This is a genomic window from Micromonospora arborensis, from assembly GCF_003205615.1.
Lineage (GTDB): Bacteria > Actinomycetota > Actinomycetes > Mycobacteriales > Micromonosporaceae > Micromonospora > Micromonospora arborensis.
In genome coordinates, this window is sequence record NZ_PYBV01000045.1 from 1 (window position 1) to 56,336 (window position 56,336).

General features: G+C 69.8%; 57 protein-coding genes and 2 pseudogenes (1 of these 59 running past the window's edge). 30 read left to right on the forward strand and 29 right to left on the reverse strand.

Going from position 1 to position 56,336, the window contains the following annotated elements:
* Positions 1–764 precede the first annotated feature (764 nt).
* The gene (locus C7C45_RS28400; protein ID WP_110567165.1) at positions 765–2,648 is read right to left on the reverse strand and encodes a Xaa-Pro dipeptidyl-peptidase; all 1,884 of its coding nucleotides are present in this window, start codon (positions 2,646–2,648) and stop codon (positions 765–767) included.
* 346 nt (positions 2,649–2,994) lie between these two features.
* Between C7C45_RS28400 and C7C45_RS28405 the strand changes: the two genes are divergently transcribed.
* Complete coding sequence (locus C7C45_RS28405; RefSeq protein WP_244200613.1) at positions 2,995–6,348, forward strand: S8 family serine peptidase; 3,354 nt, start codon at positions 2,995–2,997, stop codon at positions 6,346–6,348.
* 98 nt (positions 6,349–6,446) lie between these two features.
* Here C7C45_RS28405 and C7C45_RS28410 read toward each other — a convergent pair whose 3' ends face one another.
* The 3 genes from C7C45_RS28410 to C7C45_RS28420 all read right to left on the reverse strand — a co-directional run bounded on the left by C7C45_RS28410 (position 6,447) and on the right by C7C45_RS28420 (position 8,631).
* Positions 6,447–6,959, reverse strand: a complete 513-nt coding sequence (locus C7C45_RS28410) for a DUF2231 domain-containing protein (RefSeq protein WP_110567170.1) — start codon at positions 6,957–6,959, stop codon at positions 6,447–6,449.
* 293 nt (positions 6,960–7,252) lie between these two features.
* Positions 7,253–7,882, reverse strand: a complete 630-nt coding sequence (locus tag C7C45_RS28415) for a LysE family translocator (protein WP_110567171.1) — start codon at positions 7,880–7,882, stop codon at positions 7,253–7,255.
* A gap of 2 nt (positions 7,883–7,884) precedes the next feature.
* The gene (locus tag C7C45_RS28420; RefSeq protein ID WP_110567174.1) at positions 7,885–8,631 is read right to left on the reverse strand and encodes a metallophosphoesterase; all 747 of its coding nucleotides are present in this window, start codon (positions 8,629–8,631) and stop codon (positions 7,885–7,887) included.
* Between the two features lie 92 nt (positions 8,632–8,723).
* Between C7C45_RS28420 and C7C45_RS28425 the strand changes: the two genes are divergently transcribed.
* Entirely contained in the window at positions 8,724–9,329 is a 606-nt protein-coding gene (locus C7C45_RS28425; protein ID WP_110567176.1) for a CGNR zinc finger domain-containing protein, read from the forward strand.
* A gap of 9 nt (positions 9,330–9,338) precedes the next feature.
* On the opposite strand, the gene C7C45_RS28430 is transcribed toward C7C45_RS28425, so the two are convergent.
* The gene (locus C7C45_RS28430) at positions 9,339–10,388 is read right to left on the reverse strand and encodes an SEC-C metal-binding domain-containing protein (protein ID WP_244200614.1); all 1,050 of its coding nucleotides are present in this window, start codon (positions 10,386–10,388) and stop codon (positions 9,339–9,341) included.
* A gap of 824 nt (positions 10,389–11,212) precedes the next feature.
* Between C7C45_RS28430 and C7C45_RS28435 the strand changes: the two genes are divergently transcribed.
* The 5 genes from C7C45_RS28435 to C7C45_RS28455 all read left to right on the forward strand — a co-directional run bounded on the left by C7C45_RS28435 (position 11,213) and on the right by C7C45_RS28455 (position 17,326).
* The gene (locus C7C45_RS28435; protein ID WP_110567259.1) at positions 11,213–12,223 is read left to right on the forward strand and encodes an ABC transporter permease; all 1,011 of its coding nucleotides are present in this window, start codon (positions 11,213–11,215) and stop codon (positions 12,221–12,223) included.
* 80 nt (positions 12,224–12,303) lie between these two features.
* Positions 12,304–14,043, forward strand: a complete 1,740-nt coding sequence (locus C7C45_RS28440) for an ABC transporter substrate-binding protein (RefSeq protein WP_208641410.1) — start codon at positions 12,304–12,306, stop codon at positions 14,041–14,043.
* A 123-nt stretch (positions 14,044–14,166) separates the two neighbouring features.
* Complete coding sequence (locus C7C45_RS28445; RefSeq protein WP_110567180.1) at positions 14,167–15,144, forward strand: ABC transporter permease; 978 nt, start codon at positions 14,167–14,169, stop codon at positions 15,142–15,144.
* Positions 15,141–16,244, forward strand: coding sequence for an ABC transporter ATP-binding protein (locus tag C7C45_RS28450; RefSeq protein WP_110567182.1), 1,104 nt, complete (start codon positions 15,141–15,143; stop codon positions 16,242–16,244). The genes C7C45_RS28445 and C7C45_RS28450 overlap by 4 nt, the downstream gene beginning before the upstream one ends.
* An 11-nt stretch (positions 16,245–16,255) precedes the next feature.
* Positions 16,256–17,326: an ABC transporter ATP-binding protein gene (locus C7C45_RS28455; RefSeq protein WP_425271180.1), complete on the forward strand. Its 1,071-nt coding sequence runs from the start codon at positions 16,256–16,258 to the stop codon at positions 17,324–17,326.
* An 82-nt stretch (positions 17,327–17,408) separates the two neighbouring features.
* On the opposite strand, the gene C7C45_RS28460 is transcribed toward C7C45_RS28455, so the two are convergent.
* From C7C45_RS28460 to C7C45_RS28495, 8 genes are all read right to left on the reverse strand, one after another.
* Positions 17,409–18,650 carry a hypothetical protein gene (locus C7C45_RS28460; RefSeq protein ID WP_110567184.1) on the reverse strand — a complete coding sequence of 414 codons (1,242 nt, stop codon included), beginning with the start codon at positions 18,648–18,650 and terminating at the stop codon, positions 17,409–17,411.
* 46 nt (positions 18,651–18,696) lie between these two features.
* Complete coding sequence (locus C7C45_RS28465) at positions 18,697–19,533, reverse strand: aldo/keto reductase (RefSeq protein WP_110567186.1); 837 nt, start codon at positions 19,531–19,533, stop codon at positions 18,697–18,699.
* A 9-nt stretch (positions 19,534–19,542) separates the two neighbouring features.
* Positions 19,543–21,333 (reverse strand): glycoside hydrolase family 15 protein, encoded by a 1,791-nt coding sequence (locus C7C45_RS28470; RefSeq protein WP_110567188.1) that lies wholly within the window; start codon positions 21,331–21,333, stop codon positions 19,543–19,545.
* A 40-nt stretch (positions 21,334–21,373) separates the two neighbouring features.
* On the reverse strand, positions 21,374–21,850 hold the full coding sequence (locus C7C45_RS28475) for a hypothetical protein (RefSeq protein WP_110567190.1): 477 nt from the start codon (positions 21,848–21,850) through the stop codon (positions 21,374–21,376).
* A 258-nt stretch (positions 21,851–22,108) separates the two neighbouring features.
* Positions 22,109–24,016, reverse strand: coding sequence for a DUF2075 domain-containing protein (locus C7C45_RS28480; RefSeq protein ID WP_110567192.1), 1,908 nt, complete (start codon positions 24,014–24,016; stop codon positions 22,109–22,111).
* Between the two features lie 140 nt (positions 24,017–24,156).
* Positions 24,157–24,492, reverse strand: coding sequence for a nucleotide pyrophosphohydrolase (locus tag C7C45_RS28485; protein ID WP_110567194.1), 336 nt, complete (start codon positions 24,490–24,492; stop codon positions 24,157–24,159).
* Complete coding sequence (locus C7C45_RS28490) at positions 24,485–24,688, reverse strand: DUF397 domain-containing protein (protein WP_110567196.1); 204 nt, start codon at positions 24,686–24,688, stop codon at positions 24,485–24,487. Before C7C45_RS28490 ends, C7C45_RS28485 begins: the two co-directional genes overlap by 8 nt.
* Positions 24,681–25,568: a helix-turn-helix domain-containing protein gene (locus C7C45_RS28495; RefSeq protein WP_110567265.1), complete on the reverse strand. Its 888-nt coding sequence runs from the start codon at positions 25,566–25,568 to the stop codon at positions 24,681–24,683. Before C7C45_RS28495 ends, C7C45_RS28490 begins: the two co-directional genes overlap by 8 nt.
* A 231-nt stretch (positions 25,569–25,799) precedes the next feature.
* Here C7C45_RS28495 and C7C45_RS28500 point away from each other — a divergent pair, with 231 nt between their 5' ends.
* Both C7C45_RS28500 and C7C45_RS28505 read left to right on the forward strand, forming a co-directional pair.
* Complete coding sequence (locus C7C45_RS28500; protein ID WP_110567198.1) at positions 25,800–26,102, forward strand: DivIVA domain-containing protein; 303 nt, start codon at positions 25,800–25,802, stop codon at positions 26,100–26,102.
* Positions 26,099–26,350 (forward strand): hypothetical protein, encoded by a 252-nt coding sequence (locus tag C7C45_RS28505; protein WP_110567200.1) that lies wholly within the window; start codon positions 26,099–26,101, stop codon positions 26,348–26,350. The genes C7C45_RS28500 and C7C45_RS28505 overlap by 4 nt, the downstream gene beginning before the upstream one ends.
* 224 nt (positions 26,351–26,574) lie before the next feature.
* On the opposite strand, the gene C7C45_RS28510 is transcribed toward C7C45_RS28505, so the two are convergent.
* Together C7C45_RS28510 and C7C45_RS35240 are read right to left on the reverse strand one after the other, a co-directional pair.
* On the reverse strand, positions 26,575–27,003 hold the full coding sequence (locus tag C7C45_RS28510) for a TM2 domain-containing protein (RefSeq protein ID WP_146247428.1): 429 nt from the start codon (positions 27,001–27,003) through the stop codon (positions 26,575–26,577).
* A gap of 32 nt (positions 27,004–27,035) precedes the next feature.
* Positions 27,036–27,326 (reverse strand): Scr1 family TA system antitoxin-like transcriptional regulator, encoded by a 291-nt coding sequence (locus tag C7C45_RS35240; RefSeq protein ID WP_244200618.1) that lies wholly within the window; start codon positions 27,324–27,326, stop codon positions 27,036–27,038.
* On the opposite strand from C7C45_RS35240, the pseudogene C7C45_RS35245 reads away from it, so the two are divergent.
* From C7C45_RS35245 to C7C45_RS28530, 3 genes and pseudogenes are all read left to right on the forward strand, one after another.
* Positions 27,249–27,431: pseudogene (locus C7C45_RS35245) on the forward strand (hypothetical protein); the annotation flags it as partial. The gene C7C45_RS35240 and the pseudogene C7C45_RS35245 sit on opposite strands and share 78 nt — an antisense overlap.
* 92 nt (positions 27,432–27,523) lie before the next feature.
* Positions 27,524–28,249, forward strand: a complete 726-nt coding sequence (locus C7C45_RS28525) for a CBS domain-containing protein (RefSeq protein ID WP_167454862.1) — start codon at positions 27,524–27,526, stop codon at positions 28,247–28,249.
* Between the two features lie 94 nt (positions 28,250–28,343).
* Entirely contained in the window at positions 28,344–28,694 is a 351-nt protein-coding gene (locus tag C7C45_RS28530; RefSeq protein WP_110567206.1) for a hypothetical protein, read from the forward strand.
* Positions 28,695–28,710: 16 nt separating this feature from the next.
* On the opposite strand, the gene C7C45_RS28535 is transcribed toward C7C45_RS28530, so the two are convergent.
* From C7C45_RS28535 to C7C45_RS28550, 4 genes are read right to left on the reverse strand one after another with little or no spacing between them, the layout of a single operon-like run.
* A complete protein-coding gene (locus tag C7C45_RS28535; RefSeq protein ID WP_208641412.1) occupies positions 28,711–28,905 on the reverse strand; it encodes a DUF4926 domain-containing protein in 195 nt (64 codons plus the stop codon).
* A gap of 4 nt (positions 28,906–28,909) precedes the next feature.
* Complete coding sequence (locus tag C7C45_RS35250) at positions 28,910–30,070, reverse strand: WXG100 family type VII secretion target (protein WP_244200615.1); 1,161 nt, start codon at positions 30,068–30,070, stop codon at positions 28,910–28,912.
* Positions 30,067–30,387, reverse strand: a complete 321-nt coding sequence (locus C7C45_RS28545) for a type VII secretion target (protein WP_110567208.1) — start codon at positions 30,385–30,387, stop codon at positions 30,067–30,069. The genes C7C45_RS35250 and C7C45_RS28545 overlap by 4 nt, the downstream gene beginning before the upstream one ends.
* Positions 30,374–30,772 (reverse strand): YbaB/EbfC family DNA-binding protein, encoded by a 399-nt coding sequence (locus C7C45_RS28550; RefSeq protein ID WP_110567210.1) that lies wholly within the window; start codon positions 30,770–30,772, stop codon positions 30,374–30,376. Before C7C45_RS28550 ends, C7C45_RS28545 begins: the two co-directional genes overlap by 14 nt.
* Before the next feature lie 129 nt (positions 30,773–30,901).
* On the opposite strand from C7C45_RS28550, the gene C7C45_RS28555 reads away from it, so the two are divergent.
* Together C7C45_RS28555 and C7C45_RS28560 are read left to right on the forward strand one after the other, a co-directional pair.
* Positions 30,902–31,888 (forward strand): helix-turn-helix transcriptional regulator, encoded by a 987-nt coding sequence (locus C7C45_RS28555; RefSeq protein WP_167454863.1) that lies wholly within the window; start codon positions 30,902–30,904, stop codon positions 31,886–31,888.
* A 112-nt stretch (positions 31,889–32,000) separates the two neighbouring features.
* Positions 32,001–33,785 (forward strand): alpha/beta hydrolase, encoded by a 1,785-nt coding sequence (locus C7C45_RS28560; protein ID WP_110567214.1) that lies wholly within the window; start codon positions 32,001–32,003, stop codon positions 33,783–33,785.
* A gap of 145 nt (positions 33,786–33,930) precedes the next feature.
* On the opposite strand, the gene C7C45_RS28565 is transcribed toward C7C45_RS28560, so the two are convergent.
* Entirely contained in the window at positions 33,931–34,683 is a 753-nt protein-coding gene (locus tag C7C45_RS28565) for an NAD(P)-dependent oxidoreductase (RefSeq protein ID WP_244200616.1), read from the reverse strand.
* 154 nt (positions 34,684–34,837) lie between these two features.
* Here C7C45_RS28565 and C7C45_RS34560 point away from each other — a divergent pair, with 154 nt between their 5' ends.
* The 8 genes from C7C45_RS34560 to C7C45_RS28600 all read left to right on the forward strand — a co-directional run bounded on the left by C7C45_RS34560 (position 34,838) and on the right by C7C45_RS28600 (position 42,641).
* Complete coding sequence (locus C7C45_RS34560) at positions 34,838–35,092, forward strand: hypothetical protein (protein WP_208641413.1); 255 nt, start codon at positions 34,838–34,840, stop codon at positions 35,090–35,092.
* Positions 35,086–35,211, forward strand: coding sequence for a hypothetical protein (locus tag C7C45_RS35600; protein WP_208641415.1), 126 nt, complete (start codon positions 35,086–35,088; stop codon positions 35,209–35,211). Before C7C45_RS34560 ends, C7C45_RS35600 begins: the two co-directional genes overlap by 7 nt.
* Positions 35,212–35,328: 117 nt before the next feature.
* A complete protein-coding gene (locus tag C7C45_RS28575; protein ID WP_110567270.1) occupies positions 35,329–37,005 on the forward strand; it encodes an ABC transporter substrate-binding protein in 1,677 nt (558 codons plus the stop codon).
* 6 nt (positions 37,006–37,011) lie between these two features.
* Positions 37,012–37,968: an ABC transporter permease gene (locus C7C45_RS28580; RefSeq protein WP_110567218.1), complete on the forward strand. Its 957-nt coding sequence runs from the start codon at positions 37,012–37,014 to the stop codon at positions 37,966–37,968.
* A complete protein-coding gene (locus C7C45_RS28585) occupies positions 37,965–38,852 on the forward strand; it encodes an ABC transporter permease (protein ID WP_110567220.1) in 888 nt (295 codons plus the stop codon). Before C7C45_RS28580 ends, C7C45_RS28585 begins: the two co-directional genes overlap by 4 nt.
* On the forward strand, positions 38,849–39,856 hold the full coding sequence (locus tag C7C45_RS28590) for an ABC transporter ATP-binding protein (RefSeq protein ID WP_110567222.1): 1,008 nt from the start codon (positions 38,849–38,851) through the stop codon (positions 39,854–39,856). Before C7C45_RS28585 ends, C7C45_RS28590 begins: the two co-directional genes overlap by 4 nt.
* Positions 39,853–40,854 (forward strand): ABC transporter ATP-binding protein, encoded by a 1,002-nt coding sequence (locus tag C7C45_RS28595; protein ID WP_110567224.1) that lies wholly within the window; start codon positions 39,853–39,855, stop codon positions 40,852–40,854. The genes C7C45_RS28590 and C7C45_RS28595 overlap by 4 nt, the downstream gene beginning before the upstream one ends.
* Positions 40,851–42,641, forward strand: a complete 1,791-nt coding sequence (locus C7C45_RS28600; protein ID WP_110567227.1) for a gamma-glutamyltransferase family protein — start codon at positions 40,851–40,853, stop codon at positions 42,639–42,641. Before C7C45_RS28595 ends, C7C45_RS28600 begins: the two co-directional genes overlap by 4 nt.
* Here the strand turns inward: C7C45_RS28600 and C7C45_RS33755 are convergent.
* The gene (locus C7C45_RS33755; RefSeq protein ID WP_167454864.1) at positions 42,638–43,318 is read right to left on the reverse strand and encodes a GntR family transcriptional regulator; all 681 of its coding nucleotides are present in this window, start codon (positions 43,316–43,318) and stop codon (positions 42,638–42,640) included. The genes C7C45_RS28600 and C7C45_RS33755 overlap by 4 nt on opposite strands.
* Positions 43,319–43,387: 69 nt before the next feature.
* On the opposite strand from C7C45_RS33755, the gene C7C45_RS28615 reads away from it, so the two are divergent.
* On the forward strand, positions 43,388–44,104 hold the full coding sequence (locus tag C7C45_RS28615) for a YoaK family protein (RefSeq protein ID WP_110567228.1): 717 nt from the start codon (positions 43,388–43,390) through the stop codon (positions 44,102–44,104).
* 228 nt (positions 44,105–44,332) lie between these two features.
* Positions 44,333–44,665 (forward strand): hypothetical protein, encoded by a 333-nt coding sequence (locus C7C45_RS28620; protein WP_146247430.1) that lies wholly within the window; start codon positions 44,333–44,335, stop codon positions 44,663–44,665.
* 63 nt (positions 44,666–44,728) lie between these two features.
* On the opposite strand, the gene C7C45_RS28625 is transcribed toward C7C45_RS28620, so the two are convergent.
* Genes C7C45_RS28625 through C7C45_RS28640 form a run of 4 tightly spaced genes read right to left on the reverse strand, consistent with a single transcriptional unit; the run spans position 44,729 to position 47,978 of the window.
* Entirely contained in the window at positions 44,729–45,355 is a 627-nt protein-coding gene (locus C7C45_RS28625) for a response regulator transcription factor (RefSeq protein WP_110567232.1), read from the reverse strand.
* On the reverse strand, positions 45,352–46,602 hold the full coding sequence (locus tag C7C45_RS28630; protein ID WP_110567234.1) for a sensor histidine kinase: 1,251 nt from the start codon (positions 46,600–46,602) through the stop codon (positions 45,352–45,354). The genes C7C45_RS28625 and C7C45_RS28630 overlap by 4 nt, the downstream gene beginning before the upstream one ends.
* Before the next feature lie 9 nt (positions 46,603–46,611).
* Positions 46,612–47,052 (reverse strand): ABA4-like family protein, encoded by a 441-nt coding sequence (locus C7C45_RS28635; protein WP_110567236.1) that lies wholly within the window; start codon positions 47,050–47,052, stop codon positions 46,612–46,614.
* The gene (locus C7C45_RS28640; RefSeq protein ID WP_110567238.1) at positions 47,049–47,978 is read right to left on the reverse strand and encodes a hypothetical protein; all 930 of its coding nucleotides are present in this window, start codon (positions 47,976–47,978) and stop codon (positions 47,049–47,051) included. Before C7C45_RS28640 ends, C7C45_RS28635 begins: the two co-directional genes overlap by 4 nt.
* A gap of 166 nt (positions 47,979–48,144) precedes the next feature.
* On the opposite strand from C7C45_RS28640, the gene C7C45_RS28645 reads away from it, so the two are divergent.
* A complete protein-coding gene (locus C7C45_RS28645) occupies positions 48,145–48,894 on the forward strand; it encodes a VOC family protein (protein ID WP_110567274.1) in 750 nt (249 codons plus the stop codon).
* A 223-nt stretch (positions 48,895–49,117) separates the two neighbouring features.
* Here C7C45_RS28645 and C7C45_RS28650 read toward each other — a convergent pair whose 3' ends face one another.
* On the reverse strand, positions 49,118–49,525 hold the full coding sequence (locus C7C45_RS28650) for a hypothetical protein (RefSeq protein ID WP_110567240.1): 408 nt from the start codon (positions 49,523–49,525) through the stop codon (positions 49,118–49,120).
* 253 nt (positions 49,526–49,778) lie between these two features.
* Here C7C45_RS28650 and C7C45_RS28655 point away from each other — a divergent pair, with 253 nt between their 5' ends.
* The 3 genes from C7C45_RS28655 (at position 49,779) to C7C45_RS28670 (ending at position 52,754) form a co-directional block, all read left to right on the forward strand.
* Positions 49,779–50,954 (forward strand): lactonase family protein, encoded by a 1,176-nt coding sequence (locus C7C45_RS28655; RefSeq protein WP_167454865.1) that lies wholly within the window; start codon positions 49,779–49,781, stop codon positions 50,952–50,954.
* Positions 50,955–51,064: 110 nt separating this feature from the next.
* Complete coding sequence (locus C7C45_RS28660; protein WP_146247431.1) at positions 51,065–51,814, forward strand: hypothetical protein; 750 nt, start codon at positions 51,065–51,067, stop codon at positions 51,812–51,814.
* 172 nt (positions 51,815–51,986) lie between these two features.
* On the forward strand, positions 51,987–52,754 hold the full coding sequence (locus C7C45_RS28670) for a helix-turn-helix domain-containing protein (RefSeq protein ID WP_167454866.1): 768 nt from the start codon (positions 51,987–51,989) through the stop codon (positions 52,752–52,754).
* Positions 52,755–52,816: 62 nt separating this feature from the next.
* Here C7C45_RS28670 and C7C45_RS28675 read toward each other — a convergent pair whose 3' ends face one another.
* Both C7C45_RS28675 and C7C45_RS28680 read right to left on the reverse strand, forming a co-directional pair.
* Complete coding sequence (locus tag C7C45_RS28675; RefSeq protein WP_110567248.1) at positions 52,817–54,343, reverse strand: TROVE domain-containing protein; 1,527 nt, start codon at positions 54,341–54,343, stop codon at positions 52,817–52,819.
* A gap of 646 nt (positions 54,344–54,989) precedes the next feature.
* A complete protein-coding gene (locus C7C45_RS28680) occupies positions 54,990–55,319 on the reverse strand; it encodes an NUDIX domain-containing protein (RefSeq protein WP_280101408.1) in 330 nt (109 codons plus the stop codon).
* 28 nt (positions 55,320–55,347) lie between these two features.
* On the opposite strand from C7C45_RS28680, the gene C7C45_RS28685 reads away from it, so the two are divergent.
* Positions 55,348–55,767, forward strand: a complete 420-nt coding sequence (locus C7C45_RS28685; RefSeq protein ID WP_110567253.1) for an ASCH domain-containing protein — start codon at positions 55,348–55,350, stop codon at positions 55,765–55,767.
* 149 nt (positions 55,768–55,916) lie between these two features.
* Positions 55,917–56,045 (forward strand): annotated as a pseudogene (locus tag C7C45_RS35920) (WYL domain-containing protein); the annotation flags it as partial.
* 173 nt (positions 56,046–56,218) lie between these two features.
* On the opposite strand, the gene C7C45_RS28695 reads toward C7C45_RS35920, so the two are convergent.
* A protein-coding gene (locus tag C7C45_RS28695) for a glycosyltransferase (protein ID WP_110567255.1) crosses the window boundary here: on the reverse strand, positions 56,219–56,336 show its 3' portion. Its footprint extends 1,148 nt past the window's final position; 118 of the gene's 1,266 nt are visible here — the last part of the coding sequence; the start codon falls outside the window, past its right edge; it ends in the stop codon at positions 56,219–56,221.

The following is a 56,336-nucleotide window of genomic DNA, read 5'->3' on the forward strand; positions in this document are numbered from 1 at the left end:
GCCTGCTACTTCGGCGGCCGGGGGTGTAACCGCCGCGGTCTGGTGGGTGTTCCCGGGGGTGGCCTGCTACTTCGGCGGCCGGGGGTGTAACCGTGCCGGCCTGGCGGGTGTTCCCGGGACCAGCCCTCGCACCTCAGCCCGCAGGGATGTAGGCCCGGCGGGTGTTCCGGGGACCGTCGGCGACGGGATGTAACCGTGCCGGCCGGTGTTCCGGAGGCTGGCGGCTACGAGATGTGAACCGTGGCGGCCGGGCGAGGTGTTCCCGGGGCTGCCACACGCCGGAGCCCGGGGGCTGCGGCGGCATGCCATGTATAACGAACCCGGCCGGCCCCCGATTCCACCGCCAGGGTGACCCCAACCACCGGACGAAACCGTTCAGACGGAACAAACCGGCGGCCTGGCGCTCCCGCATGGTGGGCATCCGGCGGTGATCCACTCCATGTCGGCGATGTGGCGGTATCCGCCGGGCGGGATGCCGCCACATCGGCGATATGGAGTCGATCATGTTCGAGTCCGGTTCGCGCCGCAGGGGTCTCGCTCGCTTTTGCCAGGGAGAATTGGACAAAACCCCCACGTCGTCGATTTTCGGAGTGGGCTCGATCGGTGGCGACCCCCAACGCCGCCGTGGCGGTGGGAGTGAGCCGGCGGTGGGAGTGGAGACGGCGGGGCGGTTGGGCCGGGACGCACGGGTGGGGCAGCTCGACGCGCGAGCCGCCCCACCTCGCAGCGATGGGCGATGGGCGAGATCTGCCTGCTGGACGGGATCAGAACCCGAGGACGTCCCGCCCGCCGACCACTGGTAGGCGCAGTTCGCTGTCGTTCGGTGCGACCCGCAGTTCGGTGCCGCCCAACGGCAGCAGGGTGTACTCCTGGTCGCTGGAGAAGACGACCACGCCGATCCGGTGCCCAGCCGGGAAGATGTAGTCCTTCGGTTCCAGGGTCCACCGGTAGTCGTACAGTTTGCCCTGCTTGACCGGCTCGGTGCGGGCGGTGCTCTTGCGGTTCTGCGGGTCCATCCAGCCTCGGGTCACCACGGTCGGCGCGGCCGTCGACCCGGCCGGGCCGTAGTCGACCAGGTACGCGGTGAGGTTCGCGTCCGGCTTGTTGTCGATCGCCATCCGCAGCCGCATTTCCGGGCGTCCGGAGATGCGGACGTTCTGCGTCAGCGCGGGGGAGCGGTAGGCGAGTCGGTTGGCGCTGGCCGCGTCCGGGTTGGCGACCAGGGTGTCCGGGTGGATGGTCCGGCCCTCGTCGACGAAGCTCTGCTCCACCTTGGCCTTCGGCGGCTTGCCCGTGGTGAGCGAGCCCGGGGCGGTGGCGTCGGTGGCGGCGAACCGCAACCCGACCTCACGGGCGGCCGGGTCGGGCCAGTTGGCGTACGTGGTGTAGGCCCGGTCCTCGCGCTGCAGCACCGCGGTCGGCTCGTCCATGATGCCGTTGCGCACGTTCCACAACCAGAAGTCGAACCAGCGGTTCTCGGTCTGCTTGTAGGTCCACGTGTGGCCGTCCGGCAGGGTCACCGACGCGCTGCTGCCCGGGCCGCCGTGCCCGCCCTGGTGCAGCCAGATCTTGCGCGGTACGTCGTGCTTGGCGAGCTGGTCCCACCAGCCGGCGAAGTGCTCGGTCTTCACGTTCCAGTCGTTGAGGCCGTGCACGACGAAGACGCTGGCCTTGACGTTGCGGGCGTCGAGGTAATCGCGATCCTGCCAGTATTTCGAGTAGTCGCCGGTGACCCGGTCCTGCTTCTCGGTGATCTTCGCGAGCTCGTCGGCGCAGGGCCCTTCGGCGCGTGCCTGCCCCGCGGTGAACTGGGCCAGGATGTCGAGGTCCTCACCCTGGTACGTCCCGGGTGCGACGACCAGACCGTTGGCCCGGTAGTAGTCGTACCAGCTGCTGATCGCGGAGACCGGCACGATGGTCTTGAGTCCCTCGACCCCCGTGGTGGCCACCTGGTTGGGCAGCGTTCCGTTGTACGAGACACCGGTCATGCCGACCGCGCCGGTGGTCCAGCCGGCGGTGATCGGGGCGCCGTTCGCGTCGTACCCCTTGGCCCTGCCGTTGAGCCAGTCGATGACCGCCTTGGTGCCGAGGGTCTCGGCCTGGTCGCCGCTGGTCGGGCAGCCGTCCGAGTCGCCGGTGCCGACGCTCTGACCGAGCACGACCGCGTACCCGCGTGGCACGTAGTAGTCGTCCAGCGAGCCGGGCAGGTTGGCTTTCGCCTGGGCCCGTTGGGCGTCCGCGTCGAGCGCCCGACGGCTGGACCGGTCGGTGCGGCCGTTCTGCGGCAGGTCGTCGACCAGCACGCTCGGGTACGGCACGTCACCCCAGGTGTCCTTGCGGTAGGGGCTGTGCTCGAAGATGACCGGCACCTTGAAGCCCTGCGTGGCGGTCTCCCGGGGTCGGGAGATGTCGATCGCCACCTGGTCCAGTCGGCCGTCGTGATCGGTGTCCACCGGGGTTTGGACGAACACCCGTTCCTCGATCGCGTCGGCGAGCGAGAACACCGGCTGGGTCATGCCGTCGGCGACCACGATGCCGGTGGGTGTGGGCGCCGCGGGCGGGGCGGCAGCCGCTGTGGCGGCTGCGCTGAGGACCAGGGCGCCGGACACGCCGACGCTGAGTAGTGCCAGATGGCGGGGTCGACGCATGCGCGTCTCCCTTCGGTTGGGCTGGTTGCCGGGGGTCGGCAGGGGCCAATCTCGAAGATCCATTCGTCGTCATGCTAGGTCCGGGCCGACGTTCCGTCGATCCCTTCGGCCGGGGGTTACGTCTGCCGCCCACGATGGTGCGCCCCGCAGGGGCAGTCGGATCGACAGCGAACCGAGCCCCGACGGCGACACACTGCGGAAACGTGCGTCGCACGAGCCGGAAACCTGCGTCGCACGAGCCGGAAATCCCCGCCCCGGAGTTTTTCGAAGATCACGTACCCGCGCATATGATCTTGTTGGAAGTTGTCCGAAGAGGCACTTTCGTCCACTTAAGACTAGGAGCAAGATGCTCAGGAAAACACGGTGGCTGATGGCCGCCGCCGTCACGGCCACGGTGCTGACCGCTGTACCGGGCGGCACTGCCACGGCCGCGCCGAGCGGCATCGGTCGGGCCGGCACACCCGGCGCCTCCGTCGACGGAAAGACGCACACCGTCACCCTGTTGACCGGGGACGTGGTGACCGTACGGAGCACCGGATCGGGATGCCCGCAGGCCACGGTGCAGCCGGTCGACGCGAACGCGGTGATCCGCCAGACCTGCGGGCCGGACGGCCACCTGCACGTCATTCCCGCCCGCGTCGCCTCCCAGATCGGCTCGGTCCTCGACCCCGACCTCTTCGACGTCACCACGCTGATCGCGGACGGTTACGACGACGAGAACGCCACCGAGTTGCCGCTCATCGTGCAGCCCGCCACCGCGTCCGCCCGGGTGGCCGCACTCGGTGACGTGCTGTCGCTGCCCAGCATCGGTGCGGTGGCTGGCCGCGTACCCAAGAAGAGCCCGGCCACCGCGAAGCTGGCGACCAACTCGCTGCTCGCCGGCGCGAAGAAGGTCTGGCTCGACCGCAAGGTCCGCGCCACCGCGCTGACCAACGGCGGACAGAAGGGTGACCTCGACCCTAACCTGGGCCAGATCGCCGCACCCGACGCCTGGAAGGCCGGCTACACCGGCAAGGGAGTCACGGTCGCGGTGCTCGACAGCGGTGCCGACTTCACCCACCCGGACCTGGTCGGCCGGGTCGCCGACCGGGCCGACTTCAGCGCCGAGGGCGGTGACGCCGTCGACCACAACGGCCACGGTACGCACGTCGCCTCGACCATCGCCGGCACCGGCGCGGCCGCCCACGGCCAGCGTCGCGGCGTGGCGCCGGACGCGCAGTTGGTGATCGGCAAGGTCCTCGATGACCACGGCTCCGGCGAAGACTCTCAGATCATCGCCGGCATGGAGTGGGCCGCCACCCGGGCCGATGTCATCAACATGAGCCTCGGTGGCAGCGACGGCGACGACGGCAACGACCCGCTCTCGCTCGCCGTCGACGGTCTGAGCAAGTCCACCGGCGTGCTCTTCGTCATCGCCGCCGGCAACAGCGGCGGTGCGATCTCCTCGCCCGGCTCCGCCGCCACCGCGCTGACCGTCGGCGCCGTCGACCGTGACGACAAGCTCGCCGCCTTCTCCAGCCGCGGACCGCTGGTCACCAGCCACGTGGCCAAGCCGGAACTTGTCGCCCCCGGTGTCGACATCGTCGCCGCCCGTGCCGCCGGCACCAACCTGCAGGACCCGATCGACCAGTACTACGAGGGCAGCACCGGCACCTCGATGGCCAGCCCGCACGTCGCGGGTGCCGCTGCGCTGCTCGCCCAGCGGCACCCCGACTGGACCGGTGCGCAGCTCAAGGCCGCCCTCGTCGGTGCCGCCGACCCGCTGACCGGCGTCGACTCGTACGCCGTCGGGGCCGGCCGGCTCAACGCGGCCCGGGCCCTCGGCGGCCCGACCAGCAACCAGCCGGTGGTCAACCTCGGCACCTTCGTGTACCCGCAGTCCGGGACCAGCGAGGCGAAGCTGAGCTGGACCGGTGCGTCGAAGACGGCGACGGCCGTCCTCGACCTCGATGTGGCGGTGGTCAATCACACCGGCCAGCCGGTGCCGCGCGGCGCGGCATCGCTGTCGAACGACCGAGTGACGATCAAGGGCGGCGCCACCGCCGGCGCGACTCTCCGGATCAACCGCGCGGCGCTGGCGTCCCGGCCCGGCTTCTACCTGGCCACCGTCACCGCCCGCACCTCCGGCCACAAGTTGGTGTCGACGACACCGGTGAGCTTCTACGTCGAGCCGCCCAGCTATGACCTGACGATCCACACGAAGCCGATGCCCGGTCTCAAGGACGGCGCGGAGAGCTGGCTCGACGTCGTGATCACCAACCTCACCGACCCGGTGATCTACTACGGCGGGCCCAGCGGCACTCCCGGAGACACCTTCACCACGCGGGTGCCGGCCGGTCGGTACGCGGTCCTCGGCTCGTCGGTCGCCTACTACGTCGACAGCGACGTGCTGGAGTCGACGCTCGCCGGCGAGACCGACCTGAGCATCACCGGCAACCGGAGCATCACGCTCGACCCGGCGCGAGCCAAGCCGGTGACGGCGACGATCGACGGAGTCGCCACCACGGCCAGCAAGATCGACCTCACCAGTCTCCAGACCGCGCCGAACGGTCTGTCCTGGTCGAGCCAGATCAGCGCGTTCGGGGCCGGAACGACCGTACGCACCACTGCACTGCCGAAGCCCAGCGTCGGATCCCGGCGCAGCTGGGCGGCCGTCAACCTCGACTCGCCGGCCGGCACGGCCAAGCCGTACCGCTACAACGTGATCCACGAGTACCCGAACGGCGTACCTGTCGATCCCGCGTTCCGGGTGACCAAGGCGGAGCAGGCGAAGCTTGCCCGGATCGAGGAGCGGTTCCACCAGGCGGACTCGGAGGGGATGGTCACCCAACTGATCCGGACCGGCCTCACCCCCGACGGGCTGGGCCTCACCCAGACCACCGAAGGGAATCTGCCCCCGTACCGCACCGACTACCTTTCGCCCGGCTTCCTCTGGTCGGACGAGGGAGTTTACGGTGGCCTGTCGGCCCAGGAGGCGCCCCGCAGCTTCCAGCCGGGCAGTCGGCAGACGAAGGTCTGGGCGCGGCAGCCGCTGCACTCGGGGTTTTACGACGACCCGGCCGGTGCCGGTTGGAGTTGTGCCACCGCACCGTCGCGGACCCGGGGCAACCTGCACATCGACCTGGTGTCGCTGACCGACCAGCACCAGCGCGCCGACTGCCTGCAGGGCAACTCGATCGGCGTGAACCGCAAGCTGGCGCTGTACCGCGACGGCAAGCTGATCCAGGAGAGCGCCCTTCCGCTCGCCGACGTCACCGTGCCGCAGCAGATGGCGGACTACCGGCTGACCCTCGACGTCGACACGAGCCTGATCCTGCCGATCTCGACCAAGGTCAACACCTCGTGGACGTTCCGGTCCGCCGGGCCGGACGGGACCGGGAGTGTGCCGTTGCCGCTGCTCGCGGTGGACTACGCGCTGCCGATGGACACCAACAACCACGCCATCGGCGGGACGGCCGAGCTGACCGTCCGGCAGGCGCACGGTGTCAAGGCGCAAAAGGTCACGTCGTTCCAGGCCTGGACCTCGACGGACGACGGCGCCACCTGGACGTCGGCCCGGGTCACCGGGAACGGTGACGACTACCGGGTCGCGCTGCCGAAGGCCGCCTCCGGGCAGGCCGTCTCGCTGCGGGTGAAGGCCGCCGCCAACGGCGGCAGCAGCATCGACCAGACCATCATCCGGGCGTACCACGCCGGCTGATGGTCATCCCGCCGGTGCGGCCCGATCCCCCGACCGGGCCGCACCGGCACCCCGCCAGGTGCTCACCGCCCTGCCATGGATCCGTGGTGGCCTGAGGGTCACTGGCCCGTCCAGACCGCCTTCGCGCCGGAGTCGCCGGTACGGATCACGTAGTACACGGCGATGACGGCGGCCACCAGCGACAACACCTGCAACGTCAGGGTCAACGCCCGACCGCGTCGCCCGTCGTCGACGCCCGCCTCGGTGGCTTTCGTCGGGGCGGTCGTAGGCGGGACGAACCAGACCAGTGCCAGCGCCACGATCGCCAGCGCGATGGTGGCCCAGAGCGTGTCGTCACCGAAACCCTGGTGCGTCTCCAACGTGGGAACGAATTCGGGCGTGACCCGGTTGGCGGCACGCATGCGGTCGAAGAAGGCATCGCCGGAGAGCTTCGCCAGCAGCGCGAAGACCGGTGCGCCCAGGGCCAACAGCCCCAGCACCCAGCGGGTGTGCGGCCGGATCGGCGCGACGAGCGCGTAGCCGATCGTCAGGAGGGCCAGCAGCGGCACGAACACGACTGCGGCGTGCACCACCAGAGGGTGGGCAGGGATGCCCATGAACTCCTCGAACATCGGCGTCTCCTCCGTTGGCGTCGGTTGGACGTCGATCGTCCAGGAATGGACGGTATCGGTACCGCAAGCACGTGTCATCCCCCGCACCGCACCGCGGCCAGGCCGACGCCGTCCGCTAGCGCCTGCATGCCGTTGTCGTTCGGGTGGAGATCCTCCCGGTTGACAGAATCAGTGCGGGCTCTTACCGAAATTGCTGCCCAGGGCGGTCGGCGCGGCGCAGCGCAACTCGCCCGCGCCGGCGGCAGCGATGCCCCATGCGGCTGAGCGTGATCCGCGGCGGCCACTTCTCGGACTCAGGTCATCGCCGCCCGCACGCCCAGGCCGAGCAGGATCGCACCGGTCAGCCGATCGAACAGGCGCCGCACATTCGCCCTGCGGAGCAGCCGGGCGGCGGCGCCGGAGACCGCCGTCCAACCGGCGAGCCAGCAGGTGTGCAGGGCGGCGTGTGCCGTGGCGAGGAGCAGCATCGGCACCAGCACCGGTCGGCCCGGTTCGAGGAACTGTGGTGCGAGGGTGAGGTAGACGGCGGCGGCCTTGGGATTCAGGACGTTGCCGAGCAGCCCCTGCAGGTAGGGGTGGTGGACGCGCCACGGCAGCCTCCGGGCCCGCACCGTCGGCGGCGGCCCGGTGGGGCGGCGGGCCGCGGACCAGAGCAGCCAGATCCCGAGCCCCACCAGGTAACCGGCGCCGACCAGCTTGACGACCCAGAACGCCTGCGACGAGCGGAGCACCAACGCGGCCAGGCCGACGGCGGCCAGGGTGGCATGTACGTAGAGCCCGGTGACCGTACCGAGGATCACCCACCAGCCCTGCCGCCGCCCGCCGGTGGCGACCCGCGAGACGACAAGCGTCAGGCTCGCCCCCGGAGTGGCGGTGATCGGCGCGACGGCGACCAGGAAACCGAGCACTGCTACTCCCTGCATGCTCAGACCACCACCCGGTAGTGGGTGGTGAGCAGCCCGGTGTCGTCGTAGACGTGGAACGCGACGCCGGGCGGCTGGGTCTGAGTGGTCAGCCGCCCCTCGCCCTCCCAGGGCATCCGGAGGGTGGACACCACGCCCGGCGCGATCCGCAGTGGGCGGCCGGCGAAGGTGCTCGCGGCGGCGGTGTGGAAATGCCCGGTCAGCACGGCGACGACCTGCGGGTGGGCGGCGACCAGCTCGGCCAGGGGATCGGCGGGCAGCAGCCGCGTCGGGTCGATGACCGGGTGGTGCAGCACCACCGGCGGATGGTGGAAGGCGATGAACGTCGGCGTTTCGGCCGGCACCGAGCCCAGTTCGTCGGCGAGCCACGTCATCGTCTCGTCGTCCAGGTGACCGTCGTCCTCGCCCGGCACCGACGAGTCGGCGAGGAGGAAGACCGCGCCGGCCACGTCGTGACGGGCGTTGATCGGGCCGGCGCCGCCGCGGTCGTCACCGAGCAGACCCTTGCGGTACGCGTCGCGCACATCGTGGTTGCCGGGGCAGACCAGGACCGGCAGCGAGGAGTCGAAGAGCCGTGCGGCCAACTCGTACTCGGCCACCTCGCCGTGGTCGGCGATGTCCCCGGTGATCAGGATCGCGTCGACCGGTCGTGGCAGGGAGCGCAGGTAGTCCATGACCCGGGCGGTCCGCTCGGCCGATCGGGGATGGCTGTCGAGGTGGGTGTCACTGAGATGGGCGATGACCAGCACGAAGGTTCTCCTAATGGCTATTACCGTTGAAGCCATTAGGGAAGCTACTCTGGGCCAGGTCGGCCGCACAAGCCGGAACGGAAGGAGAGCCCATGTCACCGCAGCTCGCGCTCGCCCTGGTCAGCACGATCCGGCACGACGGCAACGGTGGGGTCGCCGACGACCTCGGCGATGTCGACGGCCTGACCGCCTGGCTCCGCCAGCAGGCCGAGCCACTGCGGCAGTACGTCGGCGGGCTCGACGCCGTCGCCAGCACCGCCGACGAGCAGACCCGTCTCGACGTGGTGGCGGTGCGGCGTGCCGCACGTACCCTCTTCGCGGTGGCGGTGCGACCGGGACCGCCGAGCCGGGCCGACTCCTCCTCGCTGCTCTCCCCGCCGGAGGCGGTCAGCCGGCTCAACCAGGCTGCCGCGGCGCTGCCGGTCCGGCCGGTGCTGAGCTGGGCGCAGGAGGGGACGCCGACACTCACCTGGCAGGGCGAGGCGGTCGACCCGCGAGTGCGGCTCACCGCAGGGCTGGCCCGCGCGGCCATCGAGTTCCTCGCCAGCCCCGCCCGCGACGAACTGCGCGCCTGCCCCGCGCCGCGCTGCGTCCGCTACTTCGTCAAGGACCACCCGCGGCAGGAGTGGTGCAAACCCTCCTGCGGCAACCGGGCCCGCGTCGCGCGGCACTACCAGCGTCGTGCCGAAGCCCGGTAACCGACGCTCTCAGCCGCGCGAACGCGGCAGGCAGTCCTTCTTGTACTTCAGACCCGAACCGCACCAGCAGGCGTCGTTGCGCTCTGGTGGCCAGGGGATCCGCGCACTGGGCCGAGCCGACACCTCGGCCGCGTAGCCCGCCCGGACCGCCACGTCGGCCGGGTCGCCGTCGCGTCGACCGGCGAACGCGTTCAACCCGGCCACGGTCGCGGTGAACACGCCCAACCCGGCCTGACCGGCACCCGTCAGACGGACCAGCTCCTTCTCCAGCAGGCCCCGGTGCGCGTCCCAGTCCGACCCGTACACCTCGGCGAGCGAGGGGTGCTCGGAGAGCAGCCGATCGAACTCGGCCCGAGGCCAGAAGAGCAGATCCGACTCGGCGCCCCTGCGCTCCCCGGCCCGACGGACGAGCTGGGTCTCCAACCGGTCCGACAGATCGTCCTGCCGGTCGTGCGGCAGGTTGAGATCCCGGCGTACCCGATGCCGTTGTTGGAGCAGGAAGAAGAGGACACCCGGCGCGTCCGGCGGACCCAGCTCCACCACCGGGTCGATCGCGGTGCTGGCCGGCCCGGACGCCCCGGCCGCGGCCGCCCGCTCACCGAGCAGGGTGTCGACCGCCTCGCTCAACCACGTCTCGGCGGTCGACGAACGTCCACTGGCGTCCAACGCGGCACTGACGTAGGCGGGGGCGTCGGGCTGCACGAGTAGCAGCGGGCGCAGCGCGGTCAACTCCGCCATCGCCTCGTCGTCACGACCACCGGCCCGGAACAGGGCCCGCGCCCGCAGCGCCCGGGCGAACCCGGCCCGGGGGTCGTCCCCGGACGGGTACGCCGCCAGAGCCTGCTCCGCGTACCGCAACGCGGCATCGGGTCTCGCCCGGATCTCGGCGATCTCGGCGGCCAGGGTCAGCGCGTCCCCGGCGTCGTCCGGATCCTCCAACCGGCCCTGCTCGGCCGCCTCGGCGAGCTCGGCGGCGACACCGAGCGGATTGGCCGTCCCGAGTGCCGAGCGGCGAAGTTCGGCGAGGTCAGCCTTGGTGAGTACGTCTTTCGTCGACACGAACTCACGGTACGTCGGGGTGCTTCTGCCCGGCCCGAGTATGGCCATCTGGTATCAGCCGTGTCGCCCGGGCCGCTGCGCGGTCAGTGGCGGTTGTGCCGGTGAGCGGTATGACTCTGAGGTATAGATATACCTCAGAGTCATACCGCTCATTGCGGTGTCCGTGCGCGCGGACGTCACGCTGCGTAGCGTCCGTTGCCCCAGACCGCCTTCGCACCAGAGCCACGCGACCGCCACGACCACTGCAAGCATCGATGCCGAGCTGCGCCTGGCGCGGCGGCCTGGCCCGTGACCGGAAGCCGCCGCACCGCGCGTATTTCCCGGGCGCTTGTGTGCATTAAATGCTTTCCATCGTCAATATAATAACTGTTCCTAGGGCCTATCGAGTGGGCGGCAGCATGCCGCCGCTGGCGTTTCTCGGATTGGCATTTTACGGCATTGTTGCGTCATGAAGATCCGTTACGGGCGGTGATGGAAATATGTTGCCCAGGTCAACCTTGTTCTCGACGGACGAGCGCATTGATGCATTGAACTGCGGTTACCTCAACGGCTGGCCATCGACGCCGGTGGCGATAGGTCACCCTGACTACCCTGTGTAACCAGGTAACTGCTGCACTGCAATCGCTGGCGGAAAGCGGAGCGTGGGGGCCTGAAAGGTTGATCGGGAGCGGCGTCCACGTTATAAACCTGTAACAAGACGGAAGCACTGGGAAATCATTTGCCCGGCTAACGTTCTGCAACTAGAGCCGCCATCCGACGGAAAACCCGTTCGGGTGGCGGTGCCATGTGTCAGCACGATGAGGAGGTCGTCCCGCGTGGAGCCGATGGTCACGGAGCCCCAGGTGCTCCGCGCCGGAGAGCCGGACGACGGACGGGTGCAGAGCGCGACGTCGCCCGCCCCGGTCCGGACGGTCAGCAAGTCGCCGACCCGGATCGCCCTGGCCCGGCTACGCCGCGACCGGATCGCGATGATCTGTGCCGCGATCTGTGCCGTGTACGTCCTGATCGCGATCTTCGCGCCGCTGCTCGCCGGGCTGGAGGGGCAGAACGCCAGCGACCTGCACCAGAACCTGATCGACGAGTTCGGCTTCCCGACGATCGGGTCGACCGGCGAACACTGGTTCGGGGTGGAGCCCCGCCTGGGCCGCGACCTCTTCGCCCGCTGGGTGTACGGCGCCCGCCCGTCGCTCATCGTCGCCGTCGCGGTCACCACGATCACCACGATCATCGGCGTGGTCGTGGGCCTGGTCGCCGGCTTCTCCGGCGGCTGGGTCGACCGGGTGCTCTCCTGGCTGATCGACCTGGTACTCAGCCTGCCGTACCTGCTCTTCGCGATCGCGAGCTCCGCCGTCCTGGTCGCGATCTTCGGCGGCGCCGGCGGCGCCGGCTCCGAGGACGTCGCCCAGATCCGCTTCGTCTCGCTGATCTGCGTGCTGTCGTTCTTCGGCTGGGCCAGCCTCGCCCGCCTGGTCCGGGGGCAGGTGCTCTCCCTGCGTGAGCGTGAGTTCGTCGCGGCGGCCAAGGTGCTCGGCATCCCGACCCGGCAGGTGCTCTTCAAGGAGCTGCTGCCGAACCTGGTGGCACCGATCGTCGTCTCCGTGTCGCTGGCCCTGCCCGGCTACGTGGTGGCCGAGGCCGGTCTGACGGTGCTGGGAGCCGGGCTGATCGAGCCCACCCCGTCCTGGGGCCTGACGATCTCCGCCGCCACCACCTACTACCGGGCGGATCCGCTCTACCTGTGGCTGCCCGTACTCGGCATCACGATCCTGGTGCTCGCCCTGAGCCTGCTCGGCGACGCCGTGCGCGACGCCTTCGATCCCCGGACCCGTCGATGAGGACGCCCTGGGCTGGAGGGGAAACACGGACCCCGCACGTCGGAGGTCCGCTGACTGAAAGAAAAGACAGGAGTATGTCTGTGAGGCAACTCAAGGTTGGTCTCGCCGCCGCGCTGGCCGCCACCATGGCGGTGGCCGGCTGCGGCAGCCCTTCGTCGAACAACGGCAGCAGCGACGGGGGCGGCGCCAAGGGCATCGAGACCCAGGAGAGCGCGTTCGACCCGACCGCCAAGGGCCCAGCGGCCGAGGTGCCCGGCGCCAAGAAGGGCGGCGTCATCACGGTCTTCTCCCAGGTGACCCCGAACACGTTCGACCCGACCGACACCTACTACGCCGACGCGCTGGCGATCGAGAAGCTGATCTTCCGCAGCCCGACCCAGTTCGCGATCCGCAACGGCAAGCCGGTGCTCGTGCCGGACCTGACCGACCTCGGCACCGTCTCGTCGGACAAGCTGACCTGGACGTTCAAGATGCAGTCGGGCATCAAGTACGCCGACGGCAGCGAGGTCAAGGTCGAGGACCTGGCGTACGCGATCAAGCGTTCGTTCGCCCACGACGTGTTCGCCAACGGCCCGACGTACCAGCTGACGACCTTCAAGGACGGCGACAAGTACAAGGGCCCCTACGCCGGCGGCGACTCCTTCGCCGGTGTGGAGACCCCGGACCCGACCACGCTGGTCGTCCACCTGGCCCGGCCGTTCGCGGACCTGCCCCTCTACCTGACCTTCCCGGTGTTCACGCCGATCCCGAAGGCCAAGGACACCAAGGAAAACTACAAGAACAACCCCCTCGCGACCGGGCCGTACCAGTTCGACACCTACACCCCGGGCACCGAGCTGAAGCTGAAGAAGAACCCGAACTGGGACCCGAACACCGACGCGGTGCGGCACCAGTACCCGGACGGCTTCGACTTCAAGTGGGGCGGCGAGGACCCGAAGACCCAGCAGCAGGTGCTCAACAGCGCCGGCGAGGACGCCAACGCGCTCAACTCCTACTCCATCGACGCCTCGGTGATCCCGCAGGTGTCCGGGGACAAGAAGGCCCAGCTGATCCAGGGCGAGCAGCCCTGCACCTACTCGGTGCAGCTGGACACCCGCAAGATCCCGCTGGAGGTGCGCAAGGCGATCGCCAAGGCGTACCCGTACGACCAGCTCAACAAGGCCGGCGGCCTGAACAGCTTCAACTCGCAGCCGGCCAGCACCGTCCTGCCGCCGAGCGTGCCGGGCTACACCAAGTACGACCCGCTGCCGGGCCTGAGCGGTGTCGGCCAGGGCGACCCGGCCGGGGCCAAGGCCGACCTGGAGGCGGCCGGCAAGGTCGGCTTCGAGCTCAGCTGGTACTACGACAACACCAAGCCGGTCCCGCAGCAGACCAACCAGATCCGGGTCGACGCGTTGAAGGCGGCCGGCTTCACCGTGAAGCCGATCGGTGTCACCACCGCCGAGCTGCGCTCCAAGATCGCTGACTACGACGCCCCGGTCAACATGGGCCAGGCGCCGCAGGGTTGGTGCTCGGACTGGCCGAGTGGCGGCAGCTGGTTCCCGGTGCTCTTCCAGTCGCACAGCGTCGAAGACGGAACCGCCTGGGGCATGCTCACCGACAAGGCGCTGGACGCCAAGATCGACGAGATCGGCAACCTCCCGGCCGACCAGGCCGTCGCCAAGTGGGGTGAGCTGGACAAGGAGATCATGGGCAAGTACGTGGCCCTGCCGCGCTACTACGGCAAGCTCGCCTTCGTCATCGGCACGAACATCGGTGGCGCCGAGGGCGACGCCTCCGCAGGTGAGCCGTTCTACCTGAACATGTTCCTGAAGAACTGACCTTCCGCACTCCCCATCGTGGACGCCGGCCGGCCTCCGGCATCGCGCCGGCCGGCGTCCACCCCTCTCCCCGTTTCGGCTTGGGCTCCCAGCCCCGGCCCGCTGCCACCAGGAGCCTCGGCGGTGCTCATCTACATCCTGCGACGGATCGCCAGCGCGGTCTCCGTCGTCATCGTGACGCTTGTCGCCAGCTTCGGGCTGTTCTTCGTCGCGCCCACCGACCCGGCCGGGACGATCTGCGGCCAGCGCTGCACCCCGGAGCGCTACGCCGACATCAGCGCCAGCCTCAACCTCGACGAGCCCGTCGTGCAGCAGGTCGGCGACTATCTCAAGGGGCTCGCGGTCGGGCGGACGTACCACTCCGGTGGTGCCGCCATCGACTGCGACGCGCCCTGCCTCGGCTACTCGTACACCCTCGGCCAGCCGGTGACCAAGCTGATCGGGCAGGCACTGCCGATCACCGTCTCGATCGTCCTCGGCGGCGCGGTGGTGTACCTGATCATCGGCATCCTCGCCGGCGTCGTCGCGGCCCGAAGACGAGGCACCTACCTGGACCGGCTCATGGTCGGCACCTCGCTCGGGATCAACGCCGTGCCGTACTTCGTGGTGGCGCTGCTCGTCTCGCTGTACGCGACGTTCCTGCCGCACTCCGCCTACCACCCGTTGCTGGAGAATCCGCTCACCTGGGCGGGCGGGCTGCTGGCCGCCTGGCTGACGCTCGGCCTGGCCAACGCCGCCTCGTACACCCGCTACTCGCGAGCGTCCATGATCGAGACGCTGGGCGAGGACTACATCCGCACCGCCCGCGCGAAGGGCATCAGCGAGCGCCGGGTGGTCTACCGCCACGGCCTGCGCGCCGCGATCACCCCGATCGCCACCATCTTCGGCGTCGACCTGGCGATCCAGTTGACCGGAGCGATCTTCACCGAGGCGATGTTCGGGTTGCCCGGCCTCGGCGTGCTGACCCTGCGCGCGTTCAACCAGTACGACCTGCCGGTGCTGATGGCCGGCGTGCTGGTCGGCTCGGTGGTGCTCGTCGTGATGAACCTGCTCGTCGACATCCTCTACACGATTCTCGACCCGCGAGTGAGGCTGGGATGACCGAACCGCACCTGCTGTCGACCCCGGACCGGCGGCCCGACACGGTCTCCCGCACCCGCCGGGTCGCCGGTGACCGCACCGAAGGGCAGTCCTACCTGGAGGTCAAGGACCTCACCGTCACCTTCCCGACCGCCGACGGCCTCGTGCGGGCGGTGCAGGGACTCAGCTACTCGCTGCCGCTGGGCCGCACCCTCGCCGTGGTCGGCGAATCCGGCTCCGGCAAGAGCGTGTCCAGCATGGCCATCATGGGCCTGCACGACCCGCGCAGCACCCGGATGACCGGCTCGATCACGGTCGGCGGCGAGGAGATCGTCGGCATGCCGCCGGCCGAACTCCGCAAGCGGCGGGGCGCCAACGCCGCGATGATCTTCCAGGACCCGCAGTCGTCGCTGCACCCGTACTTCACCGTCGGTGACCAGATCATCGAGGCGTACCGGGCGCACCACCGCGTGTCCAAGCGGGTGGCCCGGGACCGGGCGGTCGACATGCTCGGCCGGGTCGGCATCCCCAACCCGCGCCGCCGCCTGGACGACTACCCGCACCAGTTCTCCGGCGGCATGCGGCAACGCGCGATGATCGCGATGGCGCTGGTCAACGACCCCAAGCTGCTGATCGCCGACGAGCCCACCACCGCCCTGGACGTCACCGTGCAGGCGCAGATCCTCGACCTGATCATGGAACTGCAGCAGGACTTCGGCTCGGCGGTCCTCTTCATCACCCACGACCTCGGTGTCGTCGCCGAGATCGCCGACGACGTGCTGGTCATGTACGGCGGACGCGGCGTCGAGTACGGCCGGGCCGAGTCGATCCTCGGCCAGCCACTGCACCCGTACACCTGGGGTCTGCTGGAGAGCATCCCGGCGGTCTCCGGCGAACCGGCCCGGCTGCACCCCATCCCCGGCACGCCGCCCAGCCTGCTCGCGCTGCCCAGCGGCTGCTCGTTCCACCCGCGGTGCGAGTTCGCCGGCCGGGTGCCCGGTTGCACCGTCGACCTTCCCGAGTTGGTCTCCCGCACGGCGGACACCACCCGGGCCTCCCGCTGCCACCTGACCGACCCGGCCGGGATCTTCGAGACCGACATCCTGCCCCGGCTGCCCTGAAGGAGCACGAGTTGACCACCACGACCGACACCGCGACCCGTCCGGTGCCCGCCGAGCAGCCGGGCGGACCGGGGGCGCCGCTGCTGGAGCTGCGGGATCTCCAGATGCACTTCACCGCCCGGGGCGACGGATGGTTCGGCCGCGAGGCTCACCAGATCCGGGCCGTCGACGGGGTGTCGCTGCAACTGCGCGCGGGCGAGACGCTCGGCCTGGTCGGCGAATCCGGATGTGGCAAGACCACCACCGGCCGCATGATCACCCGGCTGCTGGAGCCGACCGGCGGGCAGGTCCTCTACCAGGGCACCGACATCACACACCTGAAGGAAAAGGACCTGCGCCCGTACCGGCGGGAGTTGCAGCTGATCTTCCAGGACCCGTACTCGTCGCTCAACCCGCGGCACACGGTGGGCACGATCATCGGGGCGCCCCTGCGGGTGCACAACCTCGTGCCCAAGGGCAAGGAGCTGGACCGGGTACGCGAGTTGCTGGAGGTGGTGGGCCTCAACCCCGAGCACTACAACCGGTACCCGCACGAGTTCTCCGGCGGCCAACGGCAGCGCATCGGCATCGCCCGCGCGCTGGCCGTACAGCCCAAGGTGATCGTCGCCGACGAACCGGTCAGCGCCCTCGACGTGTCGATCCAGGCGCAGGTGATGAACCTCCTCGAAGACCTGCGCAAGGAATTCAACATCGCGTTCGTCTTCATCGCGCACGACCTGGGCGTGGTCCGGCACTTCTGCGACCGGGTGGCGGTCATGTACCTCGGTCGGGTCGCCGAGATCGCCGACCGCGACACGCTCTACGGCGCCCCGCAGCACCCGTACACCCAGGCGTTGCTCTCCGCCGTACCCGACCTGGGAGTCGTCCGCGGAGGTGCGCCGAAGTCGCGGATCCGGCTGGCCGGCGACGTTCCCGGTCCGATGGACCCGCCGACCGGCTGCCGGTTCCGCAGCCGCTGCTGGAAGGCCGAGGACGTCTGCGCCACCACCACCCCGCCGCTGCTACAGGTGGGCGACGGGCACGCGGCGGCCTGCCACTTCGCCGGCACACTGGAGGAGCCGACCGCCGCAACGGCGGCCTGATTGCCGGCCGGGCGGCGGCGTCGTGGACGCCGCCGCCCGGCCTGGTGTCACCGCTGACCCGGGTGACGGGCGGCGCGGCCGGCTAGGGCAGGCGTCCGAGGTACGCCAGCATCGTCTCGCGGCTCCCCGGCAGGCCGTACTCGTCGACGAGCATGGCCACGTTGCCGAATTCCTGCCCGTCGATCAGCCACGGCTCGGTCGACCGGCCCAGCACCTCGGCGAGCCGTCGCGGCCGGGGCGGCAACGCCGCGACCGGCGTCCCCGCCGCTGCCGGACCGTCGGGGAACGCGAGGCGCAGCGCCACACCCAGTACGGTCAACGACCGCTCGCCGCTGACGGTGGGAAGCCGGTCGAGCAGCGCGTCGAAGGCCCGGTCCGCATGCTGCGGGCCGAGCTGCCGCAGCGCGAGGCCCGCGTAGCCGCCGAGATCACCCTCGAGGAACGGCACCCAGTCACCCTCGACCGGCCCGGTGGCGGCGTCGTCGTGCGGCGCTGACGCCCAGCTCAACAGCTCCTCGACGGTCGCCGGATCGGCTGCCGCGCCGAGGACCCGGACCCGACCGATCGCGGCGGCCCAGCGCAGCACCGGGCGCGGATCGGCCAACCAACGAACGTCCGGCGCGGCACCCAGCAGCCCCGACGCCACCAGCATGGTGGCCACCTCGCCGGGGGTCGACTCGACGCCCGGTTCCGCAGCGGCGTCGATCGCGCCGGCCAGCGCGGACACACTACCGTCGGCGTCCTCCGGAAACCAGGCGAGGACGTACGCCGCGACCGTCCGCACGCCCGAATCGGAGTGCTTCAGCAGAGCGCGGAACACGGGGACGCCGGCGCGCACCGCATCGTAGGTGGCCAGGTCGACGTACGCCCACAGCCGACTCTGCTCCGCCGCGGACAGGGACTCGACGTAGGTGTACTCGACGTACTCCTTCTTCGACTCGTCGGTGCCGGTCCACGGTGGCGGCTTGGCGGCGAGCAGCTCGCGCCCGCCCTCGGCGACCCGGCGATACTCGGCCACCGGGAAGCCCTCCGGGAGCACACCCTCGTCGTACCCGACGGCCAGGGCGCTCAGCAGCCCGGCCACCGCCGCCGGGTCCGGGGTGGCCGGATCGGCGAGCAGTTCCAGCAGGAACGGCACCGCGTACGCGCTCGCCTCGAAGCGATTGCCCTGGTGGAAGACGTTGGTGTAGAGGTCGCCCAGGGCCTCGTCCCGGGTGGCCGGGTCGGGGGAGAGCAGGGCGCGCAGTTGCCCGGGCACGTCGTCGGCTGCCCCGTAGGCGTGGCCCAGCCGCGCCCAATCGATGTCGTCAAGTCCGTCGAGCACGCGCCCATACTCTCCCGACCCGGTGACAGTCTGCGGGCCGGGACGATCAGAACTCCTCGTACACCGCCGGGTCCTGGTCCGCGAGCCGCCCGTCCGGGCGGCCCAGCGCGGTGATCGCCTCGACCTCCGCGTCGGTGAGCTTGATGCCGAAGACGTCCAGGTTCTCGACCTGCCGCTGCGGGGAGGCGGCCTTGGGCAACGGGATCACCTGGCGGGCCACGTGCCAGGCGAGGATGGTCTGCGCCGGGCTGACGCCGTGGGTGGTCGCGATCTCCCCGATGACGGGGTGCTGCTGCAGGTCGTTGCCGTGGCCGAGCGGGCTCCAGGCCTGCACGAGAATCCCGTGCTCCCGGTGGTAGTCGAGCGCGTCCTGCTGCGGGAAGTACGGATGCACCTCGATCTGGTTGACCACCGGGGCGACCCCGGTCTCGGCCACCAGCCGCTCGATGTGCTCGGGCAGGAAGTTGGACAGACCGATGTGCCGGACCAGGCCACGCTCGCGGGCCTCGATCAGCGCCCGCCACGCCTGCACGTACAGGTCGACCCTCGGGTTCGGCCAGTGGATCAGGTACAGGTCGATCCGGTCGAGGCCGGTGCGGAACACACTCTCCTCGATGGTGGTCAGCGCCTCGTCGTAGCTGTGGTGCCGCCCCGGCAGCTTCGACGTGACGATCAACTCGCCGCGCAGGTCGCCCGCCGCACGAGCGGCCCGGCCAACCGCGCCCTCGTTCTCGTAGTTGAAGGCCGAGTCGAGCAACCGGTAACCCGCACGGATTGCCTGCCCGATCGCGTCGACACCCGCCGAGCCGTTCAGTTGGTACGTGCCGAGCCCGATCGCCGGCAGGGTGGTGCCGTCGGCTGCCGTCAGGTGGGGAATCGTCATGATCGGACCCTACCCGCACGTGGGGGCGTCGCGGATGGCGAGTGCGGCTTGGATGAGCGCGGCGTGGGTCAGAGTCTGGGGGTAGTTGCCGAGGTGGGCACCCGTCGCGGGGTTCATCTCCTCGGCGTAGAGGCCGAGTGGGCTGGCGTGGTCGACCATGGCCTGGAACAGTTCGACGGCCTCGCGGCGACGCCCGGTGCGGGCAAGGGCCTGAACGAGCCAGAACGAGCAGGGCAGGAACACGTTCTCGGTGCCGGGGAGGCCGTCACGTCCGGGCGGGTAGCGGTAGAGCAGTGGACCGCCGGCGGACAGCCTGTCCCGGATGGCGTCGATGGTGCCGCGTACCCGGGGCGACTCGGCCGGGTCCATGTCGAGCAGCGGCAGGACGAGCAGAGCCGCGTCGAGATCCTGGGAGCCGTAGCTGCGGACGTAGCTGGCCGTCGTCGGGTCGAAGCCGCGCGTCCGGACGTCGGCGGCGATGGCATCTCGGGACTTCTGCCAGCGTCGACGTTGACGGTTCGACAGGGGGTGCGTGTCGGCAATGGCCAGGGCGCGGTCCAGGGCGAGCCAGCCCATGAGCTTGGAATGGACGTGTTGGGCGGGCTCCCGTACCTCCCAGATGCCGGCATCGGGCTCCTGCCAACAACCGGCGACCACATCGGCGAAACCGCGCACTGCCCGCCACGTCTCGGCGTAGAGGCGGTGTCCGGCCTGAGCGAACGCCCAGGCGGCGTCGATCACCCAGCCGTAGCCGTCGAGCTGGTGTTGACCGGCGGCACCGTTACCCATCCGTACCGGAAGGCTCCCGAGGTAGCCGGGCCAACCGGACAGTTCTCGTTCCGCTGGCACGTGCCGGCCATGCAGGGTGAGTAGCGCCGGCAGGCGTGGCCGTTGCAACCGGCTGGCGTGCAACAGCCACGCGAGGAACCCGCGAGCCTCGTCGGTCTTTCCGACACTGAGGAAGGCGCTGACGCCGATGCTGGCGTCACGGGGCCAGACATAGCGGTAGTCCCAGTTACGTCCCCCGCCGGGATCCTCGGGCAACGAGGTGGTGGGTGCGGCCACCGGCGCCCCCGAGGGTGAGTAGGTCAGCAGCCGCAAGGTGAGCAGGCTTCGGGTGACGTGTTCCCGGCAAGGTAGCCGCTCGTCGATTTCTGCGGTCCAGGCCCGCCAGCGGGCCTCGTCTTCGACGAGCAGTTCCCAGGCGGCCGTCGGCTCGACGTGGATCACCGGTTCGCGGTGAGCCACGGCCAGTACGAGGGTGACTGGACGGCCTGGCCTGACCGTGATCGAGGTGGGCTGACCGGGTTCGATTCTGAACGTGGGCGTGCTGTCCAACGCGACCGCAAGCGCCCCCCACTCACACACGACGGCCTGGCGCCGGTGGTGGACTCGGGGCCGGCGGTGCCGTGCGCCAAGGCGGGGATCGAACTCCACCACCGCGTCGACCGCTGCCCGCTCGGCCGACAGCCGTCGCACGATCAGTGTCGTGGGCAGCAGGCGACCGCTGACCTCCGCCACCATCGCCTCCGTGAGGCGCAGCCGGCCACTGCCCACCGCCCAGGTGGTCTCCAGGGTGGCGGTGTGCGGTCGGTAACGTCGGTCGACGACCGTGGCCGGCCGAGCCGGGCCGACTCGGAACGTGCCGGCATCCGGGCCCCCGACCAGCCGGCCGAACAGGGGATCGCCGTCAAAACGTGGTACGCAGAGCCAGTCCATCCCACCGTCACTCGCGACCAGGGCGGCGGTGCGCGTGTCACCCAGCAGACCGTAGTCGCTGATCGGTGGCCCATCAGTCATGGAGACCGCTCCCTGCCGAGCCGTGCTGGCGAGCAGCGGGTCACCTGGCTTGCAGGAGCAGCCCGAGACAGGCCCCGTAGATGACGTGCACGACAGCCGTGACCAGGGGAGTCTGGATGCCGTAGTTGAGAGCGAACAGCCCGGGCGGCTCCAACACCGCCCTGCTGGCCGGCCCCGCCCGTTGCGAGGCCATCCGCGGGTGGACACCAGGAAGCAGCGGCAGAATCACCGTCAGCGCGATCCCGACGTGCACAATCCCGAACAGCCCACCGATCCACCAGTTGGCGCGGTCCAACAGCGCGAACGTGGCCGCGTAACCGAGGGCGAAACCCTGACCGGCGCCGAGGTGGAGGAAGAACCCGACGACCCGGGCCCGATCCGGATCCTCGGTGACGAAGGCCCCGAGCACCAGGGGAAGGTCGAGCCGAGTGAGGCCGGCCAGTTGAGCGGTGATCATCGCCGCGGTGAGCGCCGCGGTGGCGACCAACCCGAACAACGCCCATCCGGCCCAGTCCATCTCAGCAGTCGTCGACGGCGCGGGTGTGCTCGGTCATCGGTCCACCCTCCGGCTGAACAGCGCCAATCCCACGGCCCGGACCGGACACCCGCCCACGGGCGCCGGTTTCTCACCATAAGCCACCGGACCTGTCGCGCTGACCTGCTCGCCCCAGACGTGCCGTGACGAGTTGGCAGCAGGACGGGGTAGTTCAGCCGATGATGCGGACGTGACTGGACCCCTACCAGCCGGACTGGGCTGCCGAGACCAACCAGTCGATCAGCTCAGGGCGCCCTCGGTCGCCGCCTCGAAGACCGTCTCGACCGGCCGGACCACCTTGACCATCGAGGCGAGGTACTCCCGCGTCTCCGGATCGGTGGAGTAGACGATCGTGCCCTGCATCCCTCGGGTCAGCAGGACCTTGTAGGTGTTGCGAATCAGCAGATCGGCTTCGGTGTCGCTGACCAACTTGCGACTGCGGAAGGCCGGATCCTTCGACTCCTCGCGTCGAGTCACCAGACGGCCGTCCCGCGCCACCAGATCCGGTCCGATGATGACGCCCGACCAGGTGTACTCGAAGCCCTGCGCCGTGTAGACACAGCCCACCTGGCCGAAGCCGTTCGGGTCGGTGGCCCAGAACGCGCTGCCTGGTGCCTCGCCGACGCTGCGGTCGCTCTTGACGTTCCAGGGCCTCGACCAGCCGCCGACCTGCACGTCCGGCACCAGGGTGTCGTCAGGACGCGGGTCGCTCCACGGCCAGCAGTACCCGGCGGACATGCGGGCCGTCAGACCGGCGGCCTGCTTCCTGGCGAGAGAGGCCTCCAACTCCTGCGGCGACTCGGCGAGACGCAGGTCGACTCTCCCGTCGCCGGTCCAGACCGACGGCTCACCGCCGTCGAGCCCGAGCAGGTCAACGACCCATTGCTCGTACGCCTCGCTGCCGCCGCAACGGAACTGGCTGTGCAGAGACACCACCTCGACGTCAAGGTTGAGCTGCTTCGCGTACGACGAGATGACCTCGACGTTGCCCAACTCACCCGGCTTGACTACCTGGTGCTCATCGAGCAGAAAGACCGGCACCCGGGCGGCGGCGATAAGCTCGTCGATTTGCGAACGAGCCTTCTCCCGCTTTGCTTTCGTGGTGAAGCGGTTGACGGAGGTTTCCCGGATGCGGTGCGCCTCGTCGCAGATCAGGACGTCCAGACCGTTGCGTTCGGCGGACATGAAGCTGTTGAAGTAGCTGAACAGGTTCTTGAGCCGGGTCGAGCCCTTGCCTGCGTACCGGCGCAACGTCTGGGTGAACGACCGCGAGCCCGTCGCGTGCATGACGGAGCGGTTCTGGCGTGCCAACTCACCGAGCACCGACAGCGCGATCACGCTCTTGCCGCTGCCCGGTCCACCCGATACGACAACGACCGATTTCCGATCCGCCGATCGGGCGCGCTCCACGGCGTGCAGCACCAACTCGTAAGCAACACGCTGCTGATCCAGCAGCGTGAAGTGCGACCGGCCCTTCAGCTCCTGCGCGGCGTACCTGAGCAGATGACGACTGGGTCGAACGGAGCTGGTGAGGAAGCGGTCTGCGGCCCCAGCGCCTGACGTCGGGGCGAGATGGGTGCGTAGGTAATCGATGAACTGGCCGCGCCGCTGCTTCGTGAAGATTCGGCTCTGCTCGGTCGACGCGCGATCGAACAGGTCACTGATGTCGCGGTCGACCGCGTTGTGCAGATATGCCGCCCCACGGATCGGGTTCCGTTCCGCAGCGAGAACGCCGAGAAAGTCCGTCAGGTACTCACAGTAGAGCTCAACTTGGACGCCGGGGTGGAGCCGTGGGCCGCGCGCGTGCTCCACCGCCACCAGGTCGTCGGAGCCTTCGTAGGACTCGGCGTAGGACCACTGCTTCAACTCCACGACAACGTAGGAATCGTCGGCCGTCCTCGGATCCACACCGGCGAGCACCACGTCGACCCGCTTGCTGGTCAGTGGCAACTGGTACTCGATCAGCATCTCGACCTGGCTCAGCCCAGCATCGGCGAGATCCTGGCCCAGCACCTCAAGGCTGCGCGACCAGGAACGGCGTTCTGCCGGGCTCACGTTTCGGCCGATCTGCTCCGCGATCCGGTCTGCGAGAGTGCCGCTACCGACCAAGCGCAGCAGACCATCGGCGGACGTACGAAACGCTGACAACTCTTGCCCCCGGGCAGCACGAAGTGATCGTGCGCATGGGGGGCGTATCCGACAGCCGCCGGAAGCCCGTCGTGACGCGCTCCTACGTGATGGACTGTAGCGAAGAGATCAACTCAGCGCCATGCTGACGCTGCCTGCGGCTACCGTTTCGAGGCCGAACCGCGAGCTTGGTCAACGGGGTAGCGGCGTGCCGAATCCTCGAGCTTGGTCAGAGCCGCCTCCACCAGATCGATGCCGAGTACGTCGGCGAGCCGAGTCAAATAAATCATGACGTCACCGATCTCGGCCCTCACCCGGCTGCCTGCGTCCGGGTCGGACATGACCGCCGCAGACTGCTCCGGCGTGAGCCACTGGAACTCGGCAATCAGTTCGCCGACTTCGCCAGCGAGCGCCATCGCCAGGTTCTTGGGCGTGTGGAACTGCTGCCAGTCCCGCTCCTCCGCAAACGCCCGCACGCGGCCCGTCAGGTCATCCACGCTGAGAGGCAGACTTCATGGCGGTTGTGAACAGTAGCCAGGCCGGGTGTTCAAAGCGGAGAGTCGGACCCTCGATGTCTTTGGAGTCGCGGACAGCGACGACCTCGGAGAGGTTCAGGGCGACCTCGACGCAGTTGCCGCCGTTGTCGCCGCTGCGGGTGCTCTTGCGCCAGACGGCGCCGGTCAGGTCAGTCATGCCGCATCTCCCCGATGAGCCTCTTGATCATGTCTCTTGATTCTGCCTCGTCAAGCGCGAGGGTCACCAGACCTCTCCACGTGTCCTCGTAGGCCCTGAGCTCATCCGGCTTGTCGAGGTAGAGCGCCCCGGTAAGCGACTCGCTATAAACCACCGATGGCTCAGGTGCAGTCCGGCCGCCGTTGGTCGTCGGAAAGTCGAGGACCACGAACGAGCCGGCGACCGCTCCAGGGTGTGGCCCGGCTGCGAGCGGCACCACCTGTACGGAGACGTTGGGCAGCTCGGAAACTTCGAGCAGATGCTTAAGCTGGTCGATCATTACGCCATGATTGCCGACCAATCGGCGGAGTACCGCCTCGGAGAGCACTGCGTCCAGGCGTGGGGGCTGTGGCAGGCGACGCCTAAGCAGCGCCTGCCGTTGGAGCCGCACCTCGACTGCTTGCTCGCGCTCTTCTGGGCTAAGCCGACTCCCTGGCCGAAAGAGTCCAAGCGCGTAGGTGCGGGTCTGCAGCAATCCGGGGATCAGTGTCTCGCCGTACTCCCGCAGTCGGGCCGCGGCGGATTCCAGGCCCACGTAGAGCTCGAACCAGTTCGGCACCGCATCTCCGTACGCGTGCCACCACCCCTTCGACTTCGTCTCCGCGGCCAGCCCGCGCATCGCCTCGGTCATCTCGGGCGACACCCCGTACAGCTCGCACATCGCCTTGACGTCGAGCACCCGGACCGAGCCCTGGCCGCATTCGAGGCGCCAGATTTTCTGCCGGCTGTATTCGAGGGCTTCGGCGGCGGCGTCGAGCGTCACCCCGGCCTCGTTGCGGAACTGTCGCAGCAGCCGGCCGAGTTGTCGGCGCGGCACAGTCGATCCGATGTCGTCGGGCATCCGCACACTCCCTGGTTCCGCCACGCAACACTGCGTGACCTCCTCCTGCAACTCCTACGGGTTGCAACAAAGAAAGTCAATGCACAACGGCGAAATTGCGGTGTGGAACGTTGCCCTTCCGCTGCGGACTGTCGCACTCTGATCACACCACGGCGGCCGGCCGGTCCCCCCGAACGGCCGCCGTGCTTCCCCGAACACCCCTCGCCACTCCGAGCAGGAAGGCAGGCAGACATGAACGGCAGAAACCAGCGACCAGAGCCGCCGAGCGGTGGTGCGACCTACCGCTCCGGCGCGTACACCAGTCTGTTGCCATGGCAGGTGCGCGAGCGCCGTTTCGCGCCGACCGGGGTCGGACGTCGCGGTCTGAACCCCGACGACGTCTACGCCTTCCTCGACCGGGTCGCCGGCGACATGGCCGCCGTCTACGCCGCGCTCGCCGAGAGCCGCCGCGAGACTGCCCGGATCAAGGCCGGGCTGCGTCGCTGGCAGACCGATCAGGCCCGTGCCCGCAACGAGCGGGGCCAGGCCCAATGAGTCAGCGGTACGTCGTCCACCTGCCCGTCGTCGCCAACGACCTGCCTGCCGCGCAACGCCTGGCCCGGGTCATCGGCCGGTGGATGCTGGTGCTGCCGATGACCGACCCGGGGGAGACCACCGTCTCCGAAGAGGACCAGCAGTTCCTCCGTCACCGGGTCTTCTGCGACCTGCGGATGCCGGGCGGTCGGCGCTGCCTTCTCCGCGACAGTCACGACGGCCCCTGCTCCCGCCGCTTGCGCCGATGAGGGGTGCGAATCCGGAGATAAACGGCGCTAGCGGCTCGACCGCTGCGCTTTCATTTATCGCAGGCCGCCAGTTGACGGACCTGTCCGCCGCTGACGGAAACGACGCCGTGATGCCTTCGCGAAGTGCGGCAGCACGTGCGTCGTCGAACCTGTCCAGCACCTTCCCATGCGGAGGTCGGTGCTGCGGGCCGTATGGATTGGCTGGATTGGCTCAGAGCACGGCTTCAGTACGAGCGCGTGATCGCGGCGTGGGTGCCGGCGACAACGCTGGCGTTGTGTCGCTCGACGCCACGGGCTGCGAGTAGGGAACCCAGGACCAGGTAGGCGATCCAGGTCAGGGGCATCGTCACGATGCCGACGAAAACGAATATGAGGAAGAAGTTGATCCAGAAGAGCCCCCAGAAGGACAGCATCAGGATCACCCCGGAAGAGGTTCGACCGGCATACAGGTTGCCCACGCCGAAGATGCCGAAGAGTCCCAGGACCAGCTCGAGGGCGACGGCAGCACCGGCAGATTTCTGCGGTACGAGCACCGCCTGGGGCCCGACGTACACCGACTGCGTCGGGACCGGAGCGTGCTGCTGAGCAACGGGGACCGGTAGATGTGCGGTCTGCGCCGGCTGCCACTGTTGATGGGGGTCGGGATGAGTCACTGCACGAGTCTCGCGTGAGAACAGTCGGCGAGTCACCCTCCGTTTGGTCCCGCGCATCGGACTGCAAGGGCACGTTCGCGTTCCTTGTGGCTCAGCATCCCGCCGAGGCGGTAGAGCACGCGGGCGTACTCCTTGGTCTGCAGGAGCCCAGGGATGAGCGACTCGTCGTAACGGCGGAGGTGGGTGGCGGCGGACTCCAGCCCTCCCCGTACAGGTCGAACCGGCTCGGCACCGCAACGCCTGTCCGGGTCATCGGTTGCTGGATGCCAATGCTGCCGATGGCGGACCCGGAGGAAGCCACCGTCTCCGAAGAGGACCAGCAGTTCCTCCGTCACCGGGTCTTTTGCGACCTGCGGCTTCCTGGCGGCCGGCGCTGCCTGCTCCGCGACGGCCACGACGGCGGCTGCTCCCGCCGCTTGCGGCGATGAGGGAAGCGGTGCCAGCGGTCGGGCAGTGTGGACGTGGCCGATCTGGCGGGCCATGATGCGGCGGCAGGCCGGGGCTGTGGCAGGCTCCGCCGGTGACGATCACGACGGCAGGCGCGCGATTTCTCGCCGCCTTCAACGACATTGAGAAGCACTTCCGGTCTACTCTGCGGGCTGATGTGGCGGTGGGGTTCGCCCAACTGATCCGGGACTATGGGCAGCGGAGGCCTCTGTCGCACCATCAGAAGAATGCCCTGGTCGCGTTCGCCTCGCTGCGGAACGCGATCAGCCACGGCACCTACTACGGTGGCCGACCGATCGCCGACCCGGTCGAGGTCGTCGTGCAGGAGATCGAGCATCTCCGACAGCAGATCATCGAGCCGCCGTTGGCGCTGACCGTCCTCAAATCCGGCAATGTCTGCCGGGTGCATCCGGACGATCCGATCAGCATCGCGCTGGAACACGTTCGTGCCTTCGGGTACTCACAGTTGCCGGTGTACGACGACGCCTACGTGGGCGTGCTGACCACCAACGCCATCGCGCGGTGGCTCGCCGATCAGTTGGTCAAGAACACGGGAATTGCCGAGGAGGAGCCGGTCCGGCAGGTGCTTAGTTTCGCCGAGCCCGGGGAGGACGCCGCTCTGGTCCCCAGGGCGATCACCGTGGTGGAGGCGATCGACCGGCTCAGCCGAAGCCGGCTTGCCGGGCAATTGAATACGACGCTCATCATCACTCAGAACGGGATGCGGACCGACAAGCCGTTGCGCCTGGTGGTTCCGTTCGACCTACCGATCTTGAGTAAGGCGCTCGCCTTCAACTGACAAAGCTGAAGGGCCCATCGAACAGCACCGGCTCGCCCGGCTGGCCCTCGCCCGGTTCGGTTTCCTCCGGACCCGGGAGGACCGCCGCACCGCCGTGCTCGCGCTCGTCGACTCCCGCCGGCTCTACACGCACCCGACCGTGAGCCGGTACGCCTGGCCCGAGGGGGCAGACCCGCAAACGCACCGCGCGTACCGGGTCACTCAGGCCAGCAATGACCGCGCGTTCGAGGAGGTGCCGCCCGAGGAGGTGGCCAACGCTCTCGTGCACGTGCTGCAGGGCGTACCGGTCATGGCACAGGAGCGGCTGCTGCGCGCCGGCCTGGAGCGGCTCGGCTACCGCCGGCGCACCGACAAGATCGACAAACTACTTCGGTACGGGCTGCACGTCGCCCTGACCGGTGGCCGTCTCCGCCTCGACTCGGAGGGACGCCTCACCCTGGCCTGACGAGAACCGTCCTCGACTATCCGTCGTGGTGAATTACCTGGTCAGCCCGGAGCGTGACCATGGCGACGGTACGGCCATCGGCGTCAGCGAACTCGACCTCGTACGCGGTCGAGGGGCTACTGAAGATATGAACGACCGTCCCCACTGCCCCGGCAGGCAGTTGCTCTGCCGGCATGGCTTCTCGGAGTTCAACCACGTCGTACAGCTCCAACAGGTCATCCTTCCTTGGGCGGGAACGAGATGGTGACCATCCGAGGAGAAGATGTCCCGTTCTCCAGTATCCAGGCTGTGCGGACGGTGATCGTGCCACCGGGCCCGGTCAGGGGAAGGTCCACGGACCACCGCTGACCGAACTCGTCTGCCTTGCCCAGCAAGGGCTTGCCGGCGAGTACGCCTTCGCGGATCTGCTGCATGATTACGTCGGCGTCGTCCGGGCCGAGGCCAGTGACGGAGTTGATGACGCGGTACTTGTTTTTGCCGACAGGGTGGTCTGGGTTCATGGCGTAGGCGGTGATCTTTCTAGAGTCGATCTCGGCCTTACTGAAGTCCGGTCGCCTGGGATCACCCGGAAGCTTTGTCGGCCCGGGACCGTCGGGCCTTTGCGGGCCGGGTGACTGTTTCTGGAGTCGTCCCAGTGCCTGCTTGAGCTTTTCGATGAGGTCGCCGAGTCGGCGGATCTCTGGGATGAGCCGGCGCAGGCTGGCCAGCAGCCCACGCAGCAGCCGCGCGATCCGTGCACCCCAGGACGCGACAAGTGTCGTGACCTGTTCGACGACCAGTGGTGTGGCCAGTCCGCCGGTGATGACGAGTTCGCCCGCGTACACGATGAGGCGGGACACGCAGGCGGCGACGGCGTCGCGGACCAGGAGCCGGACGGCGGCCACCAGGCCGGCGGCGCCTTCGGTGATCGCGGCCATGGTGTCGGCGCCCTGGGCGAGGCCGTTGATGGCCTGCTGCTGCTCGGCGGACCAGGCCCGGTACGCGGACGCCGCGCTGCCACCCCAGTTGGCGAGATCGTCGCGGACGGCGCGGGCAAGAGCGGTGGCATCCTCGCGGAGGGATCCTGCGACGTTGCGCCAGGTCTGGGCGTGGGCGGTGATCTGCGCGGGGTCGCCGGCGAGCCAGTTCAACGCCTCGCTGAGGGGCCTGACGTGTTCGATGAGCCAGGCGATCCCGTACTGCAACAGGGCACCGACCGGGTCGGAGACGAAGGCGAGGGCGTCGAGGCCGGCGCTGACGACACCGAGGCTGCCGTCGATCCAACTGCCGTTGCGCACACCCTGCGCGATGAGCTCGATGTCCTCGCAGATCCAGACGCCGGCCCACGCGTTGGGTGGGGCGGCCGACGCGGTGGCGATGAGCGGGTTCGTCGTCACCGCCGCTGCCGTGTCTGATCGAGCAGGTGGCTGGCGCGGGCGTCGGAGCCCCGGTAGCGATCCGCGCTGAGCCGGAGCCTTCCGGCGGTGTCCCGCGCTGATTCGGTGGCCGCGCCGACGCCGTCGACGAGGGTGCGCTGCAGGCCGTCGAGCAGCACCGGCATCATGGCGCAGAGCTGCCCGTACGCTTCGCCGCCCAATCGGACGTGTTGGCCGGCCTGCCGGGCGGTGTCGAGGTTGCCGGCGCAGCGGTCGAGGCGTACGGCATGGGCCGTCAGGTCGTTCGGGTCGACCTGGATGCCGTCACCGGCGGGCATCGCTGTGCCCCTCGTCGCGGCTCAGCCGGCTGCGGTAGGAGTCGATGACGGCCTGGGCGCTTGCGCCGTCGCCGAGGGACTCCACCGCTGCTGCACTGACCTGCCGGAGCAGGTCGGCGCCCGCGGCTCGGGTGGTCTCCAGGATCTGCCGGGCGGTGCCTGCCGCGGATTGTTGCCGGGTGCGCTCGTCGAGCCGAAGGTCGATCAGCAGGCCGGCTGAGTCGACGGTGACTTCGACGGTCCGGTCGACGTTGCGGGCGGTGCCGGTGAGGCCCCGCATCCTCGCCGACAGCATCTTCGCCCGCTCTGCCTGTTCGGCGAGCGACGACTCCCACTCGTCGAGCCGGCGCTGCGCCGCGTCGAGCGCAGCCTCGTCCGCCCACATGTCGACCCTCCCCAAGGGACTACTACCGGCGAGGCCGGTGAGATCACCGTGACGCTATCAACCGGTGACGATGTGTGCAGGCCCCGACGTGTGGACCGCCGCCGGCCCGTGCGCCTTACGATCATGGGCATGCGGACCGAGCCCTCCGGCGTGGCCTCTGCGCTTGAGCTGGGATCGCTTCCGCTCACGCCGGACGTCGCGGACGTCTACCGCGACCTTCTGAAAACAGCGCCCGTAGCGCAGCGGGAGTTCCTGTCCACCGCGTCACCGCAGGTGGCTCGGGCGCTCGCGGGGCTGCTGACCAGCGGCGCGGTGCACCGCGACACGGCCGGTGTGCTGCACGTCCGGCCGCCGCGTAGCGCGCTGGAGAGCTGGGCAGCGCAGCGGGAGATGGAGGCCGCCCGGGCCCGTGCCACGGCGGAGACGCTGTCCGGGCTCTACACGGCGGTCCACGGAACGGGGGCCGCATTCGTCGAGGTCATCGAGGGCAAGTACGCCGCCCGCGAGCTGTTCCGCCAGTTGCAGACCGGTGCCCGCACCGAGGTACGGGGTCTGGAGCGTGGGCCGTACCTGCGCGACACCGCGCGGGTCCCGGAGGAGGCGCAGTACGACGCGCTGAGTCGGGGCCTGCGCTACCGCTGTGTCTACGAGGGTGAGCTGCTGTACGACGAGGCGATGCTGGCGGCGGTGCGTTCCGCTGTCGCCGCCGGTGAGCAGGCTCGGGTCTTCCCGGAGCTTCCGCTGAAGATGATGCTGACCGACGCCGATCGTGGCCTCATCATCCTGCCGCGTGCCAGCGGCGACGACGCCGACGCGATGCTGGTGTATGGCTCCCGTCTGCTGGACGGGCTGTCCGAGTTGTTCGAGGTGTTCTGGCGGCTCGGTGCGCCGATCCACGCCACCGCCGACACCGCCGAACCGGACGCCGAACCGACCGCGGCCACCCAGCGGTTGCTCGCGCTGCTCACCGCGGGCTTGACCGACGAGGCCATCGCCCGCGACCTCGGCATCAGCAACCGCACGGTGCACCGTCGGGTCAGTCGCCTGCAGGAACTGCTCGGCGCGCGCAGCCGGTTTCAGCTCGGCGTGCAGGCCAGTCGCCGTGGCTGGCTGTGACTGGCGGGATCCTGCCATGGCTGGTCTTCGTCAGCACGGGACCACATCGGCGAAACACTCCTGGTCCAGGGTGAAGGCCATTCGATCATCCGCTCCATGAGAGGACGGGACGATGCCCCATCCCACGACCGGGTCGCACCGCCCACACCGCGTGCGCCGGCCGGCTGCCTTCCTCGCCGCGACACTGGTCGCGGCTGTCCTGAGCAGCGGTGCGGCCGTGACTCCGGCCGCCGCGGCCAAGGCCGCCGAGCCGGACACCGCCGCCCTGGCCGCGTCACTCACCACCCAGCGGCCCTCCTGGGAGCCGTGCGGGTTGGCCGATGTCAGCCCCGAGGACGAGGCGCAACTGCGGCTGAGCTGCGCGACGGTCACCGTGCCGCGTGACTGGCACAACCCGCGCGACGGAAAGACGATCCAGGTCCGGATCAGCCGTACCGTCGCTTCCGGCGGCGACCGCAAGGGCATCCTGTTGGTCAACCCGGGCGGACCCGGTGGCAGCGGACTGTCCCTGGCACCGTACGTGGCGCGGTCCGCGCCGACCCTCGCCGAGCACTACGACGTGATCGGCTTCGACCCCCGTGGCGTCGGTCAGAGCACCCCGTTGCTCTGCTCGGTCACCTACCGCGACACCGACGTCACCACCGACCAGATCACCCAGGCCAATGTCGCCGGCTGTCGCAACACCGAGCTGACGAAGTACATCACCACCGAGCAGACCACCTACGACCTGGATTTCATCCGGGTGCTGCTGGGGGAGCGGAAGCTCAACTACCTCGGCTACTCGTACGGCACCTGGCTCGGCACCTGGTACGCGGCGACGTTCCCGAGCCGCACCGGCCGGATGGTGCTCGACTCGGTGGCCGCCGTCGGCTCGCCCACCCTGCAGGAGACCTGGGACCTGCAACCGTTCACCCGTGACCGGGCGTTCCAGGAACAGTTGCTGCCGTACATGGCTCGTCACGACGACCTGTACGGCCGCGGCACCGACCCGATGGCGATCCGGGAGATGTTCGAGCGGGCCGGCGGCACCCGGATCGGCATGGGGCCGTTCATGTTCGGGTACTTCATCCTCGGCGCCCTCTACGACACCCAGAACTACCCGGCCGCCGCGGCAGCGGTGAACACGGTGATCCAGTACTACGAGGAGTGGAACGGCTGGACGCCCGAGCAGATTCTCAGCGCGGCGACGACGAAGATGCTCGCCGCGCCGGGGATCACCGCCGACGACCGGGCGTACATCGAGCAGTCGCGGGTCAGCGCCGAGGCGGCTCTGAAGACCCAGCCTGGCCAGGTTCGGCTGCCGCAGGGCACCGACGAGTACACGTACGACATCGACTATGTCTTCGAGGTGATCCGCTGCCAGGACGGGCAGTGGAACGACAGCGTCGCGCACTGGAACGCGTTCAGCCGTCGCCTGACCCGCGACGCCCCGCTGGTCGCCCCGTTCCTGCAGAACCCGCCGGCCTGCGCGTACTGGCCGACCAGCAACCGGATGCCGACGTTCGACAAGAAGACGTTCCCCAAGGTGCTGATGTTGCAGGACGAACTCGACGTCGCCACGGCGTACGAGGGTGCGTTGGCGGCGTCGAAGAAGTTGCCCGGCGCCTCGATGATCAGCGTCGACAACGAGGGCAGCCACGGGGTGTTCCCGTACTACACGTCGTGCGTGGACGACCCGGTGTACGCCTACCTGCTGGACGGTCGGCTGCCCGCCGAGACGTACACCGGGTGCCAGGCGGTGCCACTTCCTGGCGAAACGGCCGTCTTCGAGGTAGGCGGCAAGTTGACCGGCAAGGGGACGGTACGGACCCAACTGATCAGCGACGACATGCGGGCGGCGAACCGCATGCTCAAGCGGATGCTGCGTACCGAGCCGGGTCCCTCGTACCCGGAGTAGGTGGCCGTGGTGTGCGGGCGGTGCCGGCCGCCCGCACACTCCGTCGACGCCCCGCCTGATGCGCTTCGGTGTCGCGCGCCAACCTCTGCCGCGGCGCAGAGCAGACGCCGCCGAGAGCGCAGACCCGCAGCGGGCGACGGGAGTGTCACTTCTTCTTCATGACGGCCTCGCGCCAGATCAGGCCCGCGATGCTCGGCCTGACGTCGGTGGTGATCACCGCCATCGCCCGCCGGACGAACCGGTCGTCGGTCAACTGCGCCACCATGCTCGCCGCCAGATCAGCGCGTGCCGTGAACAGGCCGTCGGCGACGTTCTCCTCAACGTGGTAGCGCGTGGGGGCCGGGTGGTCGAACAGCCCGGACGGCCGGACGATGGTCCAGTCCAGTTCACTGTCGCGGACGAGGGACTCCATGCGTCGCATGTCCTCGTGCGCGGTGCGGCCCATCTTGCGGTTGAACAGCGGATCCATGACGTTGTTGAAGAAGAACTCGCCGGTCGGTCGCCAGGTGGGATCCAGGACGCTGGAGCTGACGGTGACCAGGCGCTTCACGCCGTGACGGTGCATCGCGGCCAGGATGTTGGCGTTGCCCTGCGAGTACACCGTGATCGGCTTCGGGGTGAGCGGGACACCGAGGCTGGACAGGATGGCGTCGCTGCCGGCGACGGCCCGTTGCACCGCGTCCGGGTCCGCGACGTCGGCACTGACCACGGTGAGGCCACTGCGGGGCTGGACGTTGTGTGGGCGGCGGGTGACCGCGACGACCTCGTGGCCCGCGGCCAGGGCCTGCTCGGTGATCTGACGGCCGGTGGGGCCGGTGGCGCCGAAGACGACGGTTCGCATCTGCTCGCTCCTCGTTGCGGGGTTGATGGCGTTGACCGTGGCACCGAGGAGGGACATTATTCAACCGTGTTGAATAAGACCCGAGGCCGACCCCGGGTATCCGGGCACGACGGTCCGGGCGAATCGCCACCGCCGCCGGCGTCGACTCGGCGCTCAGCAGCTATCACTTCGGCTCCAAGCAGGGCCTCTTCAGCCAGTCGCTCAACCTGCTGTGCGTCGACCCCACCGCTGTCGACCAGGCCTGCAGGGTGATCAGGCCGGCCTGGCCGACCGCCTGCTCGACTCGTTCACCGGTCTGTGGGAGGCTGCCGCGCCCGCGGAGAACCGGATGGCCGCCCAGGACGACGACACGATGCGCGCCCTGCGCGACTATCTGGACGGTGAGCTGCGCCTCCGCATTGCTGAATTTCTCGGCGGACCCGACGCGACGCAACGCGACGCGCCACCGCCGCGGTCGGGGTGCTGAGTGGGCTGATCTTCACGCGGTACCTGAACCCGATCGGCGCGCTCTCCCCGGCCGACGTCCGGCAACTCTTCGGGCCGGCGCTGCGGGCCGCCCTGCACGGTCGACCCCGCCGGGCCTGACGTCGGCGCCACCTGATGCGGGCGTTTCCGGGGCGTTCGAAAGCCATGGACACAGGTCTTGCGGCGGTCATCGTATACAACATACGCTCCCCGAATCCCCCACTCGAGGAGCTCTTCATGACGAACCTCTCCGTCAGCGCAACGAGCCTGCCCCGCCGTCGTGTCCTCCGGGTCGCTGTGGCGGCGGCTGCTGTTGTCTGCACGGTCGTTGCCTGCTCACCGGTGTCGAACAGCGGGGACGGCGACCAGTCCGGCGGCAACCAGTCGGCAGGCCAGGATTCCTTCGGTACGCCGGCCGACCCCGCCGCTGTGAAGCAGGGCGGCAAGCTCGTCATCGCCCTCTCCGCGGAGCCCGACGCGCTGGACCCGACACTGTCGCGAAGCCTCTACTCCCGCTACGTCTTCCAGGCGATGTGCCAGAAGCTCTACGACGTCAACGAGCAGGCGCAGGTCGTACCGCAGCTCGCCACCGCCCTGCCCACCACGAGCAGTGACGGCCGCACGGTGACCATCCCGCTGCGTCCGGGCGTGCGCTTCGCGGACGGGACGCCGTTCGACTCCGCCGCGGTGAAGGCCACCCTGCAGCGACACCTCACCAACGCCCGGTCGGCGCGCAAGAGCGAACTCGGCCCCATCGACGGCGTCGACACCCCTGACGCGCAGACCGTCGTCCTTCGACTGAAGCAGCCGTTCGCGCCCCTGCTCGGCGCCCTCGCCGACCGGGCCGGGATGATCATGAGTGCCAAGGCGCTGCAGAGCCTCGGCGACGACTTCGCCTCGGCGCCGGTCTGCGTCGGCCCCTTCAAGTTCGCCAAGCGGGTGCCGCAGAACTCGATCGAGGTCGTGAAGGACCCGAACTACTACGAGGCGAACGCGGTCCACCTCGACACCATCACGTGGCGCATTCTCAGCGACGCGAGCATCCGCGCCGCCAACCTGCGCTCCGGCGACGCGCAGGTCGCCGACAGCGTCTCCACCCAGGACGTCGCCTCCCTGCGGCAGGACGCGTCGGTCGCCGTGCTGCAGTCACAGTCCCTCGGCTACCAGGGCCTCACGATCAACATCGGCAACGTCGACGGCGTCGGCACCGCGCCCAAGCCCATCAACCGCCCGTTGGCCCAGAATGCGAAGGTGCGGCAGGCCTTCGAGCACTCCATCGACCGCAAGGCGCTTGTCGACGCCGTCTTCAACGGTGAGCACGCAGTGGCCTGCTCGCCGATCTCACCCGCGAGCTCGTTCTCGTCGCCCGAGGCGCAGACCTGCCCGGCGCACGACCCCGCCAAGGCCAAGCAGTTGCTCGCCGAGGCGGGTGTGCAGACGCCGTACACGGTCACGATGCTCGCCTCGAACACGCCCGACACGCTGCGCCTCGCGCAGGCGCTGCAGTCCATGCTCAAGGACGGCGGATTCGACCTCAAGATCAACCCGGTGGAGTACTCGTCGCTCCTCGACGAGCAGGATCGCGGCAACTTCGAGCTGCTGCAGCTGGGTTGGAGCGGACGGATCGACCCGGACGCCAACATCACGAACTTCGTCGGCACCAGGGCCAGCCAGAACGTCTCCGGCTACAGCAACCCCCAGCTCGACACCCTGCTGACCCAGGCCCGCCAGGCCGGCGACATCGAAGAGCGCAAGAAGCTGTACGGGCAGGCGGTAACGCTGCTCCAGCAGGACGACGCGCTGATCTACCTCTACCGGCAGCGGAACCTGACCGCCGTGAGCAAGCAGATCCAGGGCCTGCAGGTCTTCCCGGACGGTGTGATCCGGGCAGCCTTCGCCGGCTTCGCCAAGTAGGTCACCGTGGCCCGGTATCTCCTCACGCGCGCCTGGCAGTCGGCGCTGACACTGCTGCTGTCGACGATCGTGGTGTTCGTCGGCGTGCGGGCGCTGCCCGGCGACCCGGCCCTCGCGCTGGCCGGGGAGGACCGGTCGCCCGAGGCGCTGGAGGCCATCCGTCGGCACTACGGGCTGGACCAGCCGCTGCCGGTCCAGTTCGCGCAGTACGTGGAACGCCTGGTGCAGGGCGACTTCGGGGTGTCGATCCGGACCGGTACGCCAGTCTCGTCGATGCTCACGACCGCCCTGCCGGTGACCGTCGAGCTGTCCGTACTGGCGATCCTCATCGCCGCGGCGCTCGGGGTCGGCGCCGGTGTGCTCGCAGCGGTCCGCCGCGGGCGCCCGGCGGAGTGGCTCGCCAACGGCCTGGCCCTGATCGGCCTGTCGGTGCCGCACTTCTGGCTCGGGCTGCTCGCGATCCTCTACCTCTCCGTGGCGACCGGCCTGTTCCCCGCCTCCGGCTTCGTGCCGTTCCTGGAGGACCCCGTGGACAACCTGCACCACATCGTCCTGCCGGCCGTGATCCTCGGGACTGGCCTCGCCGCCATCATCATGCGGCAGACCCGGTCGGCGATGCTGGATTCCCTGTCCTCCGACTACGTGCGGACGGCGAAGGCGAAGGGCCTGCGGCCGCGCGCCGTCATCACCCGACACGCCCTGCGGAACAGCCTCATCGTGGTGGTGACCGTCGTGGGCCTTCAACTCGGCGGTCTGATCTCGGGCGCGGTCGTCACCGAACAGATCTTCGGGCTCCCGGGCTTCGGCAAGATGACCATCGACGCGGTGTTCCAAAGGGACTACCCGGTGATCCAGGCCGTCGTCCTGCTCACCGCGACCGCCTACATCGTGATCAACTTCTTCGTGGACCTGCTCTACTCGGTCATCGACCCACGAATCCGAGTGACGGGAGATCCGGCATGACCGTTCTCACCGTGCCGATCGCGGAGACCGCCTCCGCCAGCATCACCCGGCGGACGCGCGTGCTGCGGCGGTTGCGTCGCAACCCGCTCGCCGTCGTGAGCTTCGTCGTGCTGGCACTCGCGGCCGGCATCGCGCTGCTCTCACCGTGGCTCGCGCCCTACTCCGTCGACCAGACCGACTTCGCCCGTGTGTTCGTACCTCCCGGCAGCCCCGGGCACGTGCTCGGCACCGACGACCTCGGTCGGGACGTCCTCTCCCGCATCATGCTCGGAGCGCGGGCATCGCTGCAGGTGGGGCTCCTGGCGGTGGCCACCTCCCTGGTCCTCGGGGTGCCGCTCGGGCTCGCCGCCGGTTACTTCCGGGCCTGGGACGCGGTGATCTCGCGCTTCACCGACCTGCTGCTCGCGTTTCCGTTCCTGATCATGGCGGTGGGGCTGGCCGCCATCCGGGGGGCCAGCCTGGGCAACGCCGCCGTGGCCATCGGCATCGCACAGATCCCCGGCGTGATCCGGGTCGTCCGCTCGGACACGCTGCGCCTCAAGTCACTGGACTTCGTCGCGGCGGCCGTCGTGGACGGGGCAAGCGACCTGTGGGTGCTGACCCGGCACATCCTGCCGAACGCGACGTCGGTGATCCTGGTGCAGGCCACGGTCGCCATCCCGGCCGCGATCCTCGGCGAGGCGGTGCTGTCGTTCCTCGGCCTCGGCATCCAACCCCCGGCACCCAGCCTGGGCACCATGCTGGCCACCGCCCAGCAGTTCGCCGCCCGTGCACCGTGGGCCGCGGTCCTGCCCGGCGTCGTGATCATGGGTCTGGCGTTGGCGTTCAACGTCTTCGGCGATGCCCTCCGCGACGCTCTCGACCCGAAGGGAGACCGACGATGAGCACCGTCTCCGCGCCCGTGCTGGAGATCCGCGACCTCTCGGTGTCCTTCCCGACCGAGACCGGCACCGTCTCGGCAGTCGACGGCGTCAGCCTGGATCTCGCCCCCGGGGAGATCGTCGGGATGGTGGGCGAGTCGGGGTGCGGCAAGAGCGTCACCGCGATGAGCATCGCCGGCCTGCTGCCCGGCAGCGCCCGGATCACCGGCTCGGTACGCCTCAACGGCACCGAGCTGGTCGGCGCCCGCGAGTCGGCGCTCCGGCGGGTACGCGGCCAGGAGATCGCCTACATCTTCCAGGAGCCGATGACGTCTTTGAACCCGGTGCTCACCGTGGGGCGTCAGATCGGGGAGGTGCTCCAGGTCCACGAGCGGATGTCCCGACGGGCGGCGCGGGCCCGCGCCGTCGAGCTGCTGACGCGCGTCGGGATCCCGTCCGCTGCCGTTCGCGTCGACGCCTATCCGCACCAGCTCTCCGGCGGGATGCGCCAGCGCGTGATGATCGCGATGGCGGTGGCCTGCGGCCCGAAGGTGCTGGTGGCCGACGAGCCCACCACCGCGCTGGACGTCACGGTCCAGGCCGGCATCCTCCAGGTGCTGCGGGACCTGCGCGACCGGCTCGGCACGAGCGTCCTCATCATCACGCACGACCTCGGTGTGATCGCCGACATCGCGGACCGCGTCGTCGTCATGTACGCGGGGCGGGTGGTGGAGCGGGCACCGGTCGACGACCTGTTCGCGCACCCGCAGCACCATTACACGGCCGGACTCCTGTCCGCGTCGCCCCAGCCGGGCCGGCACGCCGGCACGGATCGGTTGACGGAGATCCCCGGGCTGGTGCCCGTCCTGTCGTCCCAGCCGGACGCGTGCACGTTCGCGGACCGCTGCCCGGCCGCCGACGCGCGGTGCCGCGACTCCGCACCGCCGCTGGAGGGGCACGGCGGCACGGACCACCTCGCGGCCTGTTGGCACCCCTGCTCGATGGCACACCAGGAGGCGAACCGATGACGCCGCAGCCCAACGCCCTGGAGATCGAGGACCTGGTGATGCACTTCGGCCCGGTCCGCGCCGTGGACGGGGTGTCGCTCACGATCCCGAGGGGCCGGGTCACGGCACTGGTGGGGGAGAGCGGTTCCGGGAAGTCGACAGTGGGCCGATGCGTGGTGCGGCTCGTCGAGCCGACCGCGGGTACGGTCCAGATCGCCGGTACGGACGTCACCCACCTGTCCCGACGGCGGCTGCGCCCCCACCGTGGCGCGGTGTCCATCGTCTTCCAGGACCCGGCCGCGTCACTGGACCCGCGGATGCTTGTCGGCGAGATCGTGGCCGAGCCGCTGCGGCTGGCCGGAAAAGGGTTCTCCCGGCGCGAGCGGGAGGCCCGCGTCGCTGGGCAACTCGAGCGGGTGGGCCTGCGGGCCGAGGTGGCGCGTCGCTACCCCCACGAGCTGTCCGGCGGGCAACGTCAACGGGTCAGCATCGCCCGAGCACTGATCTCCGAACCCATGCTGCTCATCGCCGACGAACCGACAAGCGCGCTCGACGTGTCCGTGCAGGCGTCGGTGCTCAACCTCCTCGCCGACCTGCAACGCGACATCGGGTTCGCCTGCCTCTTCATCACCCACGACCTGTCCGCGGTCGAGTACCTGGCCGACGACATCGCCGTCATGTACCTGGGCCAACTCGTCGAGAAGGGCACCCGCGAGCGGATCTTCGCCCGGCCCGCCCACCCGTACACGCAGGCGCTGCTGTCGGCCGCGCCGGTGGCCGACCCGGTGCGCCAACGGCAGCGTCAACCGGTGCTGCTCGGCGACGACCTGCCGTCCGCGCTCGACCCGCCGTCCGGCTGCCGGTTCCGTACCCGGTGCCCGCTCGCGTTCGACAGGTGCGCGACGGAGGTGCCGGCGCAGACTCCGATCGGCGACGGCATGGCGGCCTGCCACCTGGTCCAGCCGGACGGCACCGGCCCCGACGTTCGCACCACAGATCCCAGTGAGGTGTTGTCATGACGTTCACGACCCGACCCACGTTGCAGGGCACCTTCGGCATGGTGTCCTCGACGCACTGGCTCGCCAGCCAGGCGGCGATGGGCATCCTCGAACGCGGGGGCAACGCCTTCGACGCGGCGGTCACCGCCGGGTTCGTCCTGCACGTGGTCGAGCCGCACCTGAACGGGCCGGGTGGCGAGGTGCCGGCCATCGTGGCCACCGCTCAGGACCCGAGGCCGAAGGTGCTGTGCGGTCAGGGGCCGGCACCGGCGGGCGCCACCATCGCGCACTTCCGGTCCCTCGGAATGGACCTCATCCCCGGGGCCGGGCCGCTCGCCGCGGCCGTGCCCGGCGCCGTGGACGCCTGGCTCCTGCTGCTGCGCGAGCACGGCACGCTCACCCTCGCCGAGGTGCTGGAGCCGGCGATCGGCTACGCCGGCGCCGGTCACCCGCTGCTGGGCCGCGTCGGTGACACCGTGGCGGCGGTGCGGTCGCTGTTCGAGGAACACTGGCCCACCTCCGCCGCGCTGTGGCTGCGTAACGGCCGGCCACCGGCCGCGGGGGAGATGTTCGCCAACCCGGTGTACGCGCGCACACTGAGCAGGCTGGTCGAGGCCGGGCAGGCGGCCGGCGCCGACCGGGAGGCACAGATCGAGGCGGCGCGGCGGGCCTGGAGCACGGGTTTCGTCGCCGAGGCGATCGAGACGTTCAGCCGACAGCCGTTCCGGGACTCCAGTGGACGCCCGAACGCCGGGCTCGTGACCGGCGACGACCTTGCCGCGTACTCGGCGACCTGGGAGGCGCCCGCCACCCTCGACTGGCACGGCTACTCGGTGGCGAAGACCGGTTTCTGGGGGCAGGGCCCGGTGCTGCTGGAGGCACTGGCCACCCTGGACGCGCTCGACGACCCCGGCGCGTACGACGCGGGGACCGCGGCGGGCGTCCACGCTCAGGTCGAGGCGCTCAAGCTCGCCTTCGCCGACCGCGAGGCCTGGTACGGCGACGGCACCGACGTGCCCGCCAAGGCGCTGCTCTCCCGGGAGTACGCGCGGGAGCGGGCGGCCCTGATCGGCGACCGGGCGTCGGCGGAGCTACGGCCGGGGCGTCCCGACGGGGCGCAGCCACGCCTACCGGCCCACGTCCAACCCGGTGCGGGACGTCGCACCGACTCGACGGACGCCACCACGGGGGAGCCGACCGTCCAGTCGGATGGGGTGACCCGCGGCGACACCTGTCACGTGGACGTGGTCGACCGCTGGGGCAACATGATCTCCGCGACCCCGAGTGGCGGCTGGTTGCAGAGCTCGCCCACCATTCCGGAGCTCGGTTTCCCGCTGGGGAGCCGGCTGCAGATGTTCTGGCTGGAGGAGGGGCTCGCCTCGTCGCTGGCACCGGGCCGTCGCCCGCGTACGACACTGAGCCCGACGATGGTGCACCGCGACGGGGAGCCGGTGCTGGCGTGCGGCACTCCCGGCGGCGACCAGCAGGACCAGTGGCAGCTACCGTTCCTGCTTCGCCATCTCGTCGGTGGTCAGCCCCTCCAGGAGGCCATCGACGCGCCGGCCTGGCACACGCTCAGCCTGCCGGGGTCGTTCTATCCACGGGACATGGAGCCCGGGGTCCTGGTGGTGGAGGACCGGCTCGACGACGACGTGCAGGCCACCCTGCGGGCGTACGGGCACGAGGTGCGGCGCTCCGACGGGTGGAGCCTCGGTCGGCTCTGCGCGGTGAGCCGCGACCCGGCTACGGGTGTGCTGGCGGCCGGCGCGAACCCGCGGGGGATGCAGGGCTACGCGTGCGGCCGTTAGTGGACGCCGTAGCCACCCTCGGCGTTCTCGTACGCCGCCGCGGATGCCGCGTCGAGATGGTCGAGTGCGGCCCGCTCGGCGCGGTCACCGTCGCCTGACTCGATGGCGTCCACGAGCTGGATGTGCTCGGCCCACGAGTGCGGCGCGCGTTCCGCCGCGCCCAGCCGGAAGACCCACTGGACATGGAGGTAGAGCGACTTGGCGATCGACGACAGCCAGGGGTTTCCGCTGATCTGGAGGATGCGCAGGTGCAACGCGCTGTTCAGCTCGGCGACCCGGGCCAGGTCCTGCCGCTGCGTCGCGTCGCGGCCCTCGTCGAGCAGAGCACGCAGGGCCGCCACGTCCGCCGCGGTGGCCCGCTCGGCGGCCAGCCGGGCGGCCAGCGCCTCCAGGCGCTCGCGGACGGCGAACATGTCGGCGATGGTCCCGCTGCTGGGGGAGGCGACGACCGCTCCCCGGCGGGGGAGGATCACCACGAAGCCCTCCGCCTCCGCGACGCGCAGAGCCTCGCGGACGGGGTTGCGGGAAACCCCGAAGTCCTCGGCCAGCCGGTCCTCGGTGAGCCGTTCGCCGGGAAGGTAGTCGCCGTCGATGATGGCGGTCCGCAGAGCGGCGAGGACCTGGTCGCGTAGCGGCAGGTGTTGCGCGCCGAGCTTGTCCCGCAGATCTTCAGCCACCAGGTCGCCTCTCCGTAACGTGTCCGAGCTTCGTGTATACGAAGAACAATCTCTGGAGGATAGCCGACAGTGTCGAGCACAGTGCCTCGTGTCATCCGCCCCGACGCCGCAGCGGAGGAGGACCAGCACCTCCTGCGGCGGCGTAACGCTCTCGTCGTCGTCCTCACCTTCCTGACCGGGAGCGCAGACGCCATCGGGTTCCTCTCCCTCGGCGGCGCCTTCTCCAGCGTCATGACCGGCAACATGGTCCTGCTCGGGCTCTCGGCGGGCCGAGGTGAGGCCGAGCTCGCGGTGACGTCGGGCTGCGCCATCATCAGCTTCATCGTCGGCGTCCTCGCGGGCGCCCGCGTCGTCGGCTCGGCACAGCCCGACGATCCGGTCTGGCCACGGCGGGTCACCTGGGCGCTGGTCCTGGAGCTGCTGGTGTTCGTCGTGTTCCTCGTCGTCTGGGAGGTCACGCTCGGCACCCCCGACGCGCACGTCCATCTCGCGCTGCTCCTGCTCTCCGCAGCGGCGCTGGGTGTGCAGAGCAGCGCGATCCAACGGTTCGGCGTGGCGGGACTGTCCTCCACGTACCTGACCGGCACGCTCACGAGCCTGATCGCCGGCGTCGCCGCACGCAGCCCGTGGGCCAGTCTGCGCCCCAAGGCTCAGGTGTTGCTGGCCCTGATGGTCGGCGCCGCGGTCGGCGCGCTGGTCGCCCTGCACCTGCCGGTCGTCGCCCCGGCGCTGCTGATCGTGCCGCTGGTCCTCGTCATCGTCGTGTCCGCGCGCATGCGTGCCTGACTGTTTCGGCCCCGCGCACGCGGGCCTGACTGTTCTGGCCCCGCGCACGCGGGCCTGACCGTTCTGGTGGCGTGCCGATGTCGGTGGGGCCAACGGGGGATGGCGGAGATCCGCCATGTCCGTGCTCCGCCAGGGATCACGCGGTTCAACCGGAAGCCCGTCGGCTGAGAATCGGCGACGGCGGTGTCGGCCTTCCCCGGGCGACCGCCCGAGGGAGGGACGTTCTTCATGCTCAGACCCAGACAGCGGACACGTCGAGCCATGGGCGCCGTCGGTGCGGCGCTGGCCATCGTGCTCGCACTGCCCACGGGTGCCGCCGTGGCCGCGCCCGCGCCCACCGTTGGTGCCGTCGACCCGCTGCGCAAGGTGGACCCGTACGTGCTCGGTGCGGCCCGCGCCACCTCCGGTGAGGTGCAGCCGGGGGCGAAGGATGCCCTGACCATCACCGTGGACACCACTGGTCTGGCGCCCGGCACGTACGTCGCCACGCTGCTGGTCACCAACAACGGCGCGAAGGGCGCGTCCACACCGATCACCGTGTCGGTGACGGTCACGAAGTGAGGCACGGGGCCTGCCGACGCCTTGCCGGGTCGGCAGGCCCCACGTCCGGGCGGCTTTCGACAGTCAGACGTTGCGGGCGAACAGGGCCAGGCGTACCCGGTTGGGGCTGTCGGTCTTGGTCATCAGGCTGGTGATGTGGGTCTTGACCGTGGTGACGCCGATGTGCAGCCGGTCGGCGATCTCGGTGTTGGACAGGCCCTCGGCGACCAGATTCAGCACGTCCTGTTCCCGGGCGGTCAGACCGTGCACCGGCCGGGGTGTTTCGGGGCGTGCGTGCACGGCGCGCTGCACGAGGCGTCGCAGCACCTCCGGGCTGAACGGGCTGTCCCCGACGGCGGCCCGCCGGATGCCGTCCAGCAGCTCGGTCGGGGGCGCGTCCTTCAGCAGGAAACCGCAGGCCCCCGCCGTCAGGGCAGGGTAGAGGTGGTCGTCGTCGCCGAACGTGGTCAGCACCAGGATGCGGGTGGTGGGGCGTTCGGCGAGGATCCGACTGGTCGCGGTGATCCCATCGACACCGGGCATGCGCAGGTCCATGACGACGACGTCGGGCAGGAGCCGCGCGGCGAGCGGGATCGCCTCGCGGCCGTTGTCGGCCTCTCCGACGACCTCGATGTCGGGTTGGGCGTCACAGAGCATGCGCAGCCCGGCTCGGATGAGGTGCTGGTCGTCGACCAGCAGCACCCGGATCACGCCGGCTCCGGCGTGGGTGCCCCGGCGGGCGCCTCGTGGTCACGGGGCACCAACACGGCCGGCGTTCCGGTGGGTGCGGAGGCCACGGCCGGGAGGACGGTGCGGACCCGCCATCCGGCGCCGGCCCGGCCCGCCTCCAACCGGCCGCCGAGGACCTCGACGCGCTCGCGCATGCCGGTGATGCCGTGCCCGCCTCCGGACGGTACCGCCGCCGGCACCGCGCCGCGCCCGTCGTCCGAGACCTCCCAGTGCACCGCCCCGTCGTGGACGGCGACCACGAGGTGCGCCAACGCGGACGTCCCGGCGTGTTTTGCCACGTTGGTCAGCGCCTCCTGGGTCAGTCGCAGCACGGCCAGGCCGCGTACCGCGTCGAGTGAGCCGACCGCCGGGTCGATGTCGGCCTCCACGGTGATTCCCGCCTGGCGTGCCCGGTCGACCGTCGCACCGAGTGCCGCCGGGAGCGCGGACGGCTCGATCGCGGTCAGCGCCGCGTCGCCGCGTACCCCGTCGGGATTGCGCAGCACCGCGACCAGCCGGCGCAACTCCGCGAGCGCTGCCGTGCCCGTGCCGTGCACGTCGTCGAACACCTCGCCCACCCGGGGGTCCAGGTCGGTGAGCACATGCCGGGCCACGCCGACCCGCAGCACCATCGACGCCACGTGATGTGCGACCACGTCGTGCAGCTCGCGGGCGATGGCGCTGCGTTCGTCGGCCCGTGCCGCGCGGCTCTCCGACTCGTGCCGGCGTTGCTCTGCCTTCGCCCGCTCCACGGCCTGCCGACCCAGCTCCCGGTTGGTCCGGATGAGCAGACCGAGCAGCACCGGCACGCCGACCTCCAGGGTCAGACCGAAGACGCCCGAGGCGAACCGGCCGACCGAATCACCGAACGAGTCGGTCAGGTCGACCACCGCCAGCAGCCCGGTGGCGAGCCAGATGGTGCGTGCTCGGCGTGCCCGCATGGTCACCTCGAGCAGGGCCCAGCTGGCGCCGACCTGGTTGATCGTGAGGTCGTCGACAAGGGGGATCGCGACCGCCAGCAGCCCGGCCTGCACCGCCAGGTTGGCCAGCGGCCGACGGTGCAACACCAGCGTGAGGGCGAACGCGACCACCGCGAGGACCCACTGCGGGGCCGTCGGCGGCAGACCGGCGTGGGTGCCGACGGTCAGGTAGCACAGGCCGCTGAGGTCGAGCAGCACCGTCCGCACGAGCGTGTCCCGTGCGTCGAACAGCCGTCCCGCCCATTTCACGAGGTCAGCCTAGGCCCTGCGGCCCGGGGGCACGTCCGTGGACCAGCGGCTTCGAACCGCGAGGTAGGCGGCCAGGCCGAGTGGGCCGAGCAGGATGGTCAGCACCAGCACCGGGGCCATGACCAGCGCCGGTACCCCCCGTTCCCGGCTGTCCAGCCACGCCCACCGCCCGACGAACAGATCGAACGCGAGCATGTGCGCCCAGGCCGCGGCCGCGCCGTTGGAGGTGCCGAGCAGGTCGCGTACCCCGCCCAGGGTCGGCGACGCCACGGCCGGCAGCACGTCACCGAACGCCGGGATCACCAGCAGCGCGTAGATCGCCAGGGCCGGCAGCACGATCAGCGGCGACGAGATGATCCGGGCGGTCCACGACCAGTGCGGCAGCAGGATCATCAGCGCCCAGAACGGCGCGGCCACCGCGAACGTCAGGATGAACAGTGCGCCGGTCATGCGGCCAGCGCCAGTTCCGGGTCGCGCCGGCGCGCCAGCACCAGGCCGGCGGTGGTCGCGGTCGCGACCACCAGGGCCGCGACGGCGGCCATCGTGAGCCCGTCCGGGCGCAGCAGCGGCTGTCCGCGCAGCGCCTGCCAGGTCAACAACACCGTGAGTACGCCGTACGCCGCACCGGCGACGACCACCAGTCGTGCCCGGGTGCGCTCGTCCAGCCGCATCCCGAGGTACCGGGACAGCAGGATCGCCAGGATCGGCAGCGCCTGCAGGGCGTGCAGCCCGACGAAGTGCCCGATCCGCAGATCCCCACCGGTGGTGCTCCAGCCGAGCAACGGCAGCCCCGGCCCGCCGTCGACCACGCCGACCGCGTGCGCGCCGGAGATCCCGTCGATCCCCGAATCCTGCATCGGCAGCACCATCGGTACCGCCGCGAGCATGCCCAGCAGCGACAGGCCGAGCCCCCATCCGACCGCGTGGGCGGCGACCCGGTCGGGGATCCGTCGGATCAGCACCACGATCCCGAGGACGAAGTGCGCGACGAACAGCACCATGATCGCCGCACCCATCGCCGTGAAGAGCGCCGCGTTCAGTGGGCTGGTCCCGTTGAAGTGGCTGGTCTGCCCACGGAGTACCTGCCCAACGATCACCACCATCTCGATCACCGCCATCGCGACGATGACCGTGCCCGCCCATTCCGCGACCCGGCTGCGCCGCGGCAGCAGGGAGAGCATCCAGGCGAGGGTCGTGCCGTACACCACGAAGGAGATGGCGAACTTGAACGGCTTGAGCCAGATCGGCGCCCCGGTGAGGACGCGCGAGTCGACGAGGATGCCGATCGCGGAGATGACGGTGAGCACCGCCATCACGTACACGAAAACCATCAGTGGGCGGTGCCAGTGCGCCGCCCGGCGCAGGTCGATTGTCATGTCTGTAGATGCTCGTGGTCCTGCCCGCCGATCGCGTCCGACCGGGGGCCCCGGTTGCGGCCGGTGGTCGGAGTCGGCCTCCTCCCTGGGTAGGAGGCGCAAATCCTCGGTGCGCTTCGCCGGTCCTGGCACAATGGCCGACCTGCCGACCGGACCGGGAGTGACCATGACGACCAATGAGGACCGTGTTCAGCCGAACGAGACGACGGTGCCACTGCTGCACTGCCCGGCGCCGGCGGAGACCCTGGCGTTCTGGCGGGCGCTCGGGTTCGAGGTGGCCTACGAGCAGCTCAAGCCGTACGTGTACCTGGCTTTCACCTGGAGTGGGTTCCAGTTGCACTACGGCCCGGCGCCCAAGGGCCTGGACCCGGCGAAGGAGGCGTCCGGTGGTTGCCTGGTGATGGTCGACGCGGTCGCGCCGTACCACGCGGCGTTCACCGAAGCGATGCGCCGCGCGTACGGCAAGGTGCTGGTCAAGGGTCTGCCGCGGATCACCCGCTACCGTGCCGGGGCGTCGCGGTTCAGCGTCGTCGACCCGTCGGGCAACACCATCGTCTTCATCCAGAGGGACGAGCCGCAAGAGGTGGAGTACGGCGGGTCGAAGGAGTTGCAGGGCCTGGCGCGAGTGCTCGACAACGCGCGGATCCTGCGCGAATTCAAGTCCGACGACCGGGCGGCCTACCGGGCGCTCGACTCGGGGATGCGCCGCCGTGCCGATGACGCGCCGATGGTCGAACAGGCGATGGCGCTCGCCGGCCTGATCGAGCTGTCGGTCGCGCTGGAGAAGGCGGAGCGCGTACCCGAATGGGGTGCCCGCCTGCGGGCCTTGTCCCTGACCGCGCAGGAGCGGGCGCAGGTGGAGCAGTACGTCGCCGACCCCGCCCTACTCACACCGTGGCTGACCGATGCGACCTGATCGTCCGACGGCTTTGACACGCTCACTAAGCCTCACAGCCCTAACTCACGACGGGGCTGCGGGCGCAGTGAAGGGCGCTCGCCATGTCGATGTGCTGTTGAGCGGTATACCTCAGAGGTATGAATATGACTCTGAGGTATACCGCTCACTGCCGCATCCGCCCTGACGGAGGTCACCGACGGTCACCGCCGGCTGCCGGCTGCGCCCACAGCCCGGGCCAGGGTCAGGACTTGCTCGTCTGGGGGCGCATCCGGGGGTCATTGTCGAGGACGGCTTCTGCCAGCCGCTCCGGGAACATGCGCCGCACGCTCGGGGGGTATTCACTTCCGTTGCCGGGCTGCGTGACGCGGTCGCCGTCCACCCGCACTGGTACCGAGACACCGGTGACGACGCCGGGGCCCGCCGATTCGCAGTGTGCCCAAGCGAACGACGAGGAACCCTCGCGCCCGAGCAGGCGAACCTTGCAGGTGCCCGGTCCGGCGAGCAGTTCGCGGGGGAGGAGCGTCGCGAGACGCTCCTCCTCGGTCCGAACGTCGGTCGCGTTCCGGTCCGGTAGTGGGTACGGCGGCTCGGAACAGCCGGCGAGCAGCCCGATCGCCAACCCGAACCAGACGACGTGGCGGCGAATCACGCGTCGAGCCTCCCATCCGCCTGTCGGTGCCGCCGCCCGCGCCCTGATCAGTCTGACCGAGGAGTTCCTGCCCGGAGGGGCTGAACGCCCGATTCTGTATTAGGCCATTTCTGTGCTGACGTCTGGTTATTCGACGGATCGGCACATAGTTACCGCTTTCGGGTAATGGCCGGTAACCCGACTACATCTTCCGTTAGCTTGCGAAGGAGAGGAAAACTCGTATTCATCCCATCGTGCGCGTAAGGAGCCAATGATGAAGCGCAGCGTAGCGCTCGCGGCCGCCCTCCTGGCCGGTCTGACCAGCGTCGGTTCGGCCCCCCAGCCCGCCTTCGCTGACGGCGGCGGCCCAGGTTACAACCACGATGATCGTGGGGGAGGTGACTACCACCACGGCGACGAGGGCGCTCTCTTCGTCCAGACCAACAAAGCTGAGGGCAACACCATCAAGGTGTTCGACCGCGACGAGGACGGCCGCCTGACCAAGGCGGGCGAGTACGAGACCGGCGGGCTCGGCGGGTTCACCATCGGTGCGCCGGTCGATGCGCTGGCGTCGCAGGGATCCTTGATCTACCACAAGGGGCTGCTCTTCGCCGTCAACGCGGGCAGCAACACCGTGACGGTCTTCGGGGTCGAAGGCACCAGGTTGCACAAGCTTCAGGTCATCTGGTCCGGCGGTCTGCTGCCGGTCAGTGTCGCGGCCCGCGGCGACCTCGTCTACGTCCTCAACGCCGGTGGCGAGGGCTCGGTGCAGGGGTTCGAGCTGCACAAGGGGCGCCTGTCACGGATCGAGGAGGCCAACCGGTCGCTGGGGCTGCACAACGGCAACCCGCCCGCGTTCGGGACCGCCCCGGCCCAGATCAAGATCGACCCGGACAGCGAGTTCGTGTTGGTCTCGACCAAGGCCGCCAACGTCATGTTCAGCTATGAGATCGGTCGGCACGGGGAGTTGGCCCGGAACCCCGTCATCAGTGACGCGGGGGACGGTCCGTTCGGCTTCACCTTCGACACCGACGACTCGCTGCTGGTCACCGAGTCCAACGCGAACGCCGTCAGCCGGTTCGAGCTCGACGAAGATGGCGTCCTCGACCAGATCGGGCCGTCGGTGCCCAATGGTCAGCAGGCGACGTGCTGGATCCAGCGCGTCGGCGACTTCTTCTACGCCGCCAATGCCGGCAGCTCCACCATCAGTTCCTACCGGGTCGACGACGACGGCAAGCTTGAGCTGGTCAAGGCCGTCGCCGTCGACACCGGCGGAGGGTCGATCGACATGACCACCAGCGACGGCTTCCTGTACGTGCAGAACGCCGCCGCCGGCAACGTGCAGGGCTACGAGGTGGGCGAGGACGGCTCCCTGAAGCTCGTCACCACCGTGGAGGGTCTGCCGAAGTTCACCGACGGCATCGGCATGGAAGGCATCGCCGCCTCCTGACAGCGTTCCCCGCTGGTCCCGGTCGTTCGTCGACCGGGACCAGTGCTGCTATCGCTAGCCGTGAGCTTGCGGAAGCCGAATACCCTGCGGCCATGACACGTCGAGCTGTGGTGGCCGGCATCTCTGGGGCGATTCTGCTCATACTGGCCTGCTCGGTCGCCATGGGGACGACAGAAGAACCCGCTGCGGCGCCGACCGTCAACGCTGGCGCGGCCGACACGGCAAAGGCGATCGGCGTGCTGAGGGCAGGCAGGGCGTTCATCGATCAGACGAGCTTCCGCGTCGATGTCGACTTCGCGAGTCAGATCACGACGCTGTCGCGCACCGACAACGTCAAGAAGCGCGGCATCACCACGGCTTCGATGTCCGGTCGTGTCACCGAGATCCGGATGATCGACAACGACGTCTACCTGAAGACCGACGTGGACCTCCAGGGAGTCGGCCACGAATGGATGACCCTCGACCCGGCCCGGGTGCCGTCGAACTTCGCCCTCAGCTTCGCGCCGGGCCAGAACGACCCTGGCGGCTCGGCCCGCCTCATCGACGCGATCGTCACCGCACGGGTGGACGGCTCTGAGATCACCGGGACGTTCGATGTGACCCGGGTCGCCGACGGCACCGGGATCAACTTCCGCCCCCCTCTAGGAGAGACGTTTCCCGACAGCGCCCGTAGCCACCCGTTTCGCGCGACGCTGGATGCCGACGGCCGGCTTGTCGGTTTCCTGATCCCCGCCGGCAGCGGGCTGCCGAACGCGTCTCTTCGCTACAGCGACTTTGGTGCGGCTACCGGCGTCACCCGCCCGGAGGGTGCGGTCGCCGCGCCCGAAGCCCTGTACCCCCAGCTCGGGCTGAACGACTGACTACCGGCTCTCGGCTCGACGGCTCCACCATGGACGATGAACCGGCCACCGAAGGGCGTGAGGGTCGAATCGATACGCTCCAGGTATTCCAGCACGTCGGCGTGGAGCGGTGCTCTGCGCAGGTGAGCAAGTGCGTACGCGGTGGCCATGAGTCTCTCCTCGCTCGCGGGATTTGAGGCTGGGGTGCCGTCTCAGTCAGCTCGATCTGTCGATCGAGGCGGGCGTGTCGGCCCGGCACCTGAGCTTCGTGGAGACCGGGCGGTCCCGGCCGAGCCCGGAGCTGATCCTGCGGCTGGCCGAGCAGCTCGGCATGCCGTTGGCTGAGCGGAACACGGTGCTGCTGGCCGGCGGCTACGCCCCCGCCTACCCCAGCCACGAGCTGAACGACCCGGAGTTGGCTCCCGTACGTGCCGCCGTGCGGCAGATCCTCGACGGCCACAACCCGTACCCCGCGGCGCTCGTCGACCAGCATTGGCAGCTCGTCGAGGCCAACCCTGCCGTTGCCCTGTTCACCGCCGGCGCCGAGCCGCACCTGCTCACTCCACCGATCAACGTGCTGCGGCTCAGCCTGCACCCCGACGGCATGGCCCGGCACATCCGCAACCTGCCCGAGTGGCGTACCCACCTGCTCAAACGACTGCGCCAGCAGGCCGCGACAAGGAACGACCCGGCCCTGTACGAGCTGCATGAGGAGCTTCGCGGCTATCCCGGCGGCGACGTCGCGGTGCCGGTCCGCGACGACGCCGTGCCGCGTGTCGTCATCCCGCTGCGGTACCGCCACGGCGACCAGGAGTTGTCTTTCCTCAGCACCACGACCCTCTTCGGCACCCCGCTGGATGTCACCGTCTCCGGGCTGGCCGTGGAGGCGTTCTTCCCTGCCGACCCGGCGACCACCGCAACGCTCCAAGCCCTCGCCAAACCCAGCGCCGGGACGGGCTGAACTCGTCGGGTGGGTGGCCTCGGGGGCACCGAAGCCGGGTCACCGACCCGGCTTCAGTGTCCTCAGAAGGGCCACCGGTCGTGGGATCCCGCCTCGATGAGCGGGATCATCGCGAACGCGGCGTCGGACAGACCGCCGAAGGTGTGGCGGTTCGTCGCGGTCGGTGTGTGACCAACCCGGTATCCGGCCAGATTCCAGGTGTATACGGGTATCTCCGCGGGCACCGCCGCGGCGACGTTCGCCGAGCGGTGCCAGTGGGCCTGCTCATCGGTGAGGATGACCACCCGGTCGTGCCGGTCGACGTGCGTCCGCAACGCCTTCTCGGTGTCGGTGCCCATGCCGAAGAAATAGCCGTCGTCCTTGAACCGCCGCACCGCCGCGAGCACCGACTCACCCGCCAACGGCGGGAACACCCGGCTGTCATTGGAGAACGACACCACCGTGGCCGCTTCTGCCCGGGCGGCCAGCGCCAGGCCGAACACCGTGGCAGCGTCCCAGCAGAGCAGCGTGCCGTCCTTGCTGAACGGGCTCCGCATCGAGCCGGACGTGTCGATGAGGACGAGGGTCCGACCATCCAGGGCGGGCACGTTCGCCAGGGCGTGCTGCAACGCCTTCTCCAACGGGTACGCCCACCGCAGGCTCGGTGCCGCGTTGTACGCCGACAGGAAACGCATCGGCAGCACCCGCGAGGTGGCGACCTCGCCCGGATCCGAGAGCCTGGCCGCCACGGTCTCCGCGACGGTGTCGCTGACCCCCGCCTGGTCGAAGTTGCGCAGGTTACGCAGCAACGCCAGGTAGCCCATGGTCGGGATGACGGACTCCCACGCCGGGGCGTCCATGGCAGTCTGTCGCCAGCCGGCCAGGGCCTCCCACGTCATGCCGGCCGCGCCCAGCACGGCCGGATCGGTGACCGCCCGACGCTGCTCGACCGGCATCGCCATGAGCGCGTCCCGTGCCGCCAGCATCCGCAGCGACGACGGCAGCGGGTTGTCCCGCCGGTGTCGCCGGTCCAGCGCGTGCCGGAACAGGTCACCCTGCCGGTCGTCCTTCGCCGTGGGGTGGGTCAGATCGATGACGTCACCGAATCGCACCTGGCTGCCGACCGAGTCGTACTTGAGCAGGCTCCGCTCGGTGTACAGCCGGACCGCGGCGTCGGCGATGCCCCGCTTGACCGGCTTGGGCAGGGCCCGACCGTAGCGTGCCAGCCAGTACGCCAGCGCCTCGCCCGGCTCGTCCGCGCGCTGCAGCGCGGAGTTCACGACGGCCCGTGAACCCGCGATCCCCGCGGCGACCTGGGCGCGCGCACCCTCCAGGGCCGCCACCACGGACGCCGAGCGCATCATCGCGCCGGACCGGAGCCACGGTACGAAGCGGGCGAACCAGTCGGGATCGACGACGGCCACGGTGGCAACCAGGCCCCGGAAACGAGTGTCCCGGGCCGTGGCGCCCTCGTAGAAGGTGTCCTCGCCGACCATGGTGGAGACTCCGAGCAGGAACAGTTCGAGGCGCGGCTCGCGGATGAAGCCGGGCGCGCCCTCGGCGGTCGTCGACTGCCGGCTCTTACGGAGCTTGAGGTTGAACTTGGCCATGACGTCCCCCGTCAGTCGGCCGGGAAAGCGCCACCGCACCGCACACCCGAGATCAGAATCGGCCACGGACTAGTCCGCCGTTCTGTCCGTTGAACTACCCACCCGTAGGTGTCGAGGGGATTCGAACCCCCATCTGCGGAACCCTGAAGTAACCGTTGCCTGCGCACCGGGTGTGCGGTGTGGTCGCGCTTCCCGAGATCCATGCTTACGCACCGGGAAGTGCGGCCACGACCGTAGCGGTGGCGGGAAAGCCCCGGCAACGGAGTTTGCGATCTCGTGATCGACGAGGACGTGGTCACGCCGCACGCCCGAGATCAAAAGCGGACACGGTGTTGCGGGCTCGAACCGCGGGCCCTTGCCGGGCCTTCACCAAGAAGTAGCCGTGTCCGTCGCACCGGGCGTGCGGCGTGAGGGCGCCTCCCGAGGTCGAAGCGGTAACGGCGACCGGCCCTTGCGGGCCAAGGTGACCTGGGCCGCTGGTCGACGCCACCCGAAGTGGCGGTGGGATTTGAACCCACGTCTCCCCGTTGGAAGCGGAAGTAGCCGTTGCCTGCGCACCGGGAGGTGCCCCCTGACGCTAGGCCCGCAACCGCGAGGGGACAACCCGATTCCGTACGTGCCCGGCTGCTTGCGAGCCGCTGCGAAACTAGATCATGCGCAGGACCAGCGCGGCGGAGACCGCCAACTCACGATCGAGCACCTGGTCACGGGGGACGAACACCATCGCCTGCCCCTCACCGAGGACCACGTCCTCCTGTCGAGCCGTGGTGGTGCCACGGAACACGTGAACGGTCACGGTGTGGGGGAAACCGGGTTCGTACGGGCGCGGACCGCTCCACAGCGGGTGCAGTTCACCCGCTGTCAGGCCCGTCTCCTCCAGCAATTCGCGGCGGGCCGCCTGCTCCGGCGACTCGCCGGGCTCGATGTGGCCACCCGGCAGGCTCCACCGCGAGGCTGTCGACAACGGGTCCCGCACGGCGCACCGGACCGCGTACCATCCGCGGATGGAGTTCGATGATCTTCCGCTTGCCGAGTTCGCGTTTCCGGGGCCGCTGCGGGACAGCCTGGTGGCCGCGATCCTCTCCGGCGCGAAGACCTCGACGTCCGCCCTGCTGATCGGGTACGAGCGCGCGAACGAGGCGCTGCCCGAGGTCGGCGAACGATCCGCCGTGGTGGACTCCGCAGGCCAGCGGGTCGCGGTGATCGAGCTGATCGAGGTACGCGTGACACGGCTCGCCGACGTCGATCTGCGACACGCCCTGGCCGAGGGGGAGGGCTACGAGTCGGTGGCGCAGTGGCGCGCAGGGCACGAGGCGTTCTGGCACAGCGCTGAGGTACGCGCCGAGCTCGGTGACCCCGGTTTCACGGTCGACGACGACACTCTGGTGGTAACCGAGCGTTTCCGACTGGTGCACGTCGTCTGAGTCGAGGTGGTCGGGGCTTCGTCTTCAGTGGACGGTTCGCGAGCGGTCCACGGCATCGTCGCGCCCAACGGCGCCGCTGGCGCGTCCGGACCAGTCGTCGCAGTGGCGGTGCTCACCGCGGTCGCCCAGGCCTGCCCCACGAGGAGCGGCTGCGGTTCGGCTACACGGCCAGAGGTTCCGCACCTTCCGATCGCGAGGTCGAGCCGCACCGCGTCGTCGTGCTCGGTGGACGCTGGTATCTGGTGGCCTACGATCTCAGCCGGTACGACTGGCGCAGCTTTCGCCTCGACCTCCCTCCACTGGCCGACCCAGGCACTGGGCAACGTGGGCGCCGAGTTCGAGATCCCGGAGCCACCGGAGTTCGCCGCGCACGTTCAGGAGTGGGGAGCCCACCTCACCCGGGCCACCCGCGCGACGTAGAGCCGGGACGCTGACCGCGGCCCGCCCGAAGTCATATCTTCAGCTGGCCGCCGTTGCGTTGGGCGTCGTCCTTGATCGCGATGAGATTCGCGGAGACGTACGGGATGTTGTGCGTCTGGTGCCATTCGCTCGGGAAGTACGTGACCAAC

Excerpts from the sequence above, each read along its gene's own strand:
- C7C45_RS28400 (WP_110567165.1), bottom strand. The coding sequence starts at position 2,648 with ATGCGTCGACCCCGCCATCTGGCACTACTCAGCGTCGGCGTGTCCGGC.
- C7C45_RS28405 (WP_244200613.1), top strand. The coding sequence starts at position 2,995 with ATGCTCAGGAAAACACGGTGGCTGATGGCCGCCGCCGTCACGGCCACG.
- C7C45_RS28410 (WP_110567170.1), bottom strand. The coding sequence starts at position 6,959 with ATGTTCGAGGAGTTCATGGGCATCCCTGCCCACCCTCTGGTGGTGCAC.
- C7C45_RS28415 (WP_110567171.1), bottom strand. The coding sequence starts at position 7,882 with ATGCAGGGAGTAGCAGTGCTCGGTTTCCTGGTCGCCGTCGCGCCGATC.
- C7C45_RS28425 (WP_110567176.1), top strand. The coding sequence starts at position 8,724 with ATGTCACCGCAGCTCGCGCTCGCCCTGGTCAGCACGATCCGGCACGAC.
- C7C45_RS28435 (WP_110567259.1), top strand. The coding sequence starts at position 11,213 with ATGGTCACGGAGCCCCAGGTGCTCCGCGCCGGAGAGCCGGACGACGGA.
- C7C45_RS28450 (WP_110567182.1), top strand. The coding sequence starts at position 15,141 with ATGACCGAACCGCACCTGCTGTCGACCCCGGACCGGCGGCCCGACACG.
- C7C45_RS28465 (WP_110567186.1), bottom strand. The coding sequence starts at position 19,533 with ATGACGATTCCCCACCTGACGGCAGCCGACGGCACCACCCTGCCGGCG.
- C7C45_RS28470 (WP_110567188.1), bottom strand. The coding sequence starts at position 21,333 with ATGACTGATGGGCCACCGATCAGCGACTACGGTCTGCTGGGTGACACG.
- C7C45_RS28475 (WP_110567190.1), bottom strand. The coding sequence starts at position 21,850 with ATGGACTGGGCCGGATGGGCGTTGTTCGGGTTGGTCGCCACCGCGGCG.
- C7C45_RS28490 (WP_110567196.1), bottom strand. The coding sequence starts at position 24,688 with ATGACTGACCTGACCGGCGCCGTCTGGCGCAAGAGCACCCGCAGCGGC.
- C7C45_RS28495 (WP_110567265.1), bottom strand. The coding sequence starts at position 25,568 with ATGCCCGACGACATCGGATCGACTGTGCCGCGCCGACAACTCGGCCGG.
- C7C45_RS28500 (WP_110567198.1), top strand. The coding sequence starts at position 25,800 with ATGAACGGCAGAAACCAGCGACCAGAGCCGCCGAGCGGTGGTGCGACC.
- C7C45_RS28505 (WP_110567200.1), top strand. The coding sequence starts at position 26,099 with ATGAGTCAGCGGTACGTCGTCCACCTGCCCGTCGTCGCCAACGACCTG.
- C7C45_RS28545 (WP_110567208.1), bottom strand. The coding sequence starts at position 30,387 with ATGCCCGCCGGTGACGGCATCCAGGTCGACCCGAACGACCTGACGGCC.
- C7C45_RS28550 (WP_110567210.1), bottom strand. The coding sequence starts at position 30,772 with ATGTGGGCGGACGAGGCTGCGCTCGACGCGGCGCAGCGCCGGCTCGAC.
- C7C45_RS28555 (WP_167454863.1), top strand. The coding sequence starts at position 30,902 with ATGCGGACCGAGCCCTCCGGCGTGGCCTCTGCGCTTGAGCTGGGATCG.
- C7C45_RS28560 (WP_110567214.1), top strand. The coding sequence starts at position 32,001 with ATGCCCCATCCCACGACCGGGTCGCACCGCCCACACCGCGTGCGCCGG.
- C7C45_RS28565 (WP_244200616.1), bottom strand. The coding sequence starts at position 34,683 with ATGTCCCTCCTCGGTGCCACGGTCAACGCCATCAACCCCGCAACGAGG.
- C7C45_RS28575 (WP_110567270.1), top strand. The coding sequence starts at position 35,329 with ATGACGAACCTCTCCGTCAGCGCAACGAGCCTGCCCCGCCGTCGTGTC.
- C7C45_RS28585 (WP_110567220.1), top strand. The coding sequence starts at position 37,965 with ATGACCGTTCTCACCGTGCCGATCGCGGAGACCGCCTCCGCCAGCATC.
- C7C45_RS28590 (WP_110567222.1), top strand. The coding sequence starts at position 38,849 with ATGAGCACCGTCTCCGCGCCCGTGCTGGAGATCCGCGACCTCTCGGTG.
- C7C45_RS28595 (WP_110567224.1), top strand. The coding sequence starts at position 39,853 with ATGACGCCGCAGCCCAACGCCCTGGAGATCGAGGACCTGGTGATGCAC.
- C7C45_RS28600 (WP_110567227.1), top strand. The coding sequence starts at position 40,851 with ATGACGTTCACGACCCGACCCACGTTGCAGGGCACCTTCGGCATGGTG.
- C7C45_RS28620 (WP_146247430.1), top strand. The coding sequence starts at position 44,333 with ATGCTCAGACCCAGACAGCGGACACGTCGAGCCATGGGCGCCGTCGGT.
- C7C45_RS28635 (WP_110567236.1), bottom strand. The coding sequence starts at position 47,052 with ATGACCGGCGCACTGTTCATCCTGACGTTCGCGGTGGCCGCGCCGTTC.
- C7C45_RS28640 (WP_110567238.1), bottom strand. The coding sequence starts at position 47,978 with ATGACAATCGACCTGCGCCGGGCGGCGCACTGGCACCGCCCACTGATG.
- C7C45_RS28645 (WP_110567274.1), top strand. The coding sequence starts at position 48,145 with ATGACGACCAATGAGGACCGTGTTCAGCCGAACGAGACGACGGTGCCA.
- C7C45_RS28655 (WP_167454865.1), top strand. The coding sequence starts at position 49,779 with ATGAAGCGCAGCGTAGCGCTCGCGGCCGCCCTCCTGGCCGGTCTGACC.
- C7C45_RS28675 (WP_110567248.1), bottom strand. The coding sequence starts at position 54,343 with ATGGCCAAGTTCAACCTCAAGCTCCGTAAGAGCCGGCAGTCGACGACC.
- C7C45_RS28685 (WP_110567253.1), top strand. The coding sequence starts at position 55,348 with ATGGAGTTCGATGATCTTCCGCTTGCCGAGTTCGCGTTTCCGGGGCCG.